This window comes from Candidatus Nitrotoga sp. 1052 (assembly GCF_927312905.1).
In the GTDB taxonomy this organism is placed as follows: domain Bacteria; phylum Pseudomonadota; class Gammaproteobacteria; order Burkholderiales; family Gallionellaceae; genus Nitrotoga.
On the sequence record NZ_CAKMHQ010000052.1, the window covers coordinates 1 to 57,671 of the forward strand.

At 50.9% G+C, this 57,671-nt stretch carries 56 protein-coding genes and 2 pseudogenes (1 of these 58 running past the window's edge); 23 read left to right on the forward strand and 35 right to left on the reverse strand.

All coding sequences use genetic code 11. The features are described from left to right. Window positions 1-532: 532 nt before the first annotated feature. From MJ768_RS10770 to MJ768_RS10785, 4 genes are all read left to right on the forward strand, one after another. Entirely contained in the window at window positions 533-832 is a 300-nt protein-coding gene (locus MJ768_RS10770) for a putative quinol monooxygenase (RefSeq protein WP_239291756.1), read from the forward strand. 57 nt (window positions 833-889) lie between these two features. After that, window positions 890-2,227 carry an FAD-binding oxidoreductase gene (locus MJ768_RS10775; RefSeq protein ID WP_239291757.1) on the forward strand — a complete coding sequence of 446 codons (1,338 nt, stop codon included), beginning with the start codon at window positions 890-892 and terminating at the stop codon, window positions 2,225-2,227. Between the two features lie 600 nt (window positions 2,228-2,827). Then, window positions 2,828-2,980: a hypothetical protein gene (locus MJ768_RS10780; protein ID WP_239291758.1), complete on the forward strand. Its 153-nt coding sequence runs from the start codon at window positions 2,828-2,830 to the stop codon at window positions 2,978-2,980. Between the two features lie 60 nt (window positions 2,981-3,040). Beyond that, window positions 3,041-3,802 (forward strand): hypothetical protein, encoded by a 762-nt coding sequence (locus MJ768_RS10785; RefSeq protein ID WP_239291759.1) that lies wholly within the window; start codon window positions 3,041-3,043, stop codon window positions 3,800-3,802. Between the two features lie 6 nt (window positions 3,803-3,808). Here MJ768_RS10785 and MJ768_RS10790 read toward each other — a convergent pair whose 3' ends face one another. From MJ768_RS10790 to MJ768_RS10805, 4 genes are read right to left on the reverse strand one after another with little or no spacing between them, the layout of a single operon-like run. Then, window positions 3,809-4,366 carry a YaeQ family protein gene (locus MJ768_RS10790; RefSeq protein ID WP_239291762.1) on the reverse strand — a complete coding sequence of 186 codons (558 nt, stop codon included), beginning with the start codon at window positions 4,364-4,366 and terminating at the stop codon, window positions 3,809-3,811. Between the two features lie 53 nt (window positions 4,367-4,419). Further along, window positions 4,420-4,833: an alternative ribosome rescue aminoacyl-tRNA hydrolase ArfB gene (arfB, locus tag MJ768_RS10795; protein WP_239291763.1), complete on the reverse strand. Its 414-nt coding sequence runs from the start codon at window positions 4,831-4,833 to the stop codon at window positions 4,420-4,422. 5 nt (window positions 4,834-4,838) lie between these two features. After that, window positions 4,839-5,054: an RNA-binding S4 domain-containing protein gene (locus MJ768_RS10800; RefSeq protein ID WP_239291764.1), complete on the reverse strand. Its 216-nt coding sequence runs from the start codon at window positions 5,052-5,054 to the stop codon at window positions 4,839-4,841. A gap of 25 nt (window positions 5,055-5,079) precedes the next feature. After that, entirely contained in the window at window positions 5,080-6,735 is a 1,656-nt protein-coding gene (locus MJ768_RS10805; protein ID WP_239291765.1) for a peptide chain release factor 3, read from the reverse strand. A gap of 396 nt (window positions 6,736-7,131) precedes the next feature. Here MJ768_RS10805 and MJ768_RS10810 point away from each other — a divergent pair, with 396 nt between their 5' ends. Next, entirely contained in the window at window positions 7,132-8,082 is a 951-nt protein-coding gene (locus tag MJ768_RS10810; protein ID WP_239291767.1) for an IS110 family transposase, read from the forward strand. Between the two features lie 46 nt (window positions 8,083-8,128). Here the strand turns inward: MJ768_RS10810 and MJ768_RS10815 are convergent, their stop codons facing one another. The 6 genes from MJ768_RS10815 to MJ768_RS10840 form a co-directional block, all read right to left on the reverse strand. Further along, window positions 8,129-8,527 (reverse strand): YchJ family protein, encoded by a 399-nt coding sequence (locus MJ768_RS10815; RefSeq protein WP_239291768.1) that lies wholly within the window; start codon window positions 8,525-8,527, stop codon window positions 8,129-8,131. Between the two features lie 3 nt (window positions 8,528-8,530). Continuing rightward, window positions 8,531-9,538 (reverse strand): serine/threonine protein kinase, encoded by a 1,008-nt coding sequence (locus MJ768_RS10820; protein WP_239291772.1) that lies wholly within the window; start codon window positions 9,536-9,538, stop codon window positions 8,531-8,533. Further along, entirely contained in the window at window positions 9,535-10,110 is a 576-nt protein-coding gene (locus MJ768_RS10825; protein WP_239291773.1) for a DUF1415 domain-containing protein, read from the reverse strand. Before MJ768_RS10825 ends, MJ768_RS10820 begins: the two co-directional genes overlap by 4 nt. 81 nt (window positions 10,111-10,191) lie before the next feature. Next, window positions 10,192-11,547: a DEAD/DEAH box helicase gene (locus MJ768_RS10830; protein ID WP_239291775.1), complete on the reverse strand. Its 1,356-nt coding sequence runs from the start codon at window positions 11,545-11,547 to the stop codon at window positions 10,192-10,194. A 201-nt stretch (window positions 11,548-11,748) separates the two neighbouring features. Next, complete coding sequence (locus MJ768_RS10835) at window positions 11,749-12,141, reverse strand: PilZ domain-containing protein (protein ID WP_239291777.1); 393 nt, start codon at window positions 12,139-12,141, stop codon at window positions 11,749-11,751. 75 nt (window positions 12,142-12,216) lie between these two features. Further along, window positions 12,217-13,131 (reverse strand): D-hexose-6-phosphate mutarotase, encoded by a 915-nt coding sequence (locus tag MJ768_RS10840; RefSeq protein ID WP_239291778.1) that lies wholly within the window; start codon window positions 13,129-13,131, stop codon window positions 12,217-12,219. Window positions 13,132-13,655: 524 nt separating this feature from the next. Here MJ768_RS10840 and MJ768_RS10845 point away from each other — a divergent pair. Next, entirely contained in the window at window positions 13,656-14,570 is a 915-nt protein-coding gene (locus tag MJ768_RS10845) for a caspase family protein (protein WP_239291779.1), read from the forward strand. A 232-nt stretch (window positions 14,571-14,802) separates the two neighbouring features. Here MJ768_RS10845 and MJ768_RS10850 read toward each other — a convergent pair whose 3' ends face one another. The 5 genes from MJ768_RS10850 to MJ768_RS10870 are packed head-to-tail and all read right to left on the reverse strand — an operon-like array spanning window position 14,803 to window position 18,813. Then, a complete protein-coding gene (locus MJ768_RS10850) occupies window positions 14,803-15,060 on the reverse strand; it encodes a YfhL family 4Fe-4S dicluster ferredoxin (protein ID WP_239291780.1) in 258 nt (85 codons plus the stop codon). 16 nt (window positions 15,061-15,076) lie between these two features. Continuing rightward, window positions 15,077-15,553 carry a pantetheine-phosphate adenylyltransferase gene (coaD, locus tag MJ768_RS10855; protein WP_239291782.1) on the reverse strand — a complete coding sequence of 159 codons (477 nt, stop codon included), beginning with the start codon at window positions 15,551-15,553 and terminating at the stop codon, window positions 15,077-15,079. After that, a complete protein-coding gene (gene rsmD / locus MJ768_RS10860; RefSeq protein ID WP_239291843.1) occupies window positions 15,550-16,098 on the reverse strand; it encodes a 16S rRNA (guanine(966)-N(2))-methyltransferase RsmD in 549 nt (182 codons plus the stop codon). The genes coaD and rsmD overlap by 4 nt, the downstream gene beginning before the upstream one ends. Then, window positions 16,095-17,438, reverse strand: coding sequence for a M16 family metallopeptidase (locus MJ768_RS10865; protein WP_239291784.1), 1,344 nt, complete (start codon window positions 17,436-17,438; stop codon window positions 16,095-16,097). Before MJ768_RS10865 ends, rsmD begins: the two co-directional genes overlap by 4 nt. Continuing rightward, window positions 17,428-18,813 carry a M16 family metallopeptidase gene (locus MJ768_RS10870; protein ID WP_239291785.1) on the reverse strand — a complete coding sequence of 462 codons (1,386 nt, stop codon included), beginning with the start codon at window positions 18,811-18,813 and terminating at the stop codon, window positions 17,428-17,430. Before MJ768_RS10870 ends, MJ768_RS10865 begins: the two co-directional genes overlap by 11 nt. Before the next feature lie 119 nt (window positions 18,814-18,932). On the opposite strand from MJ768_RS10870, the gene ftsY reads away from it, so the two are divergent. The 4 genes from ftsY to MJ768_RS10890 all read left to right on the forward strand — a co-directional run bounded on the left by ftsY (window position 18,933) and on the right by MJ768_RS10890 (window position 22,855). Next, window positions 18,933-19,907, forward strand: coding sequence for a signal recognition particle-docking protein FtsY (gene ftsY / locus MJ768_RS10875; protein WP_445082991.1), 975 nt, complete (start codon window positions 18,933-18,935; stop codon window positions 19,905-19,907). Continuing rightward, on the forward strand, window positions 19,904-20,557 hold the full coding sequence (gene ftsE, locus MJ768_RS10880; RefSeq protein WP_239291789.1) for a cell division ATP-binding protein FtsE: 654 nt from the start codon (window positions 19,904-19,906) through the stop codon (window positions 20,555-20,557). The genes ftsY and ftsE overlap by 4 nt, the downstream gene beginning before the upstream one ends. Further along, window positions 20,554-21,462 carry a permease-like cell division protein FtsX gene (ftsX, locus tag MJ768_RS10885; protein WP_239291792.1) on the forward strand — a complete coding sequence of 303 codons (909 nt, stop codon included), beginning with the start codon at window positions 20,554-20,556 and terminating at the stop codon, window positions 21,460-21,462. The genes ftsE and ftsX overlap by 4 nt, the downstream gene beginning before the upstream one ends. A gap of 181 nt (window positions 21,463-21,643) precedes the next feature. Then, the gene (locus tag MJ768_RS10890; RefSeq protein WP_239291793.1) at window positions 21,644-22,855 is read left to right on the forward strand and encodes a tetratricopeptide repeat protein; all 1,212 of its coding nucleotides are present in this window, start codon (window positions 21,644-21,646) and stop codon (window positions 22,853-22,855) included. A 415-nt stretch (window positions 22,856-23,270) separates the two neighbouring features. On the opposite strand, the gene MJ768_RS15475 is transcribed toward MJ768_RS10890, so the two are convergent. Further along, complete coding sequence (locus tag MJ768_RS15475; protein ID WP_445082993.1) at window positions 23,271-23,678, reverse strand: helix-turn-helix domain-containing protein; 408 nt, start codon at window positions 23,676-23,678, stop codon at window positions 23,271-23,273. A 421-nt stretch (window positions 23,679-24,099) separates the two neighbouring features. On the opposite strand from MJ768_RS15475, the gene MJ768_RS10900 reads away from it, so the two are divergent. The 3 genes from MJ768_RS10900 (at window position 24,100) to MJ768_RS15480 (ending at window position 30,530) form a co-directional block, all read left to right on the forward strand. Then, complete coding sequence (locus MJ768_RS10900) at window positions 24,100-24,915, forward strand: hypothetical protein (RefSeq protein WP_239291795.1); 816 nt, start codon at window positions 24,100-24,102, stop codon at window positions 24,913-24,915. Window positions 24,916-24,987: 72 nt separating this feature from the next. Further along, the gene (locus MJ768_RS10905) at window positions 24,988-29,901 is read left to right on the forward strand and encodes an RHS repeat-associated core domain-containing protein (RefSeq protein ID WP_239291797.1); all 4,914 of its coding nucleotides are present in this window, start codon (window positions 24,988-24,990) and stop codon (window positions 29,899-29,901) included. A gap of 134 nt (window positions 29,902-30,035) precedes the next feature. Next, window positions 30,036-30,530, forward strand: coding sequence for an ATP-binding protein (locus MJ768_RS15480; protein WP_445082992.1), 495 nt, complete (start codon window positions 30,036-30,038; stop codon window positions 30,528-30,530). 40 nt (window positions 30,531-30,570) lie between these two features. On the opposite strand, the gene MJ768_RS10915 is transcribed toward MJ768_RS15480, so the two are convergent. From MJ768_RS10915 to MJ768_RS10930, 4 genes are all read right to left on the reverse strand, one after another. Then, on the reverse strand, window positions 30,571-30,783 hold the full coding sequence (locus MJ768_RS10915) for a type II toxin-antitoxin system HicB family antitoxin (protein WP_239291798.1): 213 nt from the start codon (window positions 30,781-30,783) through the stop codon (window positions 30,571-30,573). A 110-nt stretch (window positions 30,784-30,893) separates the two neighbouring features. Beyond that, entirely contained in the window at window positions 30,894-31,322 is a 429-nt protein-coding gene (locus MJ768_RS10920) for a DNA cytosine methyltransferase (protein ID WP_239291799.1), read from the reverse strand. A gap of 8 nt (window positions 31,323-31,330) precedes the next feature. Next, on the reverse strand, window positions 31,331-31,654 hold the full coding sequence (locus MJ768_RS10925) for a type II toxin-antitoxin system RelE family toxin (RefSeq protein ID WP_239291800.1): 324 nt from the start codon (window positions 31,652-31,654) through the stop codon (window positions 31,331-31,333). Beyond that, complete coding sequence (locus MJ768_RS10930) at window positions 31,644-31,901, reverse strand: type II toxin-antitoxin system Phd/YefM family antitoxin (protein ID WP_239291803.1); 258 nt, start codon at window positions 31,899-31,901, stop codon at window positions 31,644-31,646. Before MJ768_RS10930 ends, MJ768_RS10925 begins: the two co-directional genes overlap by 11 nt. 646 nt (window positions 31,902-32,547) lie before the next feature. On the opposite strand from MJ768_RS10930, the gene MJ768_RS10935 reads away from it, so the two are divergent. From MJ768_RS10935 to MJ768_RS10945, 3 genes are all read left to right on the forward strand, one after another. After that, entirely contained in the window at window positions 32,548-33,759 is a 1,212-nt protein-coding gene (locus MJ768_RS10935) for an IS110 family transposase (RefSeq protein ID WP_239291804.1), read from the forward strand. Window positions 33,760-33,825: 66 nt separating this feature from the next. Next, window positions 33,826-34,032 (forward strand): ATP-binding protein, encoded by a 207-nt coding sequence (locus tag MJ768_RS10940; RefSeq protein ID WP_305855926.1) that lies wholly within the window; start codon window positions 33,826-33,828, stop codon window positions 34,030-34,032. Window positions 34,033-34,232: 200 nt separating this feature from the next. Further along, window positions 34,233-35,768, forward strand: coding sequence for a 2-isopropylmalate synthase (locus MJ768_RS10945; protein ID WP_239291805.1), 1,536 nt, complete (start codon window positions 34,233-34,235; stop codon window positions 35,766-35,768). Window positions 35,769-35,907: 139 nt separating this feature from the next. On the opposite strand, the gene MJ768_RS10950 is transcribed toward MJ768_RS10945, so the two are convergent. Beyond that, the gene (locus MJ768_RS10950; RefSeq protein WP_239291806.1) at window positions 35,908-37,329 is read right to left on the reverse strand and encodes an aminotransferase-like domain-containing protein; all 1,422 of its coding nucleotides are present in this window, start codon (window positions 37,327-37,329) and stop codon (window positions 35,908-35,910) included. A 178-nt stretch (window positions 37,330-37,507) separates the two neighbouring features. Between MJ768_RS10950 and MJ768_RS10955 the strand changes: the two genes are divergently transcribed. Continuing rightward, complete coding sequence (locus MJ768_RS10955; protein WP_239291808.1) at window positions 37,508-37,963, forward strand: hypothetical protein; 456 nt, start codon at window positions 37,508-37,510, stop codon at window positions 37,961-37,963. A 336-nt stretch (window positions 37,964-38,299) separates the two neighbouring features. Here MJ768_RS10955 and MJ768_RS10960 read toward each other — a convergent pair. Then, window positions 38,300-38,407, reverse strand: a pseudogene (locus MJ768_RS10960) (IS200/IS605 family transposase); the annotation flags it as partial. A gap of 702 nt (window positions 38,408-39,109) precedes the next feature. Here MJ768_RS10960 and MJ768_RS10965 point away from each other — a divergent pair. Beyond that, on the forward strand, window positions 39,110-40,147 hold the full coding sequence (locus tag MJ768_RS10965) for a bile acid:sodium symporter family protein (protein WP_239291809.1): 1,038 nt from the start codon (window positions 39,110-39,112) through the stop codon (window positions 40,145-40,147). 130 nt (window positions 40,148-40,277) lie between these two features. Continuing rightward, complete coding sequence (locus MJ768_RS10970) at window positions 40,278-40,496, forward strand: hypothetical protein (protein WP_239291810.1); 219 nt, start codon at window positions 40,278-40,280, stop codon at window positions 40,494-40,496. A 106-nt stretch (window positions 40,497-40,602) separates the two neighbouring features. Here MJ768_RS10970 and MJ768_RS10975 read toward each other — a convergent pair whose 3' ends face one another. From MJ768_RS10975 to gyrA, 12 genes and pseudogenes are all read right to left on the reverse strand, one after another. Next, window positions 40,603-41,049, reverse strand: coding sequence for a hypothetical protein (locus MJ768_RS10975; protein ID WP_239291811.1), 447 nt, complete (start codon window positions 41,047-41,049; stop codon window positions 40,603-40,605). 96 nt (window positions 41,050-41,145) lie between these two features. After that, window positions 41,146-42,180, reverse strand: a pseudogene (locus MJ768_RS10980) (IS630 family transposase). 21 nt (window positions 42,181-42,201) lie between these two features. Next, window positions 42,202-42,522, reverse strand: a complete 321-nt coding sequence (locus MJ768_RS10985) for a restriction endonuclease (RefSeq protein WP_239291813.1) — start codon at window positions 42,520-42,522, stop codon at window positions 42,202-42,204. Window positions 42,523-42,948: 426 nt separating this feature from the next. After that, the gene (gene mnmC, locus MJ768_RS10990; protein WP_239291815.1) at window positions 42,949-44,787 is read right to left on the reverse strand and encodes a bifunctional tRNA (5-methylaminomethyl-2-thiouridine)(34)-methyltransferase MnmD/FAD-dependent 5-carboxymethylaminomethyl-2-thiouridine(34) oxidoreductase MnmC; all 1,839 of its coding nucleotides are present in this window, start codon (window positions 44,785-44,787) and stop codon (window positions 42,949-42,951) included. 122 nt (window positions 44,788-44,909) lie between these two features. Further along, complete coding sequence (locus MJ768_RS10995; RefSeq protein ID WP_239291816.1) at window positions 44,910-45,197, reverse strand: DUF3892 domain-containing protein; 288 nt, start codon at window positions 45,195-45,197, stop codon at window positions 44,910-44,912. Between the two features lie 51 nt (window positions 45,198-45,248). Beyond that, a complete protein-coding gene (locus tag MJ768_RS11000) occupies window positions 45,249-46,121 on the reverse strand; it encodes a prephenate dehydrogenase (RefSeq protein WP_239291817.1) in 873 nt (290 codons plus the stop codon). A gap of 35 nt (window positions 46,122-46,156) precedes the next feature. Further along, on the reverse strand, window positions 46,157-47,173 hold the full coding sequence (aroF, locus tag MJ768_RS11005; protein ID WP_239291819.1) for a 3-deoxy-7-phosphoheptulonate synthase: 1,017 nt from the start codon (window positions 47,171-47,173) through the stop codon (window positions 46,157-46,159). Further along, on the reverse strand, window positions 47,170-48,300 hold the full coding sequence (gene hisC, locus MJ768_RS11010) for a histidinol-phosphate transaminase (RefSeq protein ID WP_239291820.1): 1,131 nt from the start codon (window positions 48,298-48,300) through the stop codon (window positions 47,170-47,172). The genes aroF and hisC overlap by 4 nt, the downstream gene beginning before the upstream one ends. 117 nt (window positions 48,301-48,417) lie before the next feature. Then, a complete protein-coding gene (gene pheA / locus MJ768_RS11015; protein ID WP_239291821.1) occupies window positions 48,418-49,485 on the reverse strand; it encodes a prephenate dehydratase in 1,068 nt (355 codons plus the stop codon). Window positions 49,486-49,505: 20 nt separating this feature from the next. Then, window positions 49,506-50,690 carry a phosphoglycerate dehydrogenase gene (locus MJ768_RS11020; protein ID WP_239291822.1) on the reverse strand — a complete coding sequence of 395 codons (1,185 nt, stop codon included), beginning with the start codon at window positions 50,688-50,690 and terminating at the stop codon, window positions 49,506-49,508. Continuing rightward, window positions 50,683-51,765: a 3-phosphoserine/phosphohydroxythreonine transaminase gene (serC, locus tag MJ768_RS11025; RefSeq protein ID WP_239291823.1), complete on the reverse strand. Its 1,083-nt coding sequence runs from the start codon at window positions 51,763-51,765 to the stop codon at window positions 50,683-50,685. The genes MJ768_RS11020 and serC overlap by 8 nt, the downstream gene beginning before the upstream one ends. 29 nt (window positions 51,766-51,794) lie before the next feature. Beyond that, the gene (gene gyrA / locus MJ768_RS11030) at window positions 51,795-54,374 is read right to left on the reverse strand and encodes a DNA gyrase subunit A (protein ID WP_239291824.1); all 2,580 of its coding nucleotides are present in this window, start codon (window positions 54,372-54,374) and stop codon (window positions 51,795-51,797) included. Window positions 54,375-54,555: 181 nt separating this feature from the next. Between gyrA and ubiG the strand changes: the two genes are divergently transcribed. From ubiG to MJ768_RS11045, 3 genes are all read left to right on the forward strand, one after another. Continuing rightward, on the forward strand, window positions 54,556-55,251 hold the full coding sequence (ubiG, locus tag MJ768_RS11035) for a bifunctional 2-polyprenyl-6-hydroxyphenol methylase/3-demethylubiquinol 3-O-methyltransferase UbiG (RefSeq protein ID WP_239291828.1): 696 nt from the start codon (window positions 54,556-54,558) through the stop codon (window positions 55,249-55,251). Next, window positions 55,244-55,897: a phosphoglycolate phosphatase gene (gene gph / locus MJ768_RS11040; protein WP_239291831.1), complete on the forward strand. Its 654-nt coding sequence runs from the start codon at window positions 55,244-55,246 to the stop codon at window positions 55,895-55,897. Before ubiG ends, gph begins: the two co-directional genes overlap by 8 nt. Before the next feature lie 186 nt (window positions 55,898-56,083). Next, window positions 56,084-56,569 carry a DUF1499 domain-containing protein gene (locus MJ768_RS11045; protein ID WP_239291832.1) on the forward strand — a complete coding sequence of 162 codons (486 nt, stop codon included), beginning with the start codon at window positions 56,084-56,086 and terminating at the stop codon, window positions 56,567-56,569. A gap of 255 nt (window positions 56,570-56,824) precedes the next feature. Here MJ768_RS11045 and MJ768_RS11050 read toward each other — a convergent pair whose 3' ends face one another. After that, the gene (locus MJ768_RS11050; protein WP_239291833.1) at window positions 56,825-57,025 is read right to left on the reverse strand and encodes a DUF2905 domain-containing protein; all 201 of its coding nucleotides are present in this window, start codon (window positions 57,023-57,025) and stop codon (window positions 56,825-56,827) included. Between the two features lie 568 nt (window positions 57,026-57,593). On the opposite strand from MJ768_RS11050, the gene MJ768_RS11055 reads away from it, so the two are divergent. Continuing rightward, window positions 57,594-57,671: the beginning of an SH3 domain-containing protein gene (locus MJ768_RS11055; protein ID WP_239291834.1), read on the forward strand. It continues 720 nt past the right edge of the window; the window shows 78 of its 798 coding nt (coding positions 1-78); it begins with the start codon at window positions 57,594-57,596; its stop codon lies beyond the right edge, outside the window.

Consider the following 57,671-nt stretch of genomic DNA (forward strand, 5'->3'; position numbering starts at 1 on the left):
GACAGTACGCCCTAGTTTATTGAAATGCAACGGGGTTTTGTGGGGAGACCTCAGGAGCAGACTTCAATGGCACTCATGCAGTGTGTCTTTAATATTTTAGGGATATCAGCACGGGGCACAAAACTTCCGATACATGCCGACCTTGTTACCCCGAGGGTTCGCTGACCTGGCTTCAATTATCCACTCGCCAGCACTACAATCTTTCCTATCCAGACATGAGGCAACCTTATTAAGTTTACGAGGCTACATTCAGGTTCACCTGCATACAGCTATATGCTTTTGATCAAATATCATACCTTCATGCTATCAATGTTAATGGACAACTCCTTTGATGGAGCTTTTTAACCTGATTCTAAATTCCTGGTACTTCGAACGCTTCTTTCCTGTAGTCCTTTAATTTTATGCGTCATATATTTCAAGGATTTTTCTTAGTCAAAAATAAGCAATTTGCTTATTCGTCTTTTTTATGTGCCGCTTTATTATGTGACTATCGTCGGAATAACATTAAACGATTGATACTTGGAGGCAACACATGTCGGGTGAATTTGTAAGGGTGATCGCGAGGATCACTGCTCAGTTCGATAAAGTTGAGGAACTTAAATCCGTATTGCTGGGCCTTGTTGAACCCACGCGAGTAGAAAAGGATTGCATCAGCTATCAACTCGTACAAGATAAAACCGACCTCGCCGAGTTTGTCTTCATTGAAGAATGGACCAGCGATTCGGCTATAGATGCCCACATGGCATCCTCTCATGTACAAGATGCCTTCTCTAAGGCTCAATCGTTGCTCGCCAAAGCGCCTGATATCAGAAAATATGTGATTCTCCGATAACGGCATCAGCAATTTACGATTGATTACCTGTCCCCAAACATCAGCTCGAGGTGCTCAATGAACGATATTACGATCTCTCAACCCTATCATGGTTTGCTTGAAAATGAAGGCCATATTCGCAGCAATTGGGGACTGAGCCAAACGACGAAACCCGCTGTTTATGTCGAGCCGATAAGCTACGCTGATGTGCAGGCCGTGGTACGCGACGAGCAGCGGTTTCCAACCCCTGTCCACCCGGTTGGTTCACTATTATCTGTGACATCCACTATCGTCAATAACGGCGGGACGATGTTGTGTACGCGTAAACTCGACGAAATTGTAGGCCTCGAATCAGACAACACAGGAAGAAAGGTGGTTCGGGTGCAGGCTGGGTGCCGTCTTAAAAAGCTCAACATGTGGCTTCAGGCACGTGGAGTGGAAATCCCGTTTCAGGCGGAAATCGGCGAAGCCACCGTAGGCTCCGTCGCGGTTGGAGATACCAAGGATTCATCGTTGGATGGCCTCGGTTATTTTTCCACGCATGTCGTCGCTCTGACTTATGTTGACGACAAAGGCAAGCTTCGCACACTGTCTGACTATAAGGATGGAATTGTGTTTCATGAGTTCAAGTGTTCTTTTGGACTCTCCGGCATTGTCGTCGAATGCCAAATCGAAGTGCGGCCGGCTTCGCTTTGCAGGTCAGAGATATCATTTGAAGTTTTTCCGTCGCCGGAAGAACTTGCACACCGGTTAATAAGCAAACGTGAGGCGTGTGACGCTTTGTTTGCAATTGTATTTCTCAATCAACTGGCGAGTTTCTTAGATGAGCGATTCAAGGCAGGTTTCGGTACGGTAACGCCAGCTTCGTCACAGCCTGCCTGCGATGAATTTCGCATCGCAAAGCGCTTGGCGATCCAGCACGGATTTGAGGGTGTCGAAGTGCCGCAACCCAAAGAGCTTATCTACTCCCGCCATGATTTCGTTAACGAGTATTGGCGCCCATCAGCGGATGAGCGCCGTCTTGACTTCCAGTTTTACGAACACGATATCACGCAACTTACCCGTGTCATCGTCGACTCATATAAATTTACAAAGGATTTTGAACAACAAACCGGCTATGCACCGAACGGGTGGGCGACCTACTTCGTCCATCGCCCGGAAAAAGTTAAGAAACCTTTCGGACTTTACTCTGGTGGTTCCGGTATTTCGTTCTCATTTGACCCGATTTGTTCCAACCCTGCAGAACCTCGCTGGCAACGTTTCGCACAGGAATATAACAAGCTGGCGATTAATACGCTTGGCGGCAATGCCTCACCAATCCAAACACAATGGTTACAGCTTGGCGACGTAAAAATTCCGAAAAAGTTGGCTTACCCGCGTTTTACAACGAAGTACTACGAGCAGTTTCTCGAGTAAAAGAAAATAATAAAATGGAGGGAGTCTTCTATGGCCCTGCCTTAAGGCCAAACGTAGAGAAAAAAGTGAAGTCGGTTGGCAACAGAGGAGTCCAACGGGCCAAGCAGCTAGTTGATTTGCATGGTATCGCTGCGAGTAAACAACGGCTTACAGGGTGGCCGGGGCGAGTCTGTTTCCGTTGCCGGTTAAGGAAGATCCCGATGTACCCTGTGATCTCCTGTATGGCCTGATTCCGGGTACGCTGGTGTACCACTCGAATCCCGACTTCCAGACGGGCGTTCTCTCGCGCCCGTGGCGACACAGAGGTTGATTCCGCTAGGCGTAACAACAAGTAGCGGTAACAATTGCCGGCATTGAGCTCTTACCCGTATCCATGAAGGGCGATTTGCATTGAGCAGTTTGCATGTGCAGAAGCAAAGCGTGCCTGAAATTTGGAATGCGGTGCTCGCGGCATAGCGCTTTACGCTCACGTAAATTCGTGTGGTCGAGTTTTGCGGTTTCGGCATCTCCAAAAGCACCCCCCATGTAGAGTCGTAAATGTGTGAAAATAGCGACTGCAAATCGGGCATTTAAATAAATCCTAATAATAAAGGCGACAAATTGGTACAACCTAATTTTCAATTCGAAAAGCGTCAAAAAGAATTAGCCAAGAAAAAAAAGAAAGAAGAGAAAAAACAGCGCAAATTAGAAGATAAAACCCCGCCTGCTTCAGACCAGTCCGGTCACGCTGACGATGAAAGCCCGTCCACCTAAATCAGAACAACGCAGCTTTCGGCAAGTCTGAGGCTGGCTTGCCGGCAAAGCGTGAATGTAATGCCTGACACCTACACTGATTGCCCCAAGTGCGGATACAAGTTACCGCAACCCTTACCGAGCAATGCCGCATGCCCTGCCTGCGGCATTTATTTTTTTAAGTGGCAACCATTGACAGAAGCCTCCGTGATTTACGATGCCGATCCGGGCACGACCACTCGTAGTTGGCGCAGACGCATGGAGAATTTTCTCACTCCCAAGGAGCAGATGGATACGCTATCTTTCTATGGGCGTTGTCTGCTGCTCGTACTTCTGACGTGGTGGAGCTGGAAACTATTTGCTTACGATTACCGTAGCGGCGAGATAGGCGGCTCCTTCATGCACAATATCCTGCTTCCCATCCACGAGGCCGGACACGTGTTGTTTATGCCCTTCGGCCAGTGGCTCACCGTCCTCGGCGGCAGCCTGTTCCAGCTGGCCTTACCCGGCGGAATTGCCATCGCCTTTATCTGGATAAATCGCGACAACTTCGGCGCAGCGATCGGGCTATGGTGGACAAGTGTCAGCTTGATAGACCTTGCACCTTACATTTATGATGCACTGCGACCGCAATTAATTTTGCTCGGAGGTAGCGTCGGCGAAGACGGCCCGCACGATTGGATATATTTACTCGACAGCGTTGGTCAGCGCCCCAATGCTCAGCACTGGGGCGCGCTGGCGCATACGCTGGGCGGCTTGGTTATGTTTGCCGCGCTGAGTTGGGCAAGTGCTGTGTTGTGGCGGCAGCGATTGAAATTAAGCAAGTCATTGAGCGCCGACTAGCTGCGCTCAATGTCCGCGAGTGGATGGCACTTTTAGCAACACCCGTTCCACCTGCGCACTGTCATTCCCATCGCTCAACCATACCTGTCCATCCTGAATGGTGCATTGCAACTGCATGTTGCGCTGAGCCAGCTTGGCGATGGCGCGCGTGTTTTCCATCGGCAGGTTAATTACGCTTAGATTTTTGAGTCGTTCGAATTGACTGCTGTTTTGTGCGAACCACATATCTGCGACGCGACCGCCATAGGTGTAAACAATTACCTGATTAGAGCGACCGCAGGCTTTACGTATTAGTTTTTCGTCGGGAAGCCCGACGTCTATCCACAACTCAATCGCACCCGTTAAATCTTTCCGCCACAAATCTGCCTCATCATCAGCGGTCATTCCCTGGCCGAATTCCAGATATTCATGGGCATGCAACGCAAAGGCCAACAACCGCACCATCATGCGCTCGTCTGTTTCAGAAGGGTGTCGTGCAAGAGTTAGCGCGTGATCTTGGTAATAGTGACGCTCCATGTCTGCGATTTGCAGATTGGCTTTGAAGATGGTTGCTTTAATCGCCATATAACTCCTGGATCCATCTCATGCAGATATGAGCCATGCTTGCTCCTGTCAAATTATTCCACCACACGGCCACGCATACTTTTAGTTGCGCCATGCTTGGCTTTGCTGTCCATACGCTTTCTCTGCGAACTGCGCGTAGGTTTTGTTGCGCGACGGACGGTGGGTAACACTGCGATACTCTGCACCAACTCTTTCAAGCGTCGCAATGCCTCACCACGATTCATTTCCTGACTGCGAAATTCCTGCGCCTTGATAATCACCACGCCGTCTTTGGTGATGCGGTGATCATGCAGTTCAAGGAGCCGCGCTTTAAATGCTTCCGGCAACGATGAGGCATTGATGTCGAAACGCAGATGCACAGCGCTGGAAACCTTGTTGACATTCTGTCCGCCCGCCCCCTGCGCACGCACGGCGGTTAGCTCGATCTCATGATCAGGAATGGTAACGTTGTGGGAGATATACAGCATGAAGCTTATGCAAGCACTGTGATGCGCACATCGCCCAGGGTCACCACTGACCCTGCACGTATTTTGCAGGTTTTGCGCAATTCCACGTGCCCATCCACCGACACCACACCTTCCGCGACCAGAGCCTTGCCCGCGCCGCCGCTATCGCACACGCCAACCATTTTAAGCAATTGGTTTAGCTCGATAAATTCGTCATTAAGTTTGAATTCAAATTCTTGCATGGAAGTCTTTATGGTAGAAAATCGACTACAGTTTTACCGCATGTTCGCGCGTGGTGTGGAAAACTACTTTTGGCCAGCGTTCCTGGGTGAGCTTGAGATTGACGCTGTTCGGTGCAAGATAGGCCATGTTGTTGGCGGCATCATAGGCGACGTTGTGCGACAGAGCCTTTTCAAAATCTGCGAGCATTTTTTTGTCGTCACAAGTAACCCAGCGCGCGCTCGTGGTATTGGTGCCGTCGAATACTGCGTCCACGCCATATTCGCCCATCAAGCGGCTGGCCACCACATCGAACTGCAGTACGCCGACCGCACCCAGAATTAAATCACCACCACTAACTGGCTTGAATACTTGTACCGCGCCCTCTTCACCAAGCTGCTGCAAGCCTTTATGCAGCTGCTTGACCTTGATCGGGTTCCGGATGCGCACGGATCGGAAGAAGTCTGGTGCGAAATAAGGAATGCCCGTGAACTGCAATAACTCGCCTTCGGAAAAGCTGTCGCCGATCTGCATGTTGCCGTGGTTAGGTAGGCCGATGATGTCGCCGGCGTAGGCTTCCTCTACCTGCTCACGGCTGGAGGCCATAAAAGTGACAACATTGGACACACGAATTTCGCGGTTAATGCGCAAATGCTTAATCTTCATGCCACGCTCGAAACGCCCGGAGCAAACACGCAAGAAGGCGATGCGATCACGATGATTCGCGTCCATGTTGGCTTGTATTTTGAACACGAAACCAGTAAAAGCCGCTTCGGTAGGTGCGACAACACGTACAGTGGCATCGCGCGCACGCGGCGCCGGTGCCCAATCCAACAGGGCGTTGAGAATTTCGCGCACGCCGAAGTTGTTGATAGCGGAGCCGAAGAAGACGGGGGTTTGCGTGCCGGCCAGAAACGCGGCAAGATCAAAAGGATGAGAAGCTCCATGTAATAGCTCAACTTCTGCTTTAAGCTGTCCTATTTCCAGTGGGAACATTTCTACCAGGCGCGGATTATCGATGCCTTTAACTATTTCAAAATCTTGATCGGCGCGTTCTTCGCCCGCCGCGAACAGTAGAATCTCGTCGCGCAATAAGTGATAGACACCCCGAAAAGTCTTGCCCATCCCCAACGGCCAAGTCACTGGTGCGCACTGGACATTAAGGACAGACTCAACCTCATCCAGCAATTCCACTGGGTCGCGTGTTTCACGATCCATCTTGTTGATGAAAGTTATGATGGGCGTGTTGCGCATACGGCACACGTTGAGCAATTTGATAGTTTGCGTTTCCACGCCCTTGGCCGCGTCGATAACCATAAGCGCGGAATCTACAGCGGTGAGCACGCGGTAGGTGTCTTCTGAAAAATCCTGGTGGCCGGGGGTATCGAGCAGATTGACTACATGGTTGCGATATTCGAACTGCATCACTGAGCTGGCTACAGAAATGCCGCGTTGCTTCTCGATATCCATCCAGTCGGAAGTTGCGTGGCGGCCACTCTTGCGTGCCTTTACCGTACCCGCCAATTGAATCGCGCCGGAAAACAGCAGTAATTTTTCTGTCAGCGTGGTTTTGCCCGCATCCGGGTGGGAGATGATGCCGAAGGTGCGACGGCGCGCCACTTCGCGCGTGATTAAATCACGCGCAACTGGTGCGGGTGCGTCAACTGCTTGTACTACAGGCTCTGTTACAGAATCCGTTGCCATGATGAATGTTCTCGTAAAAATATGTATACCAATAAATTAAATACTTCTAACCAGCTCTAAAATACCGGGACTAATTTGGGCAATGCTGAACAAGTCCCTCCGTTCGGGCTGAGCCTGTCGAAGCCATTTGCAAGTCCTTAATTTGCAGGGAGTGCGTTTCGACAGGCTTGTATGGTGTTTCTGGCTCCTTCTTGAGAAACTGGAAGGAGCCGCGGGGTGGAGGGACATCGACAGGCCTCTGCCGTGCATCGGACAGACTCAGTGAGAACTCTCCCACCCACACCCCGAACGTCGATGAAGAATCTAGCGGCTGTGCATTGACCGCCGATTTGAACGCAAGCTAACGTAGGTGTGTGCCACCCCAGCGTTGTTACTTTACTTCTAGAGGCTACTATCATGCAAACTTTTCCGAACATAGGTGTGGATGTTGCCAAAGACGCAGTCGTTGTGGCTTGCGCCGCGCAAAGTTTTTCTACTCACAGTGTTACCAACCAGCGCGCTCCTTTGCTGGCATGGCTGAAATCTCTGCCCACAGGCAGCCGCATCGGCCTGGAATCCACTGGCGGCTATCACGAATTACTGGCCGATCTGGCACACGCGCAAGGCTATGTCGTATTCCTGCTCAATCCGTTGGATACCAAGCACTATGCCCGTGCCATGGGTAACCGCGCCAAAACAGACCGGGTGGATGCCGAACTGATCGCCCGTCTCATCGCTCAAGAACATACGCGTTTACGCCCTTACACCCCCCCTACAGCCGACCAGCGCAAGCTGGATCGCATGATCCGGCGGCGCGCCAATATCGTTCGCATCAAAAGCTCGCTCACGCTGACGATGAGCAACCTGAGTGGCTTTACCGCCGAACTCAAAGCTGTCTCGAACAAGCTTGATGCCCTGATTGCCAAGATCGATTCCACCATGACCGCGATTGCGGCGCATTCCCCGCAACACAAGGAAGCGCAACAGCGTTTGCAAACCATTGCAGGTGTCGGCCCCGTGGTGGGCATGGCGCTGACCAATACGTTGGAGCGCGTGCCTTTCCGCAATGCGGATGCATTCGTCGCATTCACGGGCTTCGACCCGAGAGCCAACGACTCCGGCAACAAGATTGGCCGCAGGCGCCTATCCAAACGCGGCCCCGCCGAGTTGCGTCGCTTGCTGTTTAACGCTGCAATGGCCGCCGCCAAATCCAAAGCTTGGAAGCCTATCTATGAGCATTACCGCGCCCAAGGCTGGAGCACTACCGCAGCACTGGTAATCATCGCCCGCAAAATCGCCCGCGCAGCATGGTCTATTCATCATTACCATTCAACTTTCGACCCGGAAAGGATTACAAAAAATGCTTGACGCGAACCATAGAATCTCAACGCGAACGGATTTGTTCAGCGTAGTCTTAGCGAATATCTCCATCCACATAAAACCATAGGTCGCCTTCGCGCACGAAGCGACTGACTTCGTGCAGTCGATATGCACGACCGCCTATTTTATAGCGCGCCACAAACTCCACTACGGCGCGATCCTGTTCCTGAAGATTGTACTCATGGCGCTTCACCTCCAATCCCAGCCACTTTGTCTTAACTTTATCAGCAGCATCCTGCGGGGCGGGGCGTGTAGATGGATGCCAAGTCGCCAGTATGTAATCCTCGCATTCCAATGTGTAAGCGACATAGCGGGAGCGCATCAATGCTTCAGCGCTGGGGGCAGGCGTGTTGCACCCGATATAACGCCCACAACAGTCTGTGAAATTTTTATTGCTGTCGCAGGCGCAACGAGTTTGGATATCTGAGCCCATCAATTAAACCGGCCATAGCGGCTGTTCATCCATCAGCGCGATCTGCTCGCGCAATTCCAGAATGCGATCTTGCCAATAGTGTTGAGTATTAAACCACGGGAAGGCTTGCTTGAAAGCTGGGTCATCCCAGCGCTGTGCCAGCCAGGCGGAATAATGAATCAGGCGCAAGGTACGCAGTGCTTCGACCAGATGCAACTCACATGAATCAAAATCGTAAAAGTCTTCATACCCCGCCAGCACGTCATTCAACTGCCGCGCCATGTCAGCACGCTCGCCCGACAACAGCATCCACAAGTCCTGCACAGCAGGGCCCATGCGGCTATCGTCAAAATCAACGAAATGCGGGCCATCGTCCGTCCACAGCACGTTACCCGCATGGCAATCTCCATGCAGCCGTAGCGCTCTTACATTGCTGCCGGCACGCTCAAAGCAATGACGCACACCCACCAGTGCCTGCTCTGCTACGCTGCGATAGGCCGCATCAAGATCAGCCGGGATAAAATTATTGGTCAGTAAAAAATCAAGCGGTTCTAAACCGAAGCTCGCTATATCCAGTGTGGGGCGATGCTGAAACGATTTGAGCGCGCCAATGGCGTGGATACGACCAAGGAAGCGACCCATCCATTCCAGCGTGTTTCGATCTTCAAGTTCAGGCGCACGCCCGCCGTGCTTGGGAAAAACGGCGAAGCGAAATCCTTCGAAGGTGTGCAGTGTTTTGCCACCCAGCACCAAAGCAGGTACTACCGGGATTTCGCGCTCGACCAGTTCCTGCACGAAAGCATGTTCTTCGAGTATTGCCGCATTCGTCCAGCGCTCCGGCCGATAAAATTTTGCTACCAGCGGCGAGCTTTCTTCCATCCCTACTTGATAGACGCGGTTCTCATAGCTGTTAAGAGCCAGCAGGCGGCCATCGCTGTGGCAGCCCAAGCTGTCTAACGCGTTCATGACGCAATCGGGGGTAAGTATAGAGAAAGTTGGCGATGTCACCGTTAAAGCTCTTTGCGCAGTCATTCATCTTCCAGGGGAGAGCCGACCTTAACCAGCCCCAAGTCATTCCAGCCTGCGTGACCCAAACGGCGCAGTGTTTCAATGTTCTTGTCGAATATTTTCTCGGCCTCAGGAAAAGCCGACACCGCCTGCACGACACTCGCTTCGCGCAGCAGATGCAGCATGGGATACGGCGACCGGTTGGTGTAATTTTCGATATCGTCAGGCTGCGTTCCGGCAAATTGATACTGCGGATGAAAACTGGCAACTTGCAACAAACCTTCCAAATCCATGTCTTCCAGCGCTGCATCGGCCACATCGAGAAAATCGTTGTATTCGATAAAATCAGTGAGCACATAGGGATGAACAAGCAAGGTTGTGTCGATATTTGTAGCTGGCGTTTCGGCCAACACTTCCAGCTCTCGCATGAGGTCTCTTAGCAAGTCTTCATGCGTGGTCGCGCTGCTCACCACATAGCGTATCTGATTTTTCACGTGAACGGCCTTGGCGAACGGGCACAGGTTGAGGCCAATGACGGCCCGTTCCAACCATAGTTTGGTCGCAGCTAAGATTTTTTCGTCAGTTGTGATATTCATTTTAGTAAAAAGCGAATTGATCAGCTTTGTCGGGATTAGTTCAATTAATTACCTGGCTCCGCGTCTTGGCGAATACATTGTTTAACGACCGTATCCACCGGAACGGTGCGATGCCGGTGCGCGAGCAGCAGGCTTACCAGTAGCAGCATTGGTGCGGCTTGGGCCACTGCCCGTGCGTGGCGCTGCCCGAGTACGAGCCTGACCTTGACCACCACGTCCCTGGCCTTGCCCCTGCTGCTTGCGCCCGCCACCTTGACCGCGATTCTGACCGTTTAAAATAGGCTCTGCCTTGATGCGAGGATCGGGCTCGAAGCCAGGCACCTGCACAACCGGAATTTCGCGCTTGGTCAAACGCTCAATGTCCCACAGCAGCTTATGCTCATCAATACATACCAGGGAACTTGCCTCACCTTCGCTGCCCGCGCGACCGGTGCGTCCAATGCGGTGGACATAATCTTCCGAAACATTGGGCATCTCAAAGTTAACTACGTGCGGCAATTCAATGATGTCGATGCCACGTGCAGCAATGTCAGTCGCCACCAGCACTTGCAGTTTGCCGGTTTTAAATTCCGCCAATGCGCGGGTGCGCGCCGCTTGGCTCTTATTGCCATGGATGGCCAGCGCTGGAATGTCGTCCTTGTTGAGTTGTTCAGCTAACTTGTTGGCACCATGTTTGGTGCGTGTAAACACCAGTACCTGATGCCAGTTATATTCCTTGATAAGATGGGTGAGCAACTCGCGCTTTCTTTCGCGATCCACCGGGTAAATTTTCTGCGTGATCAGTTCTGCAGTAGCGTTGCGGCGCGCCACTTCTATCATCGCCGGTTTATTGAGCAGCCCATCGGCCAGCTGCTTGATCTCGTCGGAAAAGGTGGCGGAAAACAGCAAGTTTTGCCGCTGCCTGGGCAATATAGCCAGGATTTTTTTGATGTCGCGAATGAAGCCCATGTCCAGCATGCGGTCGGCTTCATCCAGCACCAGAATTTCTATATGCGACAGATCTAGCGTTTTCTGCTGCAAGTGATCGAGTAACCGGCCAGGTGTGGCAACTAAAATATCTACACGGCTTTTCAAACGCTGTATTTGCGGATTGATGTTAACGCCACCGATCATAGTCATCGAAGTAAGCTTGAGGTATTTGCCATAATCGCGCACGCTCTCTTCTACCTGTGCGGCAAGCTCGCGCGTGGGGATAAGAACTAATGCGCGAATCGGTGCCTTACCGGTTGCAGGTTTGGCAGAAGCAGTAAGACGTTGCAGGATAGGCAGGGTGAACCCAGCAGTCTTGCCGGTGCCAGTCTGTGCACCAGCCAGCAGGTCGCCGCCGGACAGCACAACAGGGATGGCCTGCGCCTGAATGGGCGTTGGTTCAGTGTAACCACGCTCGCTAACGGCGCGGACGAGTTCATCGGACAAACCGAGGGCTGAGAAAGTCATAAATTATTCCTAGAAAAAATCGGCCTGTCGCCGTTGATGGCGCCAGTCTTAGGCAGATAGATGGATTTTTAAAACCAGTATGGACAGTGGCAAGAAGACTAGAAACTAACACCACTTTTAAAATTATAACAGAATTGAATTGTGCTAACGAATTGATTTTATCTTGGTGATTTTATCTTGGCTTGTTTATCAAAGGGCAACTTAGTTTAAGTGTCGCGAGTTCAATACCTCAGCTAACTCTCTTTCCAGCAGACCGGGATCCCCCAGATGTAATTCCACCAATCGGCGGAGATTGATCATGCTATCCATGTCAATATGCTGGCATTCGATACCTATAAGATTTCCTTTTTGATGAACTACCTTGCCTTCCATAATGATATCTTCGCCACCTTCACTCAATGAAAGAATCGAACGGCAAATTTTGCCCTCATCAGGGTTAATAGGTTGCAGGGTTTCAATCAAGGCACCCTTTAATGAAATATTCAGCAAAGTTGCGGCTTGCATAATATCCGGCAAAGTAAAATGAAGCTGTACATTTGCATTAAAAGGGATGCGTGAAAAATGACGCTTCTCACGGTTATTCTGTTTTACCATATGCTCTCCTGTGCTCAAAGTAATAGCCAGCTTGAGAATGCATGGCGGCTTGGCATAATTCAAACATGTTTACTATCATATTTTCTCAATACTGTAGACCACATGCAACGAGTGCGTTGCACCCGCAGCGACTTTAACTACGTTCTCCGCCGCATTCGCGCTTTCCACACAGACCATGCCGCGATAGCCTGTGTCGCTGCCGAAATCGCCCATTTTCGCGGCCTTTTCCACCCATGGGTTCCACACCACTGTGGAAAGACTGCCGCGCTTGGCAATACGAATACAGCGTTTATGGCCGCTGTCAACAATCAGACAATCTGAATCGGTATCCACATAGAGGCGGTCTATTTCTGCGGTTATGGTGATTGCGTCTGCTTGTGTTTTGCGTTGCCAATCACCCACCTTGTCAAGATAAGCGCAGCCTTCCAAACCGGTGATGCGAATTTTATCCACATCGCTGATAGCAAAGTAAGTATGCAACGCTTCGCCAATTTCAAACATTATTTGGCCCGTATTTTCGGTGACAAGTTCCACGATCATCTCCTTGCCGATAGTAACGATGTTCCGCACCCGACAAGCATGCGGCAATTGCGCAGAAGGAATTGAACTCTGTGGCAATTCAAAGGTGATGCGCGTGCTGCCATCTGATAATGCTTCGCTGGCCACAACTTGCCAGGGAACGGTACGGGCAAACCCATGACCTGGAAAGGTACTGTCGGTTGCATGGGCACCGAACCACGGCCAACAAATTGGCACACCGCCTCGAATGGATTTGCCGCGTACTAATTTGGCTGCAGGACTAAGCCAAATGACCGGTTTTTCGCCCGCAGGCTCAAAGGTCATGACATGCGCACCCTGTAATGAAATGGTAGATTGTGCTTGTTTGTTGGCAATGCGCGCAATAATCAAACCGCTCTCATCCTCGGTAAACTCAAGCTGTCCAGGAATGGCGAATTTCTGGTTAAGCGTGGTTACATCCAACTGGCTCATTTTTTATTCCTTAAAGTATCATTTCACGTTAAATTAAAATTGTTGACTGTTAGTCAAGCCACAGTTCGGGCAAATATCTCAACAATGTATTTTGAATTTCATGACGCCAGTTTAAACACTCATTATGCCCGGATTATTTCGCTAGCAAGTTTGGGAAACACCGGTCAGGAGCAAAAAACAATTTCGATCGTCTCGCTTCTTGCTGCGGTTTGATACGGCCAGGCGGTAAGGCTGCTTGAGTGTAACTATTATTCGAAGTTAAATGCGAGGAAGAACGACTGCTTTTATTTACAGCACATCATACAACAATTATTTGATGCAGATTACGCACCTATCCACGCCGAGCCGTATGATTGCTTAGCGCTTACAGTAAAAATCGGATATAAATGCAGACTGAACCTGAAAAAATGCGTGTAGCCGGTTTGCCAAGCCGCTGAGACTGTATTGCAATTGCACCTCAGCCACTTCATCTCAAGTAGCAAAATTCTGCCGCACATCATGCGGCATTAATCGAGGAGATTAAAATGGAAAAGAAAGCAAAATTATCCACAACCAAAGCCAAGGCAATGTCGTTGCACATTGGCCTGAATGCTGTGAGCCCTACCGAATATGGTGGCTGGAGCGGCGAACTCAATGCCTGCGAGTTCGATGCCAAGGATATGGCGGCGATTGCCAAGTCGCGCGGCATGAAATCCACCGTGTTGCTGACCAAGAAGGGCACACGTGCCAATATGCTGGCCGCAATGCGTAGTGCCGCCAAGCAATTGGCAGCCGGCGACTTATTCTTCCTTACCTACTCCGGCCATGGCGGCCAAGTACCTGATGTCACTGGAGAAGAAGAGGACAAAAAAGACGAGACTTGGTGCCTGTACGACGGCCAACTCATTGACGACGAGTTGTATTTCGAATTAAGCCAATTCGCAGCGGGGGTACGCGTGCTTGTGCTTTCCGACAGTTGCCATAGCGGCACCGTAACACGTGTTGCGCCGCCGCAGCCCGGCATGGTCTGGCCGACGATTGGGCGCTCAAAGATGATGCCGCTTGCCGTGGGCATGCGCACCTATCGCGAGCACCAAGCATTTTACGACAAGCTGCAACAAGACGTGGCCAAAGCCACCGGCAAAGCTTCTCTAATGGATCCGGACAGCGCACTCGCTCAGCTGGCCGTGAGTCCGCGGCTAACTGCGATAGCGAAAAAATTCAAGCCGAAGGTAATTTTAATCTCAGGTTGCCAGGACAACCAGACGTCCATGGATGGCGACCACAACGGCGCATTTACTGAGCAGCTGCTAAAGGTATGGAACAACGGCTCCTACCGCGGCAATTATGCCAAGTTCCATGCCGCCATTAAGACCCTTTTACCTGCCGACCAGACGCCCAACTTGTTCACGCTGGGTGCGGCGGCGCGCTTTCTGACGCAACAGCCCTTCAGTATTTGAGAAGACGCTCGGTGTTGTCCGTGTTAGACGAACAATGGCCAGCACCAAGTCAAGGTAGCATAATACTAATTGCCCTGCAATTGATAAGCATCAAGCATTGCAGGGCAATTTTCCATCAGTATTTAATAGGGGCATGCAATGGCAAATGAAAAACGAGGCGTAAAAACCTCACTGCGGTGACCGGTCATTTTATCCAGATTCATCAGCATTTCCGCTAAATAGTCACCGCCTGTTACTTGCCTTTTTCCGCCATTAGCTTTTCATATTTAGCTTGCAGTTGCTCTCTGCTTTCCGTATGAGCTGGGTCGAGCGGAATGCAGTCTACTGGGCAAACTTCCACGCACTGTGGCGTTTCATAATGTCCCACGCACTCGGTGCATTTGTCGGGATTAATGTAATAAATAGTATCGCCTTGCGAAATAGCATCGTTCGGGCATTCCGGCTCGCACACGTCGCAGTTGATACATTCGTCGGTAATAATCAGGGCCACACTGTTCCTCTGTAAATTAAGTTAATTTTTTCTCAGTCAATTTGATCGCCACCAAAGGGGAAACAAATTTACTTACGTCGCCGCCAAAGCGCGCGATCTCACGCACTATACTAGCGGAGATGAAGGTGTAATGCTCTGCTGGCGTCAGGAATAATGTTTCGACATCAGGATGCAGGCTGCGGTTCATTCCAGCCATCTGAAATTCATATTCAAAATCCGATACTGCGCGCAAGCCGCGCAATACCACGCGCGCATTTTGCGTTCGCACATAATTCATCAGCAAACCGGAAAAACCTTCCACCCGTACATTGACAAAATCAGCGAAAATTTCTCTCGCCATGGCCACACGCTCATCCATGGTGAACAAAGTGACACTGCGACTTTCTGCCACAGCCACCACAACTTCGCCGAATAGTCCTGCCGCACGACGGACTACATCTTCATGCCCGCATGTGATTGGATCAAAAGTACCGGGATAAATAACTTTAATCATACTTTTAATGCACCTTCGCATTTCAATAATTGATAATGCACAGTCCCCGCTTTAGCGCGCTTCACCACCTGCCAAGCCTTGTCAGGTTCAAACACCTCACCGCTTTCAACATACACTATACCGTCTTGCGTTAGCTTGTCAGCAAGCAGTGGGAGCAATTTTGGCAGATAGTCGCTCTGAAACGGGGGGTCAAGAAAAATTACATCGAATAGCCCATTTTTTTGGCGCGCGAATTCTATCCCATCTTCACAACGCAGCAATACATTAGAACAGGCTAATTTTATGATGGTCTCTTGCAGGGCGCGAAACACCGTACGATTGCGCTCAACCATTACCACCTCTGTCGCACCGCGCGATGCGGCTTCCAAACCTAATACCCCACTGCCAGCGAACAAATCAAGACAGCGCTTGCCGTTAAGATTTTGCCCCAGCCAGTTGAACAAAGTCTCGCGCACGCGATCCGGCGTGGGGCGTAAACCTTCAGCGTCTGGAAACTCAACCCAGCGACGACGATGAGTGCCACCGATGATGCGTACCCGATTTATTGCACGGCTCCCTCTTTAATACTTGGTATTTTTGTCTCCGGAGCACCGACTATCACGGTAGCCATTGCATCCGGATTCACCCGCCGTTTATAGGCTGCGCGAATTTGCGCGATAGTGACTCTATCAACATTTCCGACAAAGTCATCTAGATAGGTCAAAGGTAACTCATAAAATCCAATAACACTCAGGTAGTCAACTATTTTTTTGTTGCTATCGATACGCAGCGGAAAACCGCCAATGATGTTTTGCTTGGATGCTTGTAATTCCTTTTTCGTTACGCCTTTATCAATAAACTCGCGCAGCGTAGCGCGCACTAGTTGCAGCGCTTCATCAGCTTGATCCTTTTTGGTTTGCAGCCCGATCTGATACGCGCCCGGCAGCTTCATCGGTATAAAGTAACTATATACACTATAGGCAAGGCCGCGCTTCTCGCGGATTTCGTGCATCAGGCGGGACACAAATCCCCCTCCGCCGAGAATGTGGTTGCCCACATAGAGGGGAAAATAATCCGGATCTTTGCGCGCCAAACCGGGTGCGCCCATCAGGATATGGCTCTGCGTAGCCGGATGCACTATGCGCTGCTCACTCGCTTTAATTTGCATGACCACCGGCGCAATCTGCGCCGCCTCAACGCCTGGTGGTAATTGCTCGGTAAGCTTTTGCGCAATAGCTTCAGCTTCGGCGCGCGTCACATCGCCCATAATGGCAACCACGGTATTTTTGGCAAAATAATGTGTGCGATAAAATGCCTCAATATCGGCGCGCTGAATATTTTCCACGGTGGCAACTTCACCCGGCAACGGCAAACCATAAGGATGGGTGCCGAATACTGCCTTGCCGAAGGCTTTTTCGGCAATTTTTTCCGGCTTGGTTTCGTCTTCTTTTAGGCCTGCGATCAGGCGCGTCTTTTCTCGCGCCAACACATTTTCTTGAAATAACGGATGTTGCAGCACGCGCGCCAGAATATCCAGCGCCTGAACACGTTCTGCAGTACTGCTCAATGTGCGCAAGCTCACACCAGCACGATCCGCATCGAAATTCTTTCCAAATTGCGCACCAATATCGGCCAGATTTCGCGCGATGTCGTCCTCGCTCAAACCTTCTGCACCGAGATCCAGCATTCTATGCGTCAGCCCCGCCAATCCGGATTTTTCCGCCACATCAAAGCCACTTCCTGCGGCAAAAGTAACTGTCAAATCCAGCATTGGCAGATCATGATTTTCCACAAAATATACACGCGCGCCGCTCGGCGATTGCCAATGCTGGATATGGGGAGTGGCGAGTGCAGGTGTGATGCCGGCTAGAAACAACACCATGGCGGCAAGTAATTTAGTGTGCATGTAATGCCCCTTTATTCGTTTGTTTCGGTTTGCCGGAAAGTGGCTGTGGCTCGAGCACGGCAATGGTCAGTTGGTCGTCCTGCAGAAATTCCCGCGCTACATCCTGCACCTGCTGCGCTGTTACCGCCTGCAATTTTTTCAGAATCAAAGGAATGGCTTTGTATGACAGCCCTATGCTTTCCATCTGTCCAATCTGCATCGCCTGATAAAACAGCGAATCGAGCTTGTACACTTCACTGGCAGTTACCTGCGCCTTTGCGCGTTTAAGTTCGTCTTCGTTTACGCCGTCACGCTTCAGAATTCCTATTTGTTCGCGCAATCCCTCTTCTATCTCTGTCACGCTCTTGCCTTCGCTGGGTGTGCCTTCTAACATGAATAGACTTGGCCCACGCGAGGTGGCGTCATATTCAGCGCCCACATTACTGGCCAGTTGCTTTTCTCGCACCAATGTTTTGTTCAAGCGCGCCGAAGCATTGCCATCGAGAATGCCAGCCAGTATTTGCAAGGCATAGGGCTGCCAATCCTTCTCTGGGTCGCGTAGCGAGGGGGCGTGATAAGCCATTTCCAGTTGCGGCAGCTGCGCCGGAGCTTTAACTACAATGCGCTTCACGCCTAACTGCGGAGGCTCGCTAAAACGCTTGCGCGCAGGCAAACTATGCGCTGGAATCCGGCCATAGAAACGTTGTGCCAGCGCAAATACCTCGCTCGCCTTTACATCCCCTGCCACTACCAATGTCGCATTATTGGGCACGTACCAATTTTTATACCACGTCTTGGCATCATTTACGGAAAGTGTCTGCAAATCGTTCATCCAGCCAATTACGGGAGTCCGGTAAGGATGCTCCTGATAGGCCGCGGCCATCAATTTTTCATTCATTAGGGCGTGCGGCTCATCATCCGTGCGCATGCGCCGCTCTTCCATGACGACTTTAATTTCTTTGCTGAATTCAGTCGCCGTCAGATGCAAGTTTTGCATACGATCGGATTCGAGTTGCATGGCGAGAGGTAACTTGGATTTGTGCAACTGCTGGAAATATGCAGTGTAATCGTTACTGGTGAAGGCGTTTTCGCGTCCGCCCGCAGCAGATATACGCTTGGAAAACTGCCCAACTGGCACGTTTTTGGTACCCTTGAACATCATGTGTTCCAGCACATGTGCGATACCGGTGACCCCAACATTTTCGTCCATGCTGCCGGCGCGATACCATATTTGTTGAACTATAACGGGGGCACGGTGGTCTTCCTTGACTATTACCTTAAGGCCATTGCTGAGAGTCTTCTCAAACACCTCCGCCTGTGCCTCAACAGCGAATAAAAGCACCGCGGGCCATAAAGCAGCAATAGTCAGCAAGTATTTTAATATTTGTGTACGCATTTTTTTAGCCCAAAACAACTCAATCAGAATAGAATAACGATGGCGGCAAAAGCCGCCACGACTGATATGTATTATGCTCTATTTAGTTATCTTTCTGCCACCTCCAAAATTCCCCTAAAATGTTCGGCTTCCTAAAAAAACCCCCAATTGAAAGCAAGTCCAACCCTGTCGAAGAGATGCCTAAAAAAAGCGGCTGGATCAGCCGACTTAAGAGCGGGCTGGCGCGCACTGCCGATCAAATGTCCGATTTGTTTGGCCGTGGCGGCAAGATCGACGATGACCTGTATGAGGAACTGGAAACCATCCTGATCACTGCAGATGTCGGAATGGACGCCACGCGTTTTTTACTAGCCGAGTTGCACCGGCAAGTAAAAGCGCAGCGACTCACTGAAGCAGTTCAGCTAAAGGAAGCATTAGCGCATGACCTGATCAAATTGCTCAAGCCGCTGGCACAGCCTTTGGAAACCGATTTACATAAACCCTGCGTCATTATGCTGGCCGGGGTAAATGGCGCTGGCAAGACAACCTCCATTGGCAAGCTGGCAAAGTATTTCCAAGGGCAAGGCAAGTCAGTGCTGCTGGCCGCAGGTGATACCTTCCGTGCCGCTGCGCGCGAACAGCTGATGGAATGGGGTGCGCGCAACAACGTCACCGTCATCGCCCAGCAAAGCGGCGATGCCGCAGCAGTGATTTTCGATGCGGTACAAGCAGCCCAGGCACGCAAAATCGACATAGTGCTGGCAGATACCGCCGGACGCCTGTCTACTCAGATTCATCTGATGGAAGAAATCAAAAAGGTCAAACGCGTTATCGCCAAGGCGTTACCCGGTGCACCGCATGAAGTGCTGCTGGTACTGGACGCAAACACCGGGCAGAACGCGCTCAGCCAAGTCAAGGCATTCGACGATGCGCTGGCCGTCACGGGATTGATACTGACCAAACTGGATGGCACTGCCAAAGGTGGCGTAATTGCTGCCATCGCCAAGGCGCATCCCATTCCCCTGCGCTTTATCGGTGTGGGAGAAGGACTGGATGACCTGCGCCCATTTGTAGCGGAAGACTTCGTCGCGGCACTTCTGGGACTGGATGAATGATCCAGTTCAGCCAAATATACAAGCGCTACCCCGGAGGTTATGAAGCACTGAAAAATGTTAGTTTTGAGATCGCCGAGGGTGAAATGATATTCCTCACCGGCCATTCCGGCGCAGGCAAGAGCACTTTGCTCAAACTCATCGCTGCCATTGAGCGCCCCAACTCTGGCAGCATTGTAGTCAAAGGGCAGAACGTAAGTTCGATCAAGGGTGGTGCATTGCCCTACCTGCGTCGCAACCTCGGCTTAATTTTCCAGGATCATAAAATACTGTTCGACCGCAGCGTGTTCGACAACGTAATGCTGCCATTGCAAATCTGCGGCTTCGATCACCGCGAAAGCGCCAAGCGCGTGCGGGCTGCGCTAGACAAGGTGGGCTTGCTCAAGCGCGAAAAAACCAGCCCGCTCGCGCTGTCCGGCGGCGAACAACAACGTTTGTGCATCGCACGCGCCATAGTCAACCGCCCTTCCATCCTGCTGGCAGATGAACCGACCGGCAATCTTGACGTGGACTATGCCAGCGACATCATGGGTATCTTCAAATCGTTTCATCAGGTTGGCGTCACGCTGCTAATTTCCTCCCATGACGAAAGCATTCTGCGCCAATTCAAGGGGCGCGTGCTGGCACTAAAAAATGGGGAGTTGTGCCCATGAAAAACTGGCTGATATCGCATGCCCACGTGTTGCTGTTTACCCTGCGCCGTTTCATCACCACACCGCTGTCCAGCCTGTTAAATATTCTGGTCATCGGAATCGCACTAAGCTTGCCGGCGGGCATGTATTTATTGCTGAAAAGCGTACAAAGCTTGGCTGAACAAGAAGTTGGCACACCACAGATCAGCATATTCTTGAGCATGGATGCCAGCAAGGACGAAGTCGTCCATATCGGCAAACAATTGAAGCAACACGCTGGCGTCAACCAGGTAAAATTTGTGCCACGTGACCAAGCGCTGGAACAGCTAAAGCAGACCACCGGACTGACGGACGTAATAGGCGGAATGGCGCAAAACCCGCTGCCGGATGCTTATATTGTTTATCCAAAAATATCTGATGCGCAAGCGCTGGAAGCGTTGCGCGATGAGTTGCAAAAATGGCCTAAACTCGAGCATGTGCAACTGGATTCAGCTTGGGCTCACAAGCTTGAAGCAATACTCAAATTCGGTTTGTTGGCCGTACTCATTCTCGCCGTGCTGCTTAGTTTTGCGCTAGTGGCCGTTACTTTCAACACCATCCGTTTGCAAATCCTCACTCAGCGCGACGAAATTGAAGTGTCCAAACTGATCGGCGCCACCAATGCCTTCATTCGCCGGCCATTTCTGTACTTCGGACTTCTACAGGGGCTGCTAGGTGGTGCCGCGGCGTGGCTCATCATTACCATCAGCTTATATTTGCTCAATAACAGCCTCTCTGAGTTGACGCATTTGTATGCCAGCAGCTTTACTCTGCACTTACCCTCCGTAGGCGACAGCTCCACACTGCTGCTGTTATCGGCCTACCTTGGCTGGCTAGGCGCTTGGCTATCCGTCGCCCAGCACTTATGGAAAATTGAACCTCGTTAAGGGCATCCTACATTTCTTTCTGTACCCAACAATAAACATATTCGTGACAATTATGACTTTTAACAAAAGATTGTGACTGCTTCGATTGTGTTATCGTTTATTCACTTGTTGAACTTAAATTAACGCCGTGTCTTCCAATTCTCTATGTATGGCATTGTCTAGAAATTAAAATGAGGAAATCATGAGATTCCAATATTTTTACCCAGTGCTGGCTGCCGGTTTCACACTTGCTTTGCTTTCTTCGCTTGCCTCAGCCAAAACACCGGAACAAATTTTTGAACAAGTGTCACCTTCCGTTGTGGTAGTAGACATCTTTGATTCGAAGGATGAATTCCTTGGGCAGGGCAGTGGCGTGGTGATAGGCGCCGGCCAGGTCATTACCAATTGTCATGTTGCGAAAAGAGGCAAAAGCCGGCAAGTGCGGCAATCCGGCAAAACATTTTCTGCCACAATGCAATACTCAGACCCTAGTCGCGATCTGTGCCAGTTAAATGTACCGGATTTGCGAGCGCCCCCCGTCGTTCTGGGTACCGCTAAAAAGCTCAAGGTTGGCCAGCGCGTCTATGCCATCGGCGCACCGGAAGATCTGGAGCTGACCTTAAGCGAAGGACTTATCTCCAGTTTGCGCCCACATGAAGGCTCGGAATACATCCAGACCTCCGCCGCGATTTCTCTCGGCTCCAGCGGTGGTGGGCTATTCGATGACCAAGGGCAATTAATCGGCATCACTACGTTTTATCACGCCGAGGGACAAAATCTTAACTTCGCCCTGCCCGTAGATTGGATAGGGGAGCTGCCGAAACGGGCTCAGGGCGCTCTGCCGGTAGCGAAAAAGAGCGGGCTGGCTTGGCTTAACCGCGTCGTTGCGCTGGAACACAAAAAAGACTGGCAAGGAATGTTGAAACTTTCACAACAGTGGGTCAAAAGCGAGCCGGTAAGTGCAGACGCTTGGTTTAGCTTGGGCATTGCTCACAAAAACCTTAAACAATATGAGCAAGCAATTAAAGCCTATCGAAGCGCGCTGCGCATTCAGCCTGAATATGCAGACGCCTGGAATAATCTGGGCAATATCCATAACAACATCAAACAATACGAACAAGCAATTCAGGCCTATCGGGAGGCACTACGCATTGATCCAGAGTATGCCTCTGCCTGGAATAATTTGGGTATTGCTTACGGCAATTTTAAACAATACGAGCAGGCAATTTCCGCCTTTCGGGAGGCGGTTCGCATCGAACCGGAAAAAGCAAGTGTCTGGTATAACTTGGGCGAGGCTTATTCCCGCCACGGTCAGCAGGACAAAGTGCTAGAGATTTATCAAACCCTACGCAAACTCGACTTGCAAATAGCGAACGCGTATTCCAACACTTTTATTTTGCCTTTTGCCAAGTAAGGTATGCCTTGGCCATTCGAACGTGCCGAGCAAGGACTTTTAAATCCGGGCGACACTATCGTAAAAGCAAGCAGCGGAAATGCCAGTCACGCGTGTGGCCGCGGTTAAAGGCTACAAAATGCTGGTAATAATATCCAATGGCCTTAGGTATGCTTCCCTGATATGGTTGTTTGCGGCATGGGCACAAGGATCACCATCATCGGGATTTATTTCCACATGCAAAATTTGAAGTCGCAATAGAAGCATCACACAATCGCTGGTCAAGTTGAATTTTGGACCAAAGTTGGACTCACTGCATTTGGATAATCTCGTGTCGGTAAATTTTACACTCGACATGCCGTAGACCCATAAGTAAACCGATACTGACGTAAATCATTAGATCAGCGTCAAAACCACTGCCGCATGATCGGTGGATTTAAGCCACCCCGGACGTCCCGACATCGGTCAACCGACGCATTATTCGCTGGCACTGGCGTATGCTCAATTTGATCCCGTAGCAGCCCTCCAGGTGCTGCACCAAGAGCTTTCCGCTCCATTCCCGCTCAGAATATCCGCATACGTGCGGCGGCTTCTGCAAGTCGAGCACGAGGCATTGCCTCTGTTCACCAGCCAGCTTGGTGGGGCGCCCGCCAGAATGGTGCTCGCGCAATCCCTCTATACCGTGCTCATCGAGCGCATGCACCCAGCGCTCAACTGTGCGCGGATCATTCCCAAACCACCGCGCGACCTCGTAACAACTGCGACCTTCGGCGACCAGCAATACGCAGTGCAACCGGTGCAGAAAATGCGACTCGCAGGACGTCTTAACCGAGGCATGGATCACCTTCCGGACCCACTTCGCGCTGCTGAGGCTGAGTTTGCGCAAGGCGTCAACTTCCCTCGATGTCTGACTGCAGAATCGCCATGCGGCGTAGGTTTTGTCGCATCAGGTTTTGCGGCGATTGGGCATAAACATTGCTTGAGAAATCATGTTGAGAGAAAAATATAGATCACATCGATTTTTAGTATAGCCGCGGCGGAGGGACGTAGCAACGAGCCGTGCCAGATTGAAACGCGGGGAGGCTGATGATGAAGACCGGACTAATGAGGTTGCAACGAACATTCTGGAGAACCTTGTGGTCAGCTTGGGTGCATAGGCTGAATGCCAGTCTGCAGCCTATAGATAATGATCGCACGAGTTCCCGAGTCCGCCACCCCCGCATGCTTGGGGTAACCATCGCTTTCTCTTTAAGGAGGATTACCCCATGATGTTGAAACGCTTACCGGTTATTGCTGTACTTGTTGTCACCTGCCTGCTGGGTGCGCCATTACAGGCCAGCGCAATGGCGATTGCCAACAGCACGCTGGACTTCAAGAATCTGTCAGTCACCCCTGCATCGGGGGAGATTTTGCTTGATGGGTCTTGGTTTCTCGAAACCTTCGCCCACGCGGACAACAGCCTCGGCCAGATCGACGAGCATTTCACGCCTGGAAGCTCTCCTGATACAGTCAGCGCGTCAGCGGCGGTAACTTGGGCGAGCGCTACAGGCACTGCCAGTGCGCCGAATGACCCGCCTGACTTAGTTGTTACCGGCTTGGCGGAATCGGACGTCAACCTTCCAGGCTCCGGAGCGGCGGCGGCATTTGGCAAAAGCCGCAGTACGCTGTTCAATACTTTCACCCTCAGTGGCGGCGGTTCCAGCGTCGATGTCCAGTTCGCGATCGATATCTCCGGCCTGCTCAACGTCATGACCGATGCCTTCGGATTGTTTGCGCAAACGGAAACGGTGTTCACCCTTGAAGTCGACGGCACCCCAATATTGTTCCATAACGACCTTCTGAGCATCGGGCCTAGCGATTCAGACACGCGGTCGTTTTCGACGCACCTCTCGAACACTGTGACGCTCGCAGCCTTTGACCTTGACGGTTTGCCGCTGTCGCACTCTCTGCTGCTGGAAGCCGAAACCGATCCGCGCGGCATGGTGGTTCCCGAGCCCCCCGTCGGTTTGCTGCTGATTACAGGGTTGGCTGCGCTGGCGGCGGCAAGACGTCGGCCGGTACTGGTTCGGCTAGAGGCGTGATGCCTGGTCCACAAGAGTAACGTTTTTGCTTCGCTTTGCAAAAGCATAGAGCTAAAATTTGGAGGTGTTGCCATGGGAAAGTCGATACGGTTCTTGAGCGCTTTTTGGTTGCTGGTGCTTATTCTGTTTGGGTCGACAGGTGTCGAGGCGCGCTATATCGGTGGCGAGCCACCAAATAAGTGCAGCACTTGCGGTTGTGCCTGCAGATGCGCCGCGTGTCCAGCGCCCAACATTCCCTCCAGCGGCAGCAATCCCTCGTACACCGAAGGCAGCTTTGGCGACGGTTACAACGGTGGCCCAACAGTCAGTAGCGCTTTTGGTCCTACGCTGAGTTTCAGTGCTGTCTACAACAGCAAGCAGGCCGACGGCTCGCAGTCGCGTAGTAACACGGTGATGGGCTACGGGTGGACGCACAGCTACAACACGCTCCTGTTTTCTCAGCGTGGACATATGTTCAGGCTGGGTTTCGATGGGCGGGTAACCAAGTACGCGCTGGGTGTGGGGGGCAAGTATACCGTCACCCCCGGTTACTTCGAGACACTGGTAAAGAACCCAGACGGCTCATTTACCCTGCGGCAAAAGGACGGCACCACCTACCTATTCGCACAAGTGCCCGGCACGCCGTTCTTGGTCGAAGGGCCGGTGTGGCGATTGATCAGCATCACCGACCGCAACACCAACGTCACGACTCTCTCCTATGTCTCCGGCAAGCTCACACAGGTCACCGACACCTACGGACGGAGCCTCACGTTCAGCTACACCGGCAATTTCCTCACGCAGGTCACCGATCCCCTAGGACGCATCACGCGCTTTACCTATTCGGCCGGAACGCTGGTGCAGATCACCGACCCCGAGAACAAGTCGGTGAAATACACCTACAACTCGCTGGCGCAAGTTATTCGCAAGGTAGACAAGGATGGCCGGGTCTTTACCTATCAATACACCGGCGCGCAAAAGCCGGTAAGGATTACCGACGGGGGCGGTAATCCGGTCCTGTCGATGACCAACATCAACAACTGGGCTACCGACGAGACAGTGCTCGCGATGAATCTGATGCGCCAGTATGTGCCATCGACTACCAGCAAGACCGATGGGCGCGGCAACGTGTGGCGCTACCAGTACGACAAGAACGGCTACATCTCCAAGATCACTGCCCCGGATGGCGCTATCACCAGCTATGTTTACGATGCGGCGACCCTGCAGGTGGCAAGCATGACCGACGCCAACCTCCACACCACGAGCTACCAGTACGACCCCCTGGGCAACCTCCTCAAGAAGACCGATGCGCTGGGCTATGTGACAACCTACACATACGAGCCAGTATTCAACATGATGACCAGCATGACGGACGCCAACGGCCGGGGCACGACCTACGAGTACGATTCTCGAGGCAACCGGATCAAGGAAACCGATCCCTTGGGCGGGGTGCGAGTATGGACCTACGACAGCCACGGCAACGTGCTGACCGAAACGGACAAGAACGGTAACCTCACCACCTACCAGTATGATGCCTTCGGTCAGCGCACCAAGGTGACCGACGCGCTGGGCAACTTCGCCACGATGACCTACGATGCGGTGGGAAACATGATCTCGCGCACCAACGCGCGAGGTTTCACAACGAGCTACCAGTACGATGGATTGAACCGCCTGGTAAACGAGATCCGGCCCGTTGGCGACCCGCTGCAGGCCGACACCAGTTTTTTCTATGACGGCCAGGGCAACCGTATGGAAGTGATCGACCGCAACGACAATAATACGACCTACCAATATGACCTGCGCCAGCGCCTTGTCAAGACCACCGATGCGCTCGGTCAAACGATGAAATACACCTACGATGGCAACGACAACCGCATCTCCGCTACCGATAAGAACAACCACACCACAACGTTTGAATACGACGTGCAGAACCGTTTGGTCAAGACGACCGATGCCATCGGCAACATGACGACGATGACTTACGACGGAGTTGGTAACCGCCTTACCGAGACAGACGCCAACGGACATACGACGACTTACCAGTATGACGCGCTAAACCGGATGGTGAAAAAGACCGACGCCGAGGCGAACATCACGCAGATGCTCTACGACATGGTAGGAGGTTGCCCTGAATGCACCGGCCCGACCAGAGGATCAAGTCTCATCACCAAGCAGATCGACGCCGAAGGCAAGGTGACCTACTTCAAGTATGACGGACTGGATCGATTGATCATCCAGAATCGCAAGCAGACCGACACAGCCGACATGATCGATAGTGATGATGCTGTGACGCGCTACAGCTACGACGCCCAAAGCAACCGGCTCACAATAACCGAGCCCAACGGCAATGTGACGAGCTACGTCTACGATGCATTGAACCGCCCGGTGAAGCTGGTCAACGCCGCTGGCGACACGACTGTCAAGACTTACGATCAGAACGGTAACGTCAAGACCGTCACTGCACCGAATCTGAACGTCACGACCAACACTTACGATGCGCTTGATCGCCTAACCCGCGTGGACGACTCGGTAGGTCTTGTTGCCACCTATACCTACGACGCGGTGGGCAACCGCCTCACCGAGAAGGACGGCAACGGCAACGGCACCACGAACACCTATGACACTATCTATCGGATTACCGATGTGACCGACGCGCTGGGTAAGAGCACGCATTATGACTACGATGCAGTCGGCAACCTGCTGAAGCTCACCGACCGCGAGGGTAACGCCACGACCTATGTCTACGACGATATCAACCGGCGCACGCAGATGACCGATGCCCAGCCATTCGTCACTACTTACGAGTATGACGGCGTGGGCAACCTGAAGAAGATCAATGCATTCAACGACACCGAAGATCCTGTCGACCCGCCACAAGTTACCTCCTATGACTATGACAATATTAACCGTCTAATCAAGGAAACCTACGCGGACACTCGCATGCGAACCTTTACCTACGACCGTGTGGGCAATCTCAAGACCCGCACCGACCAGAAGGGGCAGGTGACCAGCTACAGCTACAGCGATCTGTATTTCCTCACTCAGCGCGACTATCCGACCAGCGCCGATGCCAACATGAGCTATGACCTTTCGGGGCGGCTGCTGACAGCCGAGCGCGGCGGCTGGTTGGTCACGTATATATACGACGGCGCCAACCGGGTCACCACCACAGTTCAAAACGGCAAGACGCTCAATTACACCTACAACATTCCCGTGCGAACTCGCACCGTAACCTATCCGGGTGGGCGGTCCATCACCGAAGCCACCGATGCACGCAGCCGGCTGGACAAAATCGACGATGCGATTTCGCCGCCACCGATCGTGCATTACAGCTACGACCTGGGCAACCGCGTCGTCTCGCGCGTCTACAGAAATCAGACGGCAACGCGCTACGGCTACAACGCCAACAACTGGATCACGAGCCTCAATCATGTCAAAGCCGACTTAACCCGAATCGCTGGTTTCACCTATGACTTCGACAATGAGGGCAACAAGGACTTCGAGAACAAGCTCGCCGACGCGGCGAATTCCCAGACCAAGTCCGAGGCATACCAGTACGACAATATCTACCGGCTGATCGACTATAAGGTCGGCACGCTCGCGGGTTCGACAGTTCCCGTGCCGACCACACAGACGCAGTACACGCTCGATGGCGTCGGTAACTGGAACATCAAGACCAAGGATGCGATCCCCGAGACACGCACCCACAACGCGGTGAATGAGATCACGTCGATCAACGGCGCACCTATCGTCTCAGATTTCAACGGCAACACGAGCGAGGATACACTGTATAGCTATGCCTACGACGAGGAGAACCGGCTCACTGCAGTGACGCGCAAGTCGGATAGCAAACTGGTGGGGCAGTATCAGTACGATGCGCTCTCCCGGCGGGTGAAGAAGATCGCCGATCCGACACTCGGGCCGCCCACTTCCATCGAGACCCGCTACTTCTACGACGATGCGAGGATCGTCGAGGAGCAGAACACGAGTGGTACAACGCAGGCCACCTACGTCTACGGCAACTACGTGGACGAGATCCTGACGATGGATCGCGCTGGCCAAGCATACTATTACCATCAGAATAGCCTGTGGTCGGTGGAGGCGGTGACTGACAGTGCAGCCAATGTGGTGGAGCGTTACGCCTACGACGCCTATGGGCTACCTGCAATATTCAATGGCGCCGGCGCTGCGGTAACACCCAACCCCTGTGGCACGCCGCACAGCGCGATTGGGAATCCGTGGATGTTCACAGGACGCCAGCTCGATGAGGAGACTGGACTCTACTTCTACCGTGCTCGATACTATGACCCGGTGAAGGGGAGGTTCTTGCAGCGAGATACATTCGGCTATGTGGATGGATTGAATTTGTATGAATATGTCCGCAGTAATCCCACAAACCTAATTGATGCTAGTGGAGCCGGGGCAGTGGGCATAGTTGTAAGAGTTATTGCAGGTGCGCTGTTGTCTGCTACAGCACAGGAGGCATATACACGTGTAAGGCCGCCTTCTGATGACAAGATCCCGTGGGGAACCATCGACAGGGAAGCAACAGGCGAGTTCAACGCTAGTACAGGTCAGCTGCTTCCGATTAAGGGGGTGCGTGATCTTGATTCGAAGAGACCACCCTGTGTTAGCGGCGATGCGGATAGTTGGATGGAATGGTTCTACAATAGAACGTGGGGCGGGAATAAGTTTAGATTCAAGGTCGAATGGTCATACAACGGTTGTGATATTACGTCCTTAGCCGTCCAGACTAACTTGACTTCGTGGGGAGCAACTGGAGGTGTTATGTACGTAAGGATAGACGATGTTACTGTAAGAAAACTAGAAAAGAGTCCGCCCGGATGTTACTGTTGTATAAAGCCTGCATGTGGGAAAGTATCACTGACGTTTCATATAAGACAGTGGAGTTTGATCTTTCAAAATAAAAAGGATTCACCAACGTGGGGTATAGAAATTTGCGCAAATGGTTGGTCCGGTAATAAGGACTGGGGAGGTTTTGGTCCGTAACTGCATGGAGAACCATCGAGCGCCACGTCAAAATGAGTGTGGTTACCTGATTTCAAAGAAAGGGGACGCTACCCTTATTCGTAGCATGACGGACGATGTTAAAGGGTTTTAAAGTACGAGACCATGAGTAGCTGATGTGTTTATTGAGCGGACTGTGGCTGCTCGCGCTGGTTCTGTTCAATTCGCTGGCTGTCGAGGCCCGTTATGTCGGCGGCGAGCCGCCCAATCAGTGCGCCGCGTGCGGCTGTGTGGTGTGCAACGCATCCAAGCAGTCTTCCCCCAGCGGCAGCGCGCCGTCGTACACGGAAGGCAACCTCGGGGACTGCTACAGCGGCGGTGAGTTACCGAATAGTGATTGGTCAGGTCTTGACATCACAATTTTTCGGACGGCGCAGGCCGGCATCAAGACACGCTTTACCACCGGTGCCGATCTGTTGCTGATACTGACCACCACGCATACCCAGAATCAGCTGAAGGGCGTTATGCACCGGGCCATCAACAGCTATCGCTTGCTAATTATTGACGAAATCGGGTATCTACCGATGAACCGCGAACAGGCCAACCTGTGCTTTCAGGTGCGGCCCGCTACGAAAAAGGCCTCCGAAGCAGGCGTTCAACGCTTGAATTGAGTGGCGCGCGGTTTTTTGCGCGTCCCGCTCGAATGCAGAGTCAGGTTGCGATTTCAAGATATTCAACGATGCTTGTCGGCTGTGGAATGGGTAAGCCATCTTCAATATGACCTTCGATGTGAAATTCAATTGCTTCACGAATTTCACGCTCAATTTCTTCGACGGTGAAACCAGTCGCGACACAGCCAGGTAAATCCGGGACGTAGGCTGAGTAATTATTTTCTGCTTTTTCGACAACGATTGCATAACGCATATGTTAGCCCTTTAACTGTGCTTGTTTAAGTTTGCTATTCAATGTGCCGGGCGCTAAATCATTGCTTGGTTTTCAGGGCACTGTGACACGGCCACTTTTGACGGAATGCTTTAACTGACGGTGGCTAGCACTCGTTGTGTCGAGATACCATCCATTTTTAGCATAACTATAATAATTACATCAATATATGAATTTGAAAGTCTCCCGTTATCACCCTCATGGCCTTTATTTTTTCCGCCTACAGAAAAATCTGGGCACGGCGGTCCGCCGATAAATCCAACAGATAAATACTTTGATTTTGCCAATTTCATATGAGAGGACAGAGTCCTTTTTTGGGTTGTCAAAAACACGTCAATAGATTCCTGACTGTAACCAAATTGAGGGGCCTCTTTACCCAGACACTCTCGACTGAATTTGTACGCGCTCATGAATTCAGGATTAATTTCATTGACGAAAACAATGTCAAAGCCCGCATTTTCAAAGCCAATATCCAGAAACCCAGCGCCAGAGAAAAAAGAAAAAACAGCATGTTTGTTCATAAATTTGATTATTTAACGCGTTTTGCTGCCGCTTGATATGCGGCATTGTCTTCTCGCTTGCCTACCGCCAGCACCAACACGACCAATTCATCGCCTTCGACCACGTAAACCAGACGGTATCCTTGCTTGAGCAGCTTGACTTTGTAGCAGCCCGCCAATTCCCGGTGCAGGAGCGCGCCGGGTACATGCGGGTTTTGCAGGCGTTTTGCCAGCAGCGGTTTGAGTGCCTGTTTGATTGAACCGTCCAGCGCCTGCCATTCGCGCCAGGCATCCGGCACGAATTTGAGGCGGTATTTTACTGTTGGCTTGCGCTCGACCTGCCTAGAGGTCATCCAGCGTTACCTCGATAGCGTGGTCTTTTTGTTTTAGGCGTTCCTTGGCCACGCGCACGAGACGCAAGTCGTTGATCTCTTCCAGCATGGCTTCATAGCAGTCCGGCGGCACCATATAAAAGGCGGGTTTGTTGTGGCTGAGCACGGCGACAGCGCGTCCGCCCGATTCCCTGAGTGCCTCATTGGGATTCTTTTTGAATTCCGTCATGCTTACCGAGAGGTCGGAAAGTATCGTTTCCATTGCCATTTTATAGCTCCTTAATTAGCTCATATTACAGAGCCAATTAAGCCTGCTGAAATAACTTTAGTCAAGCGTTACTAAAGCATCGTGCTTTAACTTGCGCTGATCATGACTTGGATAGACAAACTTCACCAAGTTCGAAGGCACCTGTATCGCACACAACAAACGGATTGTTCTGTGGCTATGCTGGGCGCGGAAATAGTGTGATTTATAGAGGCGCCCTCAATCTGTTGCGCATACGGCTGTGCATTCTGAACGATACCCGTGACATTCTTCTTCGACGTAAAAAAGGGGCACTTACGCCCCTTTTTTGTTTAACATTTATAGCAAATATTTACCTGGCGAGATGCACGCTTACTATCTTGTTCAGCAAGATGACGCTTGCGCAGAACAGTATTGGGTCTACCATCGTATTTTGCAGGATGACAGGCCACAGAACCATAGTTTAATATAGCAAACGGACGGGGATGTGGCTCATGGGGTCAGCGGCTGGGATTCTGGTTCGCTAGACTTGAAATGCCGTCCCCGTCCTCCTGCATCATCCGGTGTGTCGTTCGGGATGGTGCCGATCTGAAGATTGTGGCTCTGTATGTAGACGAGACCGGCGGATGATTTATCGGTTTAGTCGTAATCATATGGAGGCCCCATTATTTTGAATAATACCCCACAAATTTATGTCAGTGTTGATATAGGTTGTCGGCAGCACAGTGTGGCAATAGGCCTGTCCAATGGCGATCTACTGGATGAGTTTGCTATCCTCCACCGCCCGGAAGGTTTTAAACAATTATTTGAGCGCATCGAGCATCATCGCCAACATCATGGTGGTGCAGTAGCGGTAGCAATGGAAGGCTACAATGGCTATGCCCGCCCTTTGGACAGTCTGGTTAAGGTGCGTGGTTATCAACTTTACAACATCAATAATCTGAAGCTGGCTCGCTTCAAGGAAATCTTTCCGGCTGCGGCCAAGAATGACCGCATTGATGCCTGTAAAGGCCTGGAGCTATTCCAGCTGCGAGATCACCTGCCGTTGGCCAAAGATGTTCTCCAGGAGATCATGCCGACACCACGAGAAAACGACATGCTCACACGTCTGAGTCGCCGTCGTCGTGCTTTGGTGGATGAAAAGAGCCGCTTGCAAAGTCGTCTTCAGGGCGACCTTCACGCAGTTTGCCCGGGTCTGTTAGACATCACAAACGATGCTGATAATCTTTGGTTCTTACGCTTTATCACCAGCGTTAACCAATTGACAAAGCTGTCACGTCTGCGCTTATCTACCTTGCTAAAGATTCCTGGTGTGGGCCGCAAGTACGCCGGTGATATTAGCGCATGGCAATCTCATGCGTCATTTAGTCATGAAGTGGGATGGGTGGGAGAAATGATCATTGAAGATACCCGGCGCATCTTGGCACTCAAAGACGACATCAAAGCGTTGGAGTTGCGTTGCAAGACGTTAATGCAAGAATCCCAAGCTGCCCAGTTAATTGACAGTATTCCAGGGTTTGCTGTGATCTGTGCTTCAGAGTTGGCGGGTGAGATTGGCACCATTGACCGGTTTGCTAGCGAGCGCAGTCTGGCACTTTATTTGGGAATGGCCAACCTTGATAACAGCTCAGGGAAGTTTCGCGGTTCAAAAGCACCGCAACATGTCAACAAACGAGCTAAAAGCGCGATGATGGCCGCTATAGACAAGCATCGAAAATGCGTACCTGAATCACAGTGTTACTATGAGAAAAAACGGATTGAGGGGAAATCACATAATCAGGCAAGTCGGGCGCTTGGCCGACAGCTTTGCCGTATTATATTCAGAATGCTGAAACAAAATCGTGCCTATGAGATGCGTACAAGAATCAAAGAAAATACTTGAAAATTCCAGCGGGATGTTCAAGTCTTGACATCACTATTTTAGGGCGGCGTAGGCCGGCATCAATACATGCTTTACCACCGTTGCCGATCTGTTGCTGTACTAACCACCACGCATACCCAGAATCAGCTGAAGAACGTCATGTACCGGGCCGTTAACAGTTACCGCCTGCTAATCATTGACGAAATCGGGTATCTGCCGATGAACCGCGAGCAGGCCAATCTGTTCTTTCAGGTGATCGTGCCCGCTGTAGAGCAGAGAGCGAATATTGCGTAAGCAAACAAAAGTCGTTATATTCCAACTATGCACTTCTCTCGCCACATCTCGCAATTGCACTCTACATCCAGCCTTCTGGCTGCGTTGCTGCTGCGCGTCGCGCGCTAAATATACATCCCCATCGTTTTGAAGCAAGCGGCATCCGGCCGGATTTTATTCGTCTGGATCGTGCGAATTAAATAATTGCAATGGAGTCCAGCATGAAAGAAAAATTAATAATATTTGATACTACCTTGCGCGATGGCGAACAAAGCCCGGGCGCGTCCATGACTAAGGAAGAAAAGATCCGCATCGCACGGCAATTGGAAAAGCTGGGCGTTGATGTTATCGAGGCAGGGTTCGCTGCTGCCAGTCCGGGCGACGCAAATGCAGTCCGCAGTGTTGCGCAAACCATCGAGAGTTCTACGATTTGCTCGTTGGCGCGTGCCACTGAAAGCGATGTTCGCGCTGCCGGTGAAGCGATCAAGCCAGCCAAGTCTGGTCGCATTCACATCTTTATCGCTACTTCACCCATCCACATGAAAATGAAGTTGCGTATGCAGCCCGACCAAGTGGTGGAAGCGGCTGTGAAGGCGGTGAAGCTCGCACTGGAATATACCGACGACATCGAATTTTCTGCCGAGGATGCGGTGCGCTCGGAAATGGATTTTCTCGTCCGAATTTTTGATGCAGTGATTCAAGCGGGAGCGAAGACCCTAAACGTGCCGGATACTGTTGGTTACAGCATCCCGGTTTTGTGGGGCGAGCGCATCAGACAGTTGATCGAACGCGTGCCGAATTCCGGGAAAGTAGTGTGGTCCACCCATTGCCACAACGATCTCGGTATGGCGGTAGCCAATTCTCTTGCTGCCGTAATGAACGGTGCGCGCCAGGTGGAATGCACCATCAACGGCTTAGGTGAGCGTGCTGGAAATGCTAGCCTGGAAGAAATCGTGATGGCGGTGAAGACACGCCGCGATGTATTTAGTTGCGATTCGCGCATAGACACCACGCAGATCGTGCCGACTTCCAAACTTGTGTCCAGCATCACCGGTTATCCGGTGCAGCCTAACAAGGCGATTGTCGGCGCGAATGCTTTTGCGCATGAATCCGGCATTCATCAGGATGGTGTGCTCAAGCACCGCGAGACTTACGAAATTATGCGTGCCGAAGATGTTGGCTGGAGCACGAACAAATTGACCCTGGGCAAACTTTCCGGTCGCAACGCGTTCCGCACCCGTTTGCAGGAACTTGGCATCGTGCTCGAAAACGAGGAGGTGGTGAACGATGCATTTGCCCGTTTCAAAGAATTGGCTGACCGCAAGCGTGAAATTTTTGATGAGGACTTGCAAGCATTGGTCAGTGAAAGCGTGGTAGCGCAAGTTAGCGAGCATTATCGCTTGGTATCCATGCGCGCGCATTCGGAAACTGGCCTTTTGCCTTTGGCACAGGTGCGATTGAATGTGGGCGGAAAGGAATTAGTCGCCGAGGCGCAGGGAGGTGGGCCGGTAGATGCGACGTTCAAAGCCATCGAGCAGATCGTGCAAAGTGGCACCGAATTGCAACTTTATTCGGTAAATAACATCACCAGCGGTACAGATGCACAGGGCGAAGTGACCGTGCGGCTATCCAAGGGCGGTCGCATAGTCAATGGCCAAGGTGCAGACACTGATATCGTGGTAGCTTCCGCCAAGGCCTATTTGCATGCGTTGAATAAATTGGACAATGAAGCGGAGCGTGCGCATCCGCAGGTGTAATTTACCGATTGGCTTCTGGCATGGAGCGGCACGTCAGTAGGCGTGCCGTTTTCCTTCTGCTCCTGCACACACAAAGAGCTCAATGCTAATTGACTTTCATGGATACGGTGCAAGCATATTGCTATAAACTTAAATTTACCTACGAAAGTTGCACTTCAGAGTTGTATCCGGCATTTTTAAAAAACTCGAACGTTGCATCGTCGCCGCAATGAGCTACATTAAACCTGAACCAAGGTGAGGATTCCTGGTGGGGCCGGAACATGTTTCCGGGAGCGAGCATGATTCCCTCTTTTGCAGCTAGGCTTGCAATTTCAGCCGCGTTGCTTTGGTCATTCAGTTTTGCCCAAACGAACATCCCTCCTTCCGGTTCGCAATAAAGCGTAAAGCCAAGGTTTTCGAGTTTTGCAATCGTGTTTTGTCGAGCCAGTTGCAATTTTGCTCGAAGCTTGTCCAGATGCTTTCGATAATGACCGTCAGTCAGGAGCTGATATATCAGTCGTTCGCTCACTTCCGAAGTAGTAAGACCAGTCAAAAGCTTAACATCACAGAGGCTCTCTGCGATTTCTCGGTTACATGCGAAATATCCAACACGCAGACTGGCTGAGACCGATTTCGAGAAGCTGCTTACATAGATCACCCGATTGAGCTGGTCGAGCGTAGCAAGACGAGTCGCCGTCGCAGGATGGAAATCACCATATATGTCATCTTCAACCAGCATCATGTCGTACTTTTCGGCCAGCTGAAGCATGCGATGAGCAACTGGTTGACTAATGCTGGCACCGGTCGGATTATGCAAAATCGTATTGGTAAAAAAGAGCTTAGGATGATGTTCTTTGATCAACGTTTCCATCGCAATGGTGTCAGGCCCATCTTGGTTCCATGGTACCCCGACGATTTTGGCGCCAAATGATTTCAGCCCTCCAAAAAGTATGAAATATCCCGGATCATCGACCAATACAGCGTCCCCTGGCCGCACGAAGTAACGGGTTACGAGATCCATCGCATGCGTCACTCCTGTGGTCAGGATGATCTGCGAAGTATCCGCTACAACGCCGATAATGGACAATTTTCTTTGAAGTAGATCCCTCAGGGGTAAGTAACCACCAGGCGTGCCATAGGCAGTAAGGAACTCCCCATCTTTCAGTGACAATGCCCTCAAGCTTTTTTTGATGCCTGTTTCTACCATCCATGAGGCTGGAAGCCACCATGCTCCGGGCATCGTCTTGCAAGCACGATCCTTAAGCGAATTCCTTAACAACCAAACGACATCTATTACGCTATCGAGTTTGTATGCCGCTTCCGATGAATCGCGAGGTGTAGGACGAGATGAAACATAAAATCCAGAACCTTGCCTCGAATGTAGATATCCCATTGCCACCAGCTTGTCATATGCCTGGACAACAGTGAAGCGGCTTACCCCTTGGTTTTGAGCAAATCTTCGTATCGAAGGCATGCGCGCACCCGACCGAATTGCCCTGTCATCTATCATTTTTTTGACGGCATTGGCGATCTGGTCAATCAGCGGTAAAGGATTGTTTGAATCTAAACTTAACATTGGCATGGTTACTGAACCAGTACAGGTTGGTCAAATATAAAAACAACTGTACCTGTATTGTCAGATTATTGTCCAGTAATGTAACAGCTGAGAGATAGGGATGAATATAAAATATCTCTTACGTAACTGGCACCTATAAAAGCCTTTAAAAAAAGAGTAGTTTGATTGAAAAGGAGTAATAAAAATGAATTCTCGATACGCTAAAGGATTTATTGCTGTGTTGACTGGCATGGCACTAAATTATTTGGGAGATAAAGCGCTGGGGGTCAATATCGAAATATTTACTGGCATCTCCACCTTTACTTTTGCCTGGATGATAGATATATTTTTGGTACCTTTCATCGTGGGTTTGGCGGTGTCCTGGATTTTTGGTCTAGGCGGAAAATGGTTGGCTTGTTTACCTCCACTGTTTGTACGCTGCATCAGTTTTGTCTATCTAACCTATTTCGAAAATCCATCTACAGATGTAGACATGTTTTTTCAAGTCCCCCTTGCTTACTGGGGACCCTGTCTCATTCTGGTAGTAGAAGCTGCCAATTTTGGAGGAATTATCGGAGAAGTTTTGAAAGGTGTATATCGTCGTCCGAACAAAGGGAATGGGGAAGTAAGTTTGACTGCCACCCAAAAAGTAACCCTTTGATCCTTTGTTTAGTGAATTTATTTTAATCAGCATTCGTCAGGGCAGCACACTGCATATGGAAAACTGCCCCTTTAAGCTTGACTAAATGTAGTTTTAATAAAGGAATCCACCTGTAAGTCATTAGAAAGGATAAGTAACCATGTTAAAATCATTTCTGCCATATTTTATTCTATGTTCAATTATAGCCATCAATCTCAGCGCAATCACAGTAGTGCTGCAAATGGATTTAATTGACACTTCGATCACTGCTAAAACCATTTCATGGATATTAACTGCATGCGCATGGTCTTTGGTATACGTTTATCGTAACCGATAGTATTGAGCAGAAAATGGCGTCCTCAACTGCTCGTAAAACGTTTTACGTCTGCACTTCGAAATGAATATAACGTAATATTTGCATTCCCATTTACTATGGCTTAGGTTTTCGCTGTCGTCCCTCTCGATCCTCCCTTCTTCGTTTGCTTGGCGGCTCACGATTCAGAGTGTCGCAGTTGGACTCCAGTAAATGTCAAACTTCTACTTCCACCGCGGCATAGCCGGGGCATCTCTATTTTGGGTTAAATCTTCTTGCTTCAAGTGATCTGTGCAATATCGAACTCATATTTTTCAATTCGCATAATTCGGCAAGATTGTATGCAATTAGCGGTCATATTTTTAACTTGGATATGTCATTTCTTAATTTATCAATGCAGACAATCCTGTAATGCTGATGCAGGTGGGATGCTGCAGAAATTAAGCTAAACATTAACAAATGTGCTTGACATTATGTTGTTTATTCACAAGTTGAGAATATATCCAGCAATAAGAATAGTTCTACCGTTGTTTTTGAACGATAAATATAAGTAATTGTTTTTAATGTAAATAAATAGTGCCTATAAAATGAGCGGCTGGACAAAATCGTATATAGTATTAGTAGTTAGCTTAATTTTATTGAAATTGTTCACATTGTTATCCACAGTTTATGTGGACAATAAAAAATACTTAATTAAGTCATTTAGGTTAGCTCCACAATATAGAAATATATGGAATAAAACTTACTAAAATGCAATTGTGCCCATTGCCCAGAAGTGGCATTGTCAAAACACTATTTGGGGACGCAGAGAAGCAAGCCAGGTTATGAACAATCATGATAATGGATAACATAAATTGAATTTGCTCTCTATATCTCAATTCCTCCAACGCCATCTGCTCTGGTTCTTGATCGCTGCATATGTTATTGCCGTTGTTTTGCCAGTTCCCGGTCTCCAGATAAGGAATGTATCTTTCGGCGAGATCACTATCTACCAGCAGAAAACAAATATATCGTTGCTGATGATTATGCTCGCCATACTCATGTTCAATGCTGGCCTAGGGTTGAATATTTCCCATATTAATAAATATGTTGAAAAAAAATATGTATTACTGGCCGGGCTAGCTGCGAACATAACCATCCCAATCATCTATATTTTTGGCGTAACGGTCTTGATGCGGCTTTGGTCTGAGCCGGTAGAAGCCCAACATATTCTTGTAGGTCTGGCACTGGTTGCAGCCATGCCGATCGCTGGAGGGTCAACCGCTTGGGCACAAAACGCTAATGGAAATTTGGCATTGAGCCTGGGATTGGTACTTTTCTCTACAATTCTAAGTCCCATCATCACTCCGGTAACGTTTAACATTTTTGGTGAGATGGCCTCGGAAGAGTTCGAGAAGGTCTTGCAGGGTTTGGCAGTATACGGCTCTGGTGCATTTCTAGGTCTTTGGGTGGTGCTACCATCATTGCTGGGCATTGCGGTGCGCTTGATAGTTGTCGAAGATTGGGTAGTTGGAGGAATGCCTTATCTGAAATTAATCAATAGCATTGTTTTGTTGATGTTGAATTACTCCAATGCTGCAGTATCTCTGCCTCAAGCCATAGCTGATCAGGATTACGACTTCTTGGCCGTCACATTGGTCATTTCAGCAGGGCTATGTTTAACATTGTTTGCTGCAGGGTATGGCATGAGCCGCTTGTTCAAGTTGGACCGAACTGAGCGCGTCTCACTTATGTTCGGGCTGGGTATGAACAATAATGGGACCGGGTTAGTGTTGGCATCGTTGGCTTTACCTTCTTACCCAAATATAATGGTGCCGATTATTTTTTACAACTTGGTTCAGCACATTGCTGCGGGGACTGTGAATGAGGTAATGAACAGCTCGGTAGGTTAGGCTGAATGAAATGAAGCCCAACATCACTGGGAATGGATGAACAGATGCGTTACCGACGTGCCGATGCAGCGGGAAGCAAACACTTTTTCACTGTTAATCTAACTGAACGGCGCTCCAATGTGATGTATTAGTGCGGCATATCGATGACTTGCTTGCGGAGATGAAAACGGTGAAAAACGCGCATCCGTTTGCAATTCTGGCGATAGTGGTGTTACCAGAACACCTGCATGCGATATGGCGCTTGCCACTTGGCAATGCCGACTATCCGCTGCGCTGGTCGCTCATCAAGACAGGTTTCTCGCGGCGGCTGGCAAAAAGCTATTCGTGCCAGCCGCCAAGCCAAGCGTGAGGTGAGATGTTGGGCTTCATTTCATTCAGCCCAACCGCGCTGCGAACATCTGACCCTATTTGTTCATATTTATTTTCGAACGAGGGTAGGCCTCGATCCCGGCAAGCTAGGCTTCGGGGAGCCCAGTTATCGAAACCTTCTGCCCGCCAGTATCATCCATAGTCGCGACGAGCAAGGCAAGCCGACCGTGGGCAACTGTCTTTCCCCAGCTAACGTGAACACCTCCAAGCTTGGCACGGTGCATGGCGAAGGAAGCAATCTTGAACTCGCATTGACCAATAATGCAGAACGACGAAATTGGCCGAAGAACAAGGGGATCAAGCTTCTTCAGGAAGAGTGGCCTCTTCAAAGTATCGTGCGGCGGCTCGCAGCGAAATTCGAACCACGTGTGCTCCTCTTTTCCTTCAGCGAGGAGATAGTCACGGGCGAAGTTCGAATTTGCGACTGCTTGAACGTATTCGGTTGCTTGGCAGAGTTCGCTACCATCTTCAATATAAAGGTGGTTGTCCTGCAGGAGTACAACCGTCTCTTCGGGAAGACTGTCAGTCGCCAATACGGTGGCCGTGACCTTTGTCGGAGTAATTGAGACTGTCTTCGTCCAAAGCGTTCCATTGGCGCCAATTATTGATCCGGCAATAAATTGTTGAACTTAAGCTGCATATTTTACAGGCGCATGTTCAAAGTAGCTTTTTACACGCGCGGGTGATTTCTGTAGCTTGCGCATGTGACTGGTAGTCGCTTTGAGTAGTTGCCCCTTTGTTCGCGCAGGTGCCTTGGTCGTCACTGCCTGTTTGAGATCCGCATTCAGCATTTCATCTGGATTCAACTCAGGGCTGTAACTCGGCAGATAAAATACTTCAATTTCGTCCTGATGTTTCGCTAGCCATGCCTTAACCAGCTTGGCATGGTGGACCCGCAAGTTATCCAGAATCAGGAATACCTTACGCTTGGCATCTTTCACCAACCGCTTCAGAAATGCGATGAGCTGATCTGAATCCAACGCGCCGTTCAGCACCATCCACCTGACCTTGCCTTGGTTCGTGACAGTGGAGATAAGTCCCACGTTCTCGCGTTTACTGTTGACCCGCACCACGGGTGTTTTTCCTTTGGGTGCGAAAGAGCGTCCGCGCACGTCATCACTGCGCAATCCAGTTTCATCTCCCCAGTGGATTTCAGCTCCTTCTGCTTTAGCACGTTCAGCAATCACCGGATAACTGTTATCGAGCCATGCCTTCACCTCGACTGGGCGTTGCTCATAAGCTTTTTTAATCGGCTTTTGGGGGGTAAATCCCCAGCGCGCCAAATACGTACCAACAGTCCGGACAGGTAGCTTTATCTTGAACCGTTGCCCTATCAATTCCATCACCGCCGTGCGACTCCACAGGGCGTAAGGCATCTTTATCTGATCAGGGGTCTTGTCGCGAATAAGTTTCTGAACTTCACTCTCCTATTCAGCAGTCAATCTTCGCCCCACTCCCATAGAGCGTCCACGTGGTTTTAATGCCATCCCCGCCCAACCACCCAGACAATATGCCTTATGCGCAGCGATGACCGTGCCACGCGATAGCTCACATTCCCGCGCAACGTCATTCACCAGCATCCCTTTTTCCCGAAGTTTGACTGCACGCCTGCGCCTTTCGGCTAATGCCTGCATCGGGAGTGTCCTTCCGTCTTGTCGTTCCATGCACAATCTGACAAGGCATCATCAATTAAGTTCAATATTTAACTGCCGAGTCAATAGTGAAGGAAAGTCGGTGCTATCAACGTCTTCAAGGGAGAATGTCTCAATGCCATATGCCTCTGCGACACGGCGGGCTTCCGGGGTGAATCCGGACTTGGAAGCAAGAATCAGTGCGTTTGTAGGGAGCCGTTCATGTTTCGTGCGCGATGCATCGACCCACTGCACATCGGCTGGCCGTTTGTGGTCACGGCACTCAACGCAAACCATCACAGCCTGGCCGCCAACGCGCCCTTCGATGCAGACGTCAACTTCGCGTTGATTCCGGGTAACACGGTCTCGAAGCATCTTCGATTCGGTAACCGTCGCCCCAGCCGCGAGATTTGTCCGTACGAGGTATACGAGTTTCTGGAATTCGTTTGTTCGCTTTGGCATAAGGGGAGGTGTTTTGAAAAATTAAACGGGCCAGGCACGGATTATTCATAGCGCTTGTCATCATAATCCAAATTCCCCTTATCCTACGTCGTGCACTAAAGATTCGTAATAATTCTTTTGCGGCCTGCCGCGTAGCTTGGCCTCCCGCTTCTGTCCAGTCATGGCTTCGATCATTGCATAGAAGCGTAAAGGGCACCTCTAAAAATTCAATTTTCGTCACAATACGGCGTTACTCGAAAAAAATTATCGCTTACATATTAACAATATGCCTCGCTCAAATTTTTTACTCGTGCCTTGTCTTGCCTAGAAAATTGAATTTTTAGAGGCGCCCTGAATTCATCAGTCGCTCGCCAGCCTTACAAGCCACGGCACAGGAGCCAATGCATTTACTACCGCCAATGGCAGTGGCGGCAATTGTCCACATGCCATCGCCGCAATCAATTCACCGGAAAGCCCTGCAGTTATAAGACCGCGAGTGCCATGTCCCAAGCTGGTATATAGCCCCGGCAATAGTTCGCCCACTAGCGGCATGGCTCCGGGAACGGAAGCTCTCACTGATGCACGTCCATTCAGTTGCTCAACATCCAATGAATCAATATTCATCGACTTGGCTAGCGTCGGCGATATGTCCGCCAGCTTGGACAAATTCTCTGCATGATCGGATGCCCGCAAATCCACCGCCTCATCATTGAAATCATGCGTCGCTCCCAGCACGTGCAGCTCTCCGTCTGATGGAGCGAGATAACCATTGGCAGATACAATTGTTCGCAGATTTTCGCTATGCGGTGTGGCAGGCAGCATAGTGATTTGCCCGCGCACCGGCGTCAGGGGAAGGTGTGACAATGGCGCAAACGATTTCACCTGATAACCGGTACAAACTACCACTACCTGAGCCTCATCAGACCATGCTTGTTGGCGCTCGTCTTTTCCCTCCACCCGCCAGCCGGACTCTACCGCTGCCAAGGATTCCGCGCGATAGCCGGTACGCCGCACTATGGCTGGGCTCGCTGCCAATGCCTCGCACATCTGTGGCGGAACCAGCCAGCCGCCGGCGGGAAACCACAGGCCGCCATGTGCCAACTCGATACCAGTCAGCTCGGATGCTTCAGCCGCATCTACGCGACGTAATACATGCGCTGGCCAATCAAGTGCCGCCAGCCGGTCGATACGTTTCGCTTCTTGCGCAGAAAATGCCAGTTGCAGCTCTCCGCATTCCGCACGGGCGATGCCGTCAATGGGAAGCTTTTCATCCAGCAAGGCAAGCGCATGCCCATAGGAGGCCAGCAAAAAACGTTGCAATGAGTCCATGCCTGCGCTTAGCCGAATATGCAATATTCCGCGCGGATTGCCCGATGCCGCCGCAGCTAATGCCGGCGCGCTTTCGATCAGGGTAACGGAGACTCCGCGCATCGCCAAAGCTGAGGCAACGGCACAGCCAGCCACGCCTCCGCCGATCACGATGACTTTTGTTACCTTAGCCCGCACCGGCGGCGAACCGGGAAGATGACCTTGCAGCATTTCGCGTTTACGTCCGAAGCCTGGAGATTTGCTGACCTGGAATCCCGCTTGTTCCAAACCGCGCCGTACCCAACCGGCACAAGTATAGGTGGCGAATGAGGCGCCTGGCTGAGAGATTCGCACGACGCTCTCGAATACAGACTGCGTCCACATTTCTGGATTGCGTGCCGGTGAAAAACCATCCAGAAACCATGCATCGATGCCGCCGCAGATTTCAGTTAGCGCATCGACTACGTCACCTATTACAAGCGTTAGGCGTATCTTTCCACCGGCAAAACTCCACCGATTCCAGCCCGGTACGCGGCGCCGCCAACGGGCAAGGAGTTCATCGGCATACTGCCGCAATACCGGCCACAGTGCCAAAACATCGGCAAGCTCTCTCTCATCAAACGGATATTTTTCGACGCTAAAAAAATCGAGACTGCTATTGGATGAAGCGACCTTATCGAACAGTTGCCAAGCGCATAAAAAATTCAACCCTGTGCCAAATCCTGTCTCGCCGATGGCAAAACTATCCCCGCTTGATAAAGATGCAAAACGTTCTGCCAGCCGATTGCCTTGCAGAAAAACGTGGCGTTTTTCCTCTAGTCCGGAATCGTTTGAAAAGTAGACATCGCTGAAACGGCTGGAAAACGGCTGCCCGTCCTGCCAGTCAAGCATGGAGGAAGAGCTCAACAATCGTCCGAACTGGCTGCAGGCAGCTTTAACAGCTTAACAAGGATGAATAAAATCATCTGATGCTTGTAAATAAGGCCGTTGTCATAAGCATGAAATAGAATTTATTAATCTGGTGGACACTCACGTAAGCTCAGTAAATTAATTGGCTGCTCCCCATCGTGATCAGTTTTTAAATACTTTTGTCCAAGTGAACTAACAGCGACAACTACCCAAAATGGATAACCCCCTACGTGAGCATAAAATCGCCATTTACCAACTGCAATACCCTCAATTGCCTCTGCCACAGAAAATTTCCAGCGAACGCCTTCAGCATCCACTCCACCTATAAATTGAATGCGCTCATGTGCAAGTTGACTGTTACTCTTTTTAATACAGGTAATTCTCAAGTCCATGCTTTTCTCCTTATAACCACCGTAGAAACTTTCCTAATAAATTTTGCCGATTTATTGCGGAGTCCAGTTGCTGCGCACCGAACGGGCAATGCTGAATATTTCTTCCAGCTTGGCGCCATCGGCTTCCGCAAGCGCATTATGCAAGGTTTCCAGTTCTTTCATGTAGCGGCCCATCTCGATCAACAGCGCATCGCGGTTGGCCAGGCAGATATCGCGCCACATTTCCGGCGAGCTTGCTGCAATGCGGGTAAAATCGCGGAAACCACTCGCGGCGAAAGCAAGTAACAAATCGCGGTTTTCGCGCTGAGCCAAATCGTGTACCAATGCAAATGAAAGCAGGTGCGGTAGATGACTGACAGCAGCAAACACTTCATCATGCTGCTTCGGCGTTAATTCGCTCACCAACGCGCCACACAATTCCCATGCCAACCTTACGCGCGCCACAGCATCAGCGGAATTTTCCGGCAGCGGAGTCAATATTACTTTTTTGTTTTGATACAGATCAGCACGCGCCGCGGTAGCGCCGCTTTGCTCACCACCAGCAACAGGGTGTGCCGGTATGAAGTGGGAAATAAGTGCGCCCAAATGTTTATAAGCATGATCAACAACGTCGCACTTGGTGCTGCCGCCATCAGTAATAAGCGTATGAGCACCCAGATGCGGTGCGATGCGAACCATGATGTCGGCCATTTGGCCCACGGGCGTTGCCAGCAATATCAGATCGGCATCGCCCAGCTCTGCCGCAAGATCTGAACCGCTGCGGTTGATAATACCGAGTTGCTGCGCCTGTGCCAGCGTCTGCGCGCTGCGTCCGAAACCGACTACTTCATCCACCGCGTTCATCCGCCGCAAAGCAAGCGCAAACGAACCGCCGATCAGGCCGACGCCAAAAATAACAACTTTGCGAAACAATGGTTTTGTCACGACTTTCCTCACCTCTCCACTAGCGTGAGACAGGATTAGAGTGTGCGTCCAATCGCTGTGGCAATGCCGCCCAACACGCCCATCAACTTCTTCAATTCTTGCGGAGTCAGCGCCTGATCGGCATCGCACCAGGCCTCAGTCGGATTGGGATGCATCTCTACCAATAATCCATCCGCCCCCGCCGCAATCGCTGCCTGTGACAGCGCCGCGACCATCCATGCCTTGCCGCCGGCGTGCGAAGGATCGACAATTATCGGCAAATGGGTTTCTTTTTTCATTACCGGGATGGCGGTCACGTCAAGTACGTTGCGGTAATACGTTTCAAAAGTACGAATGCCGCGCTCGCAGAATATGATGTTATGGTTGCCGCCGGCTGCAATGTATTCTGCCGCCATTAGCCACTCTGAAATGGTAGCCGACATGCCGCGCTTGAGAATGACTGGTTTGTTGATACGACCCACTTCTTTGAGCAGATCGAAATTCTGCATGTTGCGGGTGCCGATCTGGATTACGTCGACGTCATTTTCGAGAAAGGTATCCAACATGCGGACATCCATTAGCTCGGTCACGATGGGCAGCTTGAATTTGCTGGCTGCCTGACGGAACATATCCAGTCCCTCAACTCCCTTGCCCTGAAAAGTGTACGGGCTGGTGCGAGGCTTAAATGCGCCGCCACGCATCAAACGGCAGCCTGCCTCATTCACGTACTGGGCGGACAAGTCCATCTGCTGCTGAGTTTCTACTGAGCATGGACCCGCAATAACCTGGATTTGCTTGCCGCCCAGCTGAATGCCACCGATATCAATTACTGTGTTTTCGGGATGAGATTCGCGCGATACGATTTTATATTGCTTGACTATATGCATCGCCGATTCCACCCCAGGCAATGGGGTAAACATTTCTTCGGATAATTTGCGCTCATCACCAATGGCGCCGATCACAGTGCGTTCAATGCCTCGGGAAATATTGGCATCCAGCCCGGCGTCCTTGAGCTTCTTTACCACCACGCCTATTTGATCGTCAGAAACATCCTTGTTCATTACAATAATCACGCTGCTTCTCCTAACGCCTGCGCCAGCGCAGACAGAAATTTCTCATTTTCACTTTCCAGACCAATGCTCACACGCAAATAATCTGGCATACCGTAGTTGGCAATCGGCCGCACAATTACCCCCAATTCCAGCAGGCGTCGATACATCGGGCCAGCCCCTTTTCCCCCACTCTGGGCAGGATTCGCAATGCGGCAACATATGAAGTTTCCATAAGACGGGATGTACTCCAGACCTAATAGAGTCAACCCTTGCGAAATCTGTTCCATGCCGGCCTGATTCAATTCGCAAGTTCGCCTTACAAAAGACTCGTCCTGTAACGCTGCCACAGCAGCAGCCTGCGCTACGCTGTTGACATTGAACGGCTGCCGCACTCGGTTCAGCATGTCCGCTACCAACTCACCTGCCAATGCATACCCCACACGCAAACCAGCCAAACCATATGCTTTGGAGAAAGTGCGGGAAATGATCAAGTTGGGAAAGTCGCGCAACCAGCTCACACTGTCATAACGCAAATTTTGCGGCAGATATTCGTTGTATGCCTCATCCAGCACCACCAACACCTGCGGCGGCACTGCTCGCAGAAAATCCAGCAATTCCGCCGCGCTGAGAAAAGTACCCGTGGGATTATTCGGGTTCGCGATGAACACCATCTTCACCTTATGCTGCACCACAGCCTGCAACATTGCGGAAAGATCGTGGCCAAACCCTTTAGTAGCTGGCACGCTGATGCCGGTAGCTCCTGCCGCTTGCGTAGCCAGCGCATACACCGCGAAAGCATGATCCGAATAAACCACCTTGTCACCCGGCGCGAGGAAAGCGCGTGCGGCCAATTCCAGCAAATCATTGGAACCATTTCCCAGCACAATGCATGAACGCTCAATCTGATACCGCTCGGACAATGCTTTCTTCAGATCGAAACCACTGCCATCGGGATAACGCGCGATATCGCTCATCGCCGCATGCATCGCGGCCACGGCCAAGGGGCTGGCACCGAGGGGATTCTCATTGGATGCCAGCTTGACAATGCCGCTGATGCCGAGCTCGCGCTCCAGCTCGGCAATCGGTTTGCCAGGCTGATAGGGCGCTATGGCGCGGATATAAGGAGGGGCTAGCTCACTGTAGTTCATTTAAGGCCTTGATTAATTTTGTTTCTGTCATTCCCGCGGATGCAGGCACTCAGTCATTGATAGAAATAAATTTCGTCTTCACGGGAATAACGATATTTTTAAATTGCGCAAGCGGTCTTATAAGGAAATTGGGTATGAACCTAGCGTTTTTACGAACGCGGCGACTTGCTTTAATTCAACCAGTGCGGCCGCCACTTTGGGTTCATGCTGATGCCCTTCAATATCCATATAAAACACATATTCCCACACGCCGGAACGCGCCGGCCGAGATTCCAGCTTGGTCATGCTGACGTCATTTTTGGCCAGCGGCGCCAGCAAATCGTAGACCGCGCCCGGGCGATTAGGTGCGGACATGACCAGTGAGGTTTTATCCTTGCCGGATGGCGCCACATCCTGGTTTCCAATGACCAAAAAGCGCGTGGTATTGCGCGGGTCGTCCTCAATATTTTCAGCCAATAACGGGATGCCGTAATTTTTGGCCGCCTTTGCGCTTGCGATCGCCGCACTATCCGCCTGCTGTTCCAAAGCCAGAAGAATCGCCTGGGTATTGCTGCCAACTGGCACGCGCTCGGCGTTAGGCAAATTCGTATTCAGCCAGACTTGACACTGCCCCAAAGACTGCGAATGCGAAAACACGCGCTTGATGGCAGAAATGTCAGTCACTAACGACATCAAGCATTGATGCACCGGCAGCATCACTTCACCACACACCTTGAGCTGGCTTTGCAGCAACAAATCCAACGTGCGTCCAATAGCACCCTCGGTGGAATTTTCCACCGGCACCACTCCATAATTCGCTTTGCCGCTTTCTACAGTTTGAAAGACTTCATCTATCGAAACGCACGGCTTACTCAGAACTGCGTGACCAAAACGTTTCTCTACTGCTTCCTGGCTGAAAGTTCCACTTGGCCCCAAGTATGCAACACATAGTTGCGTCTCTAACGCACGGCAGTGAGACATGATCTCGGTAAATAATTGCGTGATACTCTGATTCGGCAAAGGACCAGAATTATTGCTAACCATACGCTGCAATATCTGCGCCTCGCGCTCTGGCCGCAGCACTGTATTTTCACTCTTAAGATGGCCGATTTGCCTTGCCAGCGCCGCGCGCTGGTTGAGCAACTTGAGCAATTCTTCGTCAATGAAGTCTATTTGTTCGCGGTATTTCTTGAGTTCATCACTCATTGCTCATGCATCCATATTGCTTATGCATCCAAGGGCAAGTCGCGCACCATGAGCACACCCGGAATGGCGGCAATCTGCGCGATCATCTCAGGAGGTGTAGCGATATCTGTATCGACCAGGGTATAAGCCATCTCGCCACGCGACTTGTTAATCATATTGTGGATATTAATACCGGCTCCGGCCAATGCAGTAGAAATCTGCCCTAGCATATTCGGCACATTGGCATTAGCGATGGCGATACGAAAAGAAGATTCGCGCGGCATATTAACAGTCGGGAAATTTACCGTATTGTTCAGGTTGCCGTGCTCCAGATAGTCGCGCACTTGCTCTGCTACCATTACCGCACAATTGTCTTCAGCCTCTTGAGTGGAAGCACCCAGATGAGGCAGCGCAATCACTGCTGGGTTGCCCTGCGTCTTCTGCATAGGAAAATCACAAACATAATAGCTAATGCGTTTGGCGGCGATGCCCGCCAGCACAGCGTCTTCATCCACGATACCATCGCGCGCAAAGTTCAACAGCACGCTTCCTGGTTTCATCGCTTGTACGCGCTGGTCATTAATCAAGCCCCGTGTAGCATCCAGCAAGGGAATGTGCAGCGTAACGAAATCGCTCTGCTTAAGCAGATCTTCTATACTGTGCGCCTTTTTCACCTGCGAAGACAGGCCCCATGCTCCTTCCACGGTAATGTCAGGGTCGTAACCCGCCACTTGCATGCCCAAACCAATGGCGGCATCCGCCACCAGACGACCAATGGCGCCCAACCCAATAATACCCAAGGTACGGCCACGCAATTCAATACCTGCATAATGTTTTTTGCCATCTTCGACCAGCTTGTGCAACGTGGCGTCATCACCCTTCAAATTGGCGGTAAAATGCAGCGCAGCAATTAAATTTCGCGAAGCCAGCAGCATACCCGCGATGACCAACTCCTTCACTGCGTTGGCATTGGCACCCGCAGCGTTGAAAACTGGCACGCCTCGCGCATTCATCTTTTTAACGGGTACGTTATTAGTGCCAGCGCCCGCGCGGGCGATGGCTTTCACACTAGCCGGAATATCCATCTCCAGCATATTGTGCGAGCGCACCAGGATCGCATCTGGCTCTGCAATGTCGCTGCCAACGATATAATTTGCAGCTGGCAAGCGGTTCAGCCCAACCGTTGAAATTTTATTTAATGTCAGTATCTTAAAAGTTTTAGCCATGATTCTTTGCAAAATGTGTTATGAAATCAACCAATGTCTGCACGCCTTCCAGCGGCATCGCATTGTAAATTGAAGCGCGCATGCCGCCGACAGAGCGATGTCCCTTCAACTGCAATAGGCCGTGCGTATCCGCCTGTTTGAGAAACTCGCCGTCCAGACTGGCATCTTTCAGAGTGAACGGCACGTTCATGCGTGAACGATCGGATTTGACCACCGGACAATTGTAAAAACCATTGCTGGCATCGATCGCCTGATACAGCAGGTTTGCTTTTCTGATATTGGTCTGCTCCATCTGCGCCAACCCGCCATTGCGCTTGAGCCACTGAAATACCAGCCCGGCCATGTAAATGCCGTAAGTGGGTGGCGTGTTATACATTGAATCATTGTCAGCATGGATCTTGTAATCCAGCATAGTGGGCGTGCTCGGTGACACATTACCAATCAGATCTTCGCGCACGATGACAATACACAACCCAGCCGGACCAATGTTTTTCTGCGCTCCGGCATAAATCAGGCCAAATTTAGAAACATCAATCTGGCGCGATATAATATTTGATGACATGTCTGCCACCAAAGGAATTTCACCGGTTTCCGGAACCCAATTGAATTCGACTCCGCCTATCGTCTCATTCGACGTGTAATGCACATAAGCTGCATTCGGATCACACTGCCAAGTATCAAACGCCGGCACATAAATAAAATTCTTGTCCGCACCACTGGCCACTATATTTACATTGCTAAACTTTTTCGCCTCGGCTATCGCTTTCTTAGACCATTCGCCGGTATTAACGTAATCAGCTGAAGTCTTGCCGCGTAACAGATTCAGCGGAATCATGGCGAATTGCAAATGCGCCCCACCTTGCAGGAATAGCACTTTGTAATTAGCCGGGATAGCGAGCAGACCACGCAAATCGCTTTCAGCCGCAGCTGCGATACCCATGAACTCCTTGCCGCGGTGGCTCATTTCCATAACGGACATGCCACTGCCATGCCAGTCCAGCAACTCCTCACGTGCCTGTTGCAATACCTCATGCGGTAATACTGCGGGACCTGCGCTGAAATTATAAATTGTCATAACTTTTCTATTATCTTTATATCTGGTCTTTAATCGGGTTTGATTAAATGGGAAAGATCTTCCGGCTCAGGATCGGCAATGCGGCTCAAACCCGCCAGCTTATCGCCTTTGCCTAGATTAATGAGTGTCACGCCTTGCGTGGAACGGCTCATTTCGCGGATTTCCTTGACGCGAGTGCGGATTAGTACGCCATTAGTACCAATCAACATGATTTCATCATCCTCGTTTACCAGTGTAGCCGCTACCACCTTGCCATTCCGGGCGGAAGTTTGAATCGCAATCATGCCCTGAGTACCCCGGCCATGGCGTGTATATTCTGAAATCCGCGTGCGCTTGCCGTAGCCGTTCTCGGTCGCAGTCAATACTGCTTGGCTTTCGTCGCCCGCCACCAGGAGTGCAATAACATGTTGCTTCGCGGCCAGCTTCATGCCGCGCACACCGCGCGACACACGCCCCATGGGGCGTACATCATTTTCGTCAAAACGTACCGCTTTGCCACCATTGGAAAACAGCATTACGTCATGCTTGCCGTCAGTCAACGCCACGCCGATCAGATAATCGCCTTCATCCAGGTTAATGGCGATGATGCCAGCCTTGCGCGGGTTGGCGAAATCAGACAACGCAGTCTTTTTCACCGTGCCCTTGGCGGTGGCGAAGAATACATATTGATCTTCCGAGAACACCTTTACCGGCAGAATCGCATTGATCTTCTCGCCACTTTCCAACGGCAACAGATTAACAATTGGCCTGCCGCGGGCGGTACGGGCACCCTGAGGTACGTCGTACACCTTGATCCAGTACACTCGGCCACGACTGGAGAAGCACAGAATGTAATCGTGCGTGTTGGCGATAAACAGGTTGTCTACAAAATCATCCTCTTTAGGTGGAGCAGCCTGCTTGCCACGACCACCGCGTTTCTGCGCCACATATTCCGCTAACGGCTGCGCTTTCATGTAACCGCCATGCGACATCGTAACCACCACGTCTTCCGGCGTAATCAGATCTTCCATGCTCATATCTTGAGTATGGGTGACGATTTCGCTACGGCGCTTGTCGCCGTATTGCGCTTTAATCGCAACCAGCTCGTCGACGATAATTTGCGTTACGCGTTCTGGCTTGGCCAAGATATCGAGCAAATCAATAATCTTGTCCATCACTTCGCGATATTCGCTGACGATTTTATCTTGTTCCAGCCCGGTTAAACGCTGCAAACGCAGCTCCAGAATAGCTTGCGCTTGCGTGTCCGAAAGCCGATATGCGCGCTGCTCGCCCTGCCCTGACATACCGAATTCCGGCTCCAGATTTTCTGGACGCGATGCATCGCTAACCCGGCTTAGCAACTCTTCGACCAGTGAAGATCGCCATGTCCGCGCCATCAAACCCTGCTTGGCAATCGCAGGCGTCGCTGCCGCTTTAATCAGCGCAATGATTTCGTCCACGTTGGAAAGTGCAACCGCCAAACCTTCCAGAATATGGCCACGATCCCGCGCCTTGCGCAAATCAAATATCGTGCGCCGCGTTACCACTTCGCGCCGATGGCGCAGGAAAGCATCCAGAAATTGCTTCAAGTTAAGCAGCTTGGGCTGGCCGTCGGTCAAGGCCACCATGTTCATGCCGAAACTGTCCTGCAGCTGGGTCATTTTAAACAGTTGATTGAGTATTACTTCCGGCATTTCATTGCGCTTTAGTTCAATCACAGCGCGCATTCCGGACTTATCCGATTCATCGCGAATTTCGGAAATTCCCTCGATTTTCTTTTCGCGCACCAGCTCGCCAATCTTCATTAGCAAGGTGGCTTTATTCACTTGATAGGGCAATTCATCAATAATGATGGCTTGGCGGTTATTCCCTTTTTCGATATCTTCGAAATGAGTACGCGCGCGCATTACCACGCGTCCGCGCCCGGTTCGATAACCTTCCTTTACGCCTGCCAAACCATAAATAAAACCCGCAGTTGGAAAATCCGGCGCTGGAATATATTCTATTAACTGCTCAATATCCAGATCGGGGTTTTTCAGTAGCGCCAGACAGGCATTAATCACCTCGCCTAGATTATGCGGCGGAATATTAGTCGCCATGCCCACGGCAATGCCGGTTGAGCCGTTGACCAGCAGATTGGGAAAGCGCGCCGGAAACACCAGCGGCTCATGCTCGGAGCCATCGTAATTGGGTCCGAAATCCACGGTCTCCTTGTCCAGGTCGGCCAGCAGCTCGTGCGCAATACGCGCCATGCGAATTTCGGTATAACGCATCGCCGCTGCGTTATCACCATCCACCGAACCAAAGTTACCCTGACCGTCCACCAAAGGATAACGCAGCGAAAATGTTTGCGCCATACGAACGATCGTGTCGTACACCGCCGTATCTCCATGCGGATGATATTTACCGATCACGTCGCCCACAATGCGCGCCGATTTTTTATAGGGCTTGTTCCAGTCGTTGGATAGTTCGTGCATGGAAAACAGCGCGCGGCGATGTACCGGTTTAAGGCCATCACGCACGTCAGGCAAGGCGCGCCCAACAATTACGCTCATTGCGTAATCGAGATACGACTTACGCATCTCCTCTTCAAGACTGACTACTAGAATTTCTTTAGCGAATTGTTCCATAGGTATAGCGGATACTCTAAAATTTCTTGTAAAACAATTTGTAAGTTTAACATGTCCAACTCAGGCGAGACAAAACATAATTGCTTTGCTGCGCGGAATCTGAAATTAAGTCGCCTGATTGGCTGGCGGTTCAAGACAAGTTTTGTTACATTCTGCCCTTCACCCCGAATATGAGCACATCATGACCAACGCTGATCCGATTGAACTGGAAAAATTTAGTCAGCTCGCCCACCGCTGGTGGGATTCCAACAGCGAATTTAAACCACTACACGAAATCAACCCGCTGCGCCTGAACTACATCAACCGTATCGCGGCCCTGGCTGGCAAGACTGTGCTGGATGTCGGCTGCGGTGGCGGCATCCTGTCGGAAAGCATGGCCGCACTTGGCGCGCAGGTGACGGGCATTGATCTGGGCGACAAGGCGCTGCAAGTTGCCAGGCTGCATTTGCTGGAAAGTGGCCAGCAGGTGGATTACCGCAAAATCGCCGTGGAAGACCTGGCGGCGGAACAGCCAGGCCACTACGATGTGGTCACTTGCATGGAATTGCTCGAACATGTACCCGATCCATCCAGCACCGTAAATGCCTGCGCGCAACTAGCCAAGCCGGGCGGTTATGTGTTCTTTTCCACCCTCAACCGCAACCCGAAGTCCTACCTTTTCGCGGTGATCGGCGCAGAATATTTACTTCATTTGCTTCCGCGTGGCACGCATGATTATGCTAAATTCATCAAGCCGTCCGAACTCGCGCAATTTTGCCGCAATGCAGGCCTTAACATCAGCGACATCAGCGGCATGAGTTACCACCCCCTTTATAAAACCTACTCACTCGGCCAGAACACTGACGTCAATTACCTGCTCGCCTGTTGTCGTGACTAGCGCCGTCCTGTTCGATCTCGACGGTACTTTCGCTGACACGGCGCCCGATCTGGGCGCCGCCCTTAATCACCTGCTCAACCTCCATGGCAGGCCACCCATGCCATTGGAGACGATCCGCCCGCAAGCCTCGCATGGCTCTCCTGGCTTGCTGAAACTGGGTTTTAACATTGAACCAGATGCGCCAAATTTTGCAGATTTGCGCGATGCCTTCCTAGATTATTATGCTAGCCATATTTGTGTCCACACCACCCTGTTCCCTGGAATGGCGGAACTGATCGAAATACTGGAACAACGTGGCCTGCCGTGGGGCATCGTCACCAACAAACCCCATCGCTTCACCTTGCCGTTGATGCAAGCGCTGGGCTATGCGCAGCGTGCTGCCTGCCTGATCAGCGGCGACACATGCGCGCGTGCCAAGCCCTTTCCGGATTCACTGCTTAAGGCCAGTGAATTGCTGAAAATCGCGCCACAGCTCTGCCTGTATCTGGGTGATGACAAGCGCGATGCGGAAGCAGCGCAAGCCGCCGGGATGCGCTGCATCATCGCTCGCTATGGCTACAACGGTTCTCCAGAGGAATTATCCAACTGGCCTGCGCAAGGTGGAATTGATTTACCATCCCAACTGTTGCAATATTTAACAGATTGAAAAACAAGTTGATTTTACGAGGTGAGTGCAGAAGATATAGATAGTCAAAAATAATTACTGGAACAGGCTCAGCCATCTTTCGCTATATTTATACGAACGCGGCGCAGCTAATGTTGTCACTTCGACGTTTGCGTATCTGTTCAATCAAATGTAAGGTGCAAAATATAACCTTCCGTTGACCGCATCATGACCAAAATTATTCTTAAGATTGCCATCTTACTGTTCGTCATTATCCCGATAGTCACCATCGTTGCAGGACAGGCTGGGTTATTCAATGGAAAACGCCCGACCGATCTTGGCCTACGTGATGGCAAGCTAAAAGCACCACTTGCAGAGTCATCCAATAGCATCTCCAGCCAAGCGGCACTGCACCCGCACAGCGACTACCACATCATTGCTCCGCTAACATATCAAGGCGACGGTAAAGTCGCTTTTGCCAAACTGACTGATATAGTGCGCAACATGAATAACACAAAGGTGATTACCGCAGAACCAACTTATTTATACGCCGAATTCCAGAGCCGTCTAATGAAATTCACCGATGACGTAGAGTTTGCGCTCGATGAACAGGCTGGTGTTATTAACATGCGCTCTGCGTCACGTCTGGGCAAGAATGATTTTGGAACGAACAGAAAGAGACTGGAAGCTATTCGTGCGGCTTTCGGAAGTTGACACAAGCCTCAGAAAACCTACATACATTAATAAATTTTATGTCTCAAAACTACTTTCAGTTTAACCCAAGTGTGCGTCAGGCAGGCGTTGAGAAGGCGTAATCATATAAACATCGCGGATACAACGGAATCCTTACGACCAGCGTTGTTGCGCCAGCGCTTGGACACAGACTTCTTCCGGGGGAAAATTGCAGCCAACAACGCTCGCACCGATGCGCTCGGTTTGGTGTTCGACTCCGACTCGGCCATGACGGACCTACTTCCGCCACAGCCATAGCAACAGAATCAGCAGCAACGACACCAGCAGACTCGTCATCAACGGGAAGTGGAAGCTGAAGTTCTCGCGCGTGATGGAAATATCGCCGGGCAAGCGCCCGAAGGGGAACCTAGAAAGCCATGGCCAGAGAAGGCCGATGACCAGCAGCGCGATGCCCAGAATGATAAAGACGCGTTGCATTGCCTACTCCAAAAAGATACACATTAGGTCTTCTTCGACTTGCCGGCGGGTGGATTCAGAAAGTGCCATGGGATTGATGCTCCTGTCAGTCAGCTTTTGTAGTCCCGATAGAAGTTCTCGTGCGGGCCGATGGCATCGAGATAAATCAGCCTTAATCCCTCGCCGCGAATGCAGTCCAGAAGGTATTGCTGGTTCTGGATGCCGTTCGCGATCCTGCTGTGCGCGGCATTTCTACTTCGCGCGACAACCAATAAGAATTATTATGATCTTCAATGGCCACCCTGTCTTTTCCCTCTCAATTTACCGATCTTGCGGCACACTTGCAGTCTACCCATTAGCCTGCTTGCCTGCTATCCAACGGCCTTCCGCAATGTGCTCGCAAACCAATCAGCTGCGATGCGTATGCGACCGTCCCAATTTACTCGCTATTGGCTAACCCAATTTGCTATTTGAAGGAAATTATTGAACCGTTTTGTACATCATAATTGAATCTGCGTTGAGATAAGTAATTTGGGCCGCGCAATAATCTGCGTTGTGGTACGGTTGCATCATTATAGAGGAGGACAAAGTGGCAAGATTGTGGATACAGTCAGACAAACTATGTAGCTTGCTCAAGACTTGGGCGGGACAAATGCTATGCGGAACA

Bases quoted from the DNA above. Each gene is read 5' to 3' on its own strand.
- MJ768_RS10985 (WP_239291813.1), bottom strand. From the start codon at position 42,522: ATGCTTCGAGACCGTGTTACCCGGAATCAACGCGAAGTTGACGTCTGC.
- MJ768_RS11050 (WP_239291833.1), bottom strand. From the start codon at position 57,025: ATGCAACGCGTCTTTATCATTCTGGGCATCGCGCTGCTGGTCATCGGC.
- MJ768_RS10995 (WP_239291816.1), bottom strand. From the start codon at position 45,197: ATGGACTTGAGAATTACCTGTATTAAAAAGAGTAACAGTCAACTTGCA.
- MJ768_RS10830 (WP_239291775.1), bottom strand. From the start codon at position 11,547: ATGACTTTCTCAGCCCTCGGTTTGTCCGATGAACTCGTCCGCGCCGTT.
- MJ768_RS10820 (WP_239291772.1), bottom strand. From the start codon at position 9,538: ATGACTGCGCAAAGAGCTTTAACGGTGACATCGCCAACTTTCTCTATA.
- MJ768_RS10770 (WP_239291756.1), top strand. From the start codon at position 533: ATGTCGGGTGAATTTGTAAGGGTGATCGCGAGGATCACTGCTCAGTTC.
- MJ768_RS10785 (WP_239291759.1), top strand. From the start codon at position 3,041: ATGCCTGACACCTACACTGATTGCCCCAAGTGCGGATACAAGTTACCG.
- MJ768_RS10805 (WP_239291765.1), bottom strand. From the start codon at position 6,735: ATGGCAACGGATTCTGTAACAGAGCCTGTAGTACAAGCAGTTGACGCA.
- ftsE (WP_239291789.1), top strand. From the start codon at position 19,904: ATGATCCAGTTCAGCCAAATATACAAGCGCTACCCCGGAGGTTATGAA.
- MJ768_RS10905 (WP_239291797.1), top strand. From the start codon at position 24,988: ATGGGAAAGTCGATACGGTTCTTGAGCGCTTTTTGGTTGCTGGTGCTT.
- MJ768_RS10920 (WP_239291799.1), bottom strand. From the start codon at position 31,322: ATGAACAAACATGCTGTTTTTTCTTTTTTCTCTGGCGCTGGGTTTCTG.
- MJ768_RS11045 (WP_239291832.1), top strand. From the start codon at position 56,084: ATGACCAAAATTATTCTTAAGATTGCCATCTTACTGTTCGTCATTATC.
- ftsX (WP_239291792.1), top strand. From the start codon at position 20,554: ATGAAAAACTGGCTGATATCGCATGCCCACGTGTTGCTGTTTACCCTG.
- MJ768_RS15480 (WP_445082992.1), top strand. From the start codon at position 30,036: ATGTGTTTATTGAGCGGACTGTGGCTGCTCGCGCTGGTTCTGTTCAAT.
- MJ768_RS10890 (WP_239291793.1), top strand. From the start codon at position 21,644: ATGAGATTCCAATATTTTTACCCAGTGCTGGCTGCCGGTTTCACACTT.
- MJ768_RS10865 (WP_239291784.1), bottom strand. From the start codon at position 17,438: ATGCACACTAAATTACTTGCCGCCATGGTGTTGTTTCTAGCCGGCATC.
- MJ768_RS11020 (WP_239291822.1), bottom strand. From the start codon at position 50,690: ATGGCTAAAACTTTTAAGATACTGACATTAAATAAAATTTCAACGGTT.
- MJ768_RS10940 (WP_305855926.1), top strand. From the start codon at position 33,826: ATGCTTTACCACCGTTGCCGATCTGTTGCTGTACTAACCACCACGCAT.
- MJ768_RS10815 (WP_239291768.1), bottom strand. From the start codon at position 8,527: ATGGGCTCAGATATCCAAACTCGTTGCGCCTGCGACAGCAATAAAAAT.
- mnmC (WP_239291815.1), bottom strand. From the start codon at position 44,787: ATGCTTGACTGGCAGGACGGGCAGCCGTTTTCCAGCCGTTTCAGCGAT.
- MJ768_RS10900 (WP_239291795.1), top strand. From the start codon at position 24,100: ATGATGTTGAAACGCTTACCGGTTATTGCTGTACTTGTTGTCACCTGC.
- pheA (WP_239291821.1), bottom strand. From the start codon at position 49,485: ATGAGTGATGAACTCAAGAAATACCGCGAACAAATAGACTTCATTGAC.
- gyrA (WP_239291824.1), bottom strand. From the start codon at position 54,374: ATGGAACAATTCGCTAAAGAAATTCTAGTAGTCAGTCTTGAAGAGGAG.
- MJ768_RS10835 (WP_239291777.1), bottom strand. From the start codon at position 12,141: ATGGTAAAACAGAATAACCGTGAGAAGCGTCATTTTTCACGCATCCCT.
- arfB (WP_239291763.1), bottom strand. From the start codon at position 4,833: ATGCTGTATATCTCCCACAACGTTACCATTCCTGATCATGAGATCGAG.
- MJ768_RS10775 (WP_239291757.1), top strand. From the start codon at position 890: ATGAACGATATTACGATCTCTCAACCCTATCATGGTTTGCTTGAAAAT.
- MJ768_RS10800 (WP_239291764.1), bottom strand. From the start codon at position 5,054: ATGCAAGAATTTGAATTCAAACTTAATGACGAATTTATCGAGCTAAAC.
- MJ768_RS10925 (WP_239291800.1), bottom strand. From the start codon at position 31,654: ATGACCTCTAGGCAGGTCGAGCGCAAGCCAACAGTAAAATACCGCCTC.
- MJ768_RS10790 (WP_239291762.1), bottom strand. From the start codon at position 4,366: ATGGCGATTAAAGCAACCATCTTCAAAGCCAATCTGCAAATCGCAGAC.
- ubiG (WP_239291828.1), top strand. From the start codon at position 54,556: ATGACCAACGCTGATCCGATTGAACTGGAAAAATTTAGTCAGCTCGCC.
- serC (WP_239291823.1), bottom strand. From the start codon at position 51,765: ATGACAATTTATAATTTCAGCGCAGGTCCCGCAGTATTACCGCATGAG.
- MJ768_RS10810 (WP_239291767.1), top strand. From the start codon at position 7,132: ATGCAAACTTTTCCGAACATAGGTGTGGATGTTGCCAAAGACGCAGTC.
- MJ768_RS10840 (WP_239291778.1), bottom strand. From the start codon at position 13,131: ATGAGCCAGTTGGATGTAACCACGCTTAACCAGAAATTCGCCATTCCT.
- MJ768_RS10945 (WP_239291805.1), top strand. From the start codon at position 34,233: ATGAAAGAAAAATTAATAATATTTGATACTACCTTGCGCGATGGCGAA.
- MJ768_RS10930 (WP_239291803.1), bottom strand. From the start codon at position 31,901: ATGGCAATGGAAACGATACTTTCCGACCTCTCGGTAAGCATGACGGAA.
- MJ768_RS10915 (WP_239291798.1), bottom strand. From the start codon at position 30,783: ATGCGTTATGCAATCGTTGTCGAAAAAGCAGAAAATAATTACTCAGCC.
- MJ768_RS10825 (WP_239291773.1), bottom strand. From the start codon at position 10,110: ATGAATATCACAACTGACGAAAAAATCTTAGCTGCGACCAAACTATGG.
- MJ768_RS10845 (WP_239291779.1), top strand. From the start codon at position 13,656: ATGGAAAAGAAAGCAAAATTATCCACAACCAAAGCCAAGGCAATGTCG.
- MJ768_RS10950 (WP_239291806.1), bottom strand. From the start codon at position 37,329: ATGCCAATGTTAAGTTTAGATTCAAACAATCCTTTACCGCTGATTGAC.
- ftsY (WP_445082991.1), top strand. From the start codon at position 18,933: ATGTTCGGCTTCCTAAAAAAACCCCCAATTGAAAGCAAGTCCAACCCT.
- coaD (WP_239291782.1), bottom strand. From the start codon at position 15,553: ATGATTAAAGTTATTTATCCCGGTACTTTTGATCCAATCACATGCGGG.
- hisC (WP_239291820.1), bottom strand. From the start codon at position 48,300: ATGAACTACAGTGAGCTAGCCCCTCCTTATATCCGCGCCATAGCGCCC.
- MJ768_RS10870 (WP_239291785.1), bottom strand. From the start codon at position 18,813: ATGCGTACACAAATATTAAAATACTTGCTGACTATTGCTGCTTTATGG.
- MJ768_RS10955 (WP_239291808.1), top strand. From the start codon at position 37,508: ATGAATTCTCGATACGCTAAAGGATTTATTGCTGTGTTGACTGGCATG.